Genomic DNA, 57,671 nt, shown 5'->3' on the forward strand with positions numbered 1-57,671 from the left:
GGCCAGGCCTCAGCATTTTATTATGGTGATCCCCTGGGCGAAATGCGCCTGGTAAGCAGAGTTTTTGAAATGTAAGGCCTTTGAATAAGACAAAAGGCTGCCTCATCGCTAACTTTGCAACAGTGCCCGCTCAGATCGACACCACGACTGCGTCCGGTCGCATGGTGTTCGGAATCTTCGCCACCTTGGCCGAGTTCGAGCGGGATCTGATCCGAGAGCGCACCATGGCGGGTCTCGCCTCCGCGAGAGCGCGCGGTCGCAAGGGCGGACGAAAATTCGCGCTCACCAAAGCTCAGGTGCGTCTCGCGCAAGCCGCCATGGCCCAGCGCGATACTTCAGTTTCCGATCTCTGCAAGGAACTCGGCATCGAGCGCGTCACTCTCTACCGATATGTCGGTCCCAAAGGCGAGCTCAGAGACCATGGAAAGCATGTTCTCGGACTTACGTAGCAACTCGTTTCTTTTCGCAGGTTGAGCCACCTCCGCGCTTCATCAGAAAACTGAAGGAACCTCCATTGAATCGAACTAATATTTTTTTTGGTGAATCGCATTCTGACTGGTTGCCTGTCAGAGGCGGAGAATCTGGTGATTTTGTTTTTCGACGTGGTGACGGGCATGCCTTCGCGAAAATCGCACCTGCTTCCCGCCGCGGTGAGCTCGCTGGAGAGCGTGACCGCCTCATTTGGCTCAAAGGTCGAGGTGTGGCTTGCCCCGAGGTGATCAACTGGCAGGAGGAACAGGAGGGTGCATGCTTGGTGATAACGGCAATTCCGGGAGTACCGGCGGCTGATCTGTCTGGAGCGGATTTGCTCAAAGCGTGGCCGTCAATGGGGCAGCAACTTGGCGCTGTTCACAGCCTATCGGTTGATCAATGTCCGTTTGAGCGCAGGCTGTCGCGAATGTTCGGACGCGCCGTTGATGTGGTGTCCCGCAATGCCGTCAATCCCGACTTCTTACCGGACGAGGACAAGAGTACGCCGCAGCTCGATCTTTTGGCTCGTGTCGAACGAGAGCTACCGGTGCGGCTCGACCAAGAGCGCACCGATATGGTTGTTTGCCATGGTGATCCCTGCATGCCGAACTTCATGGTGGACCCTAAAACTCTTCAATGCACGGGTCTGATCGACCTTGGGCGGCTCGGAACAGCAGATCGCTATGCCGATTTGGCACTCATGATTGCTAACGCCGAAGAGAACTGGGCAGCGCCAGATGAAGCAGAGCGCGCCTTCGCTGTCCTATTCAATGTATTGGGGATCGAAGCCCCCGACCGCGAACGCCTTGCCTTCTATCTGCGATTGGACCCTCTGACTTGGGGTTGATGTTCATGCCGCCTGTTTTTCCTGCTCATTGGCACGTTTCGCAACCTGTTCTCATTGCGGACACCTTTTCCAGCCTCGTTTGGAAAGTTTCATTGCCAGACGGGACTCCTGCAATCGTCAAGGGATTGAAACCTATAGAAGACATTGCTGATGAACTGCGCGGGGCCGACTATCTGGTATGGCGCAATGGGAGGGGAGCAGTCCGGTTGCTCGGTCGTGAGAACAATCTGATGTTGCTCGAATATGCCGGGGAGCGAATGCTCTCTCACATCGTTGCCGAGCACGGCGACTACCAGGCGACCGAAATTGCAGCGGAACTAATGGCGAAGCTGTATGCCGCATCTGAGGAACCCCTGCCTTCTGCCCTTCTCCCGATCCGGGATCGCTTTGCAGCTTTGTTTCAGCGGGCGCGCGATGATCAAAACGCAGGTTGTCAAACTGACTACGTCCACGCGGCGATTATAGCCGATCAAATGATGAGCAATGCCTCGGAACTGCGTGGGCTACATGGCGATCTGCATCATGAAAACATCATGTTCTCCAGTCGCGGCTGGCTGGTGATAGATCCCGTCGGTCTGGTCGGTGAAGTGGGCTTTGGCGCCGCCAATATGTTCTACGATCCGGCTGACAGAGACGACCTTTGTCTCGATCCTAGACGCATTGCACAGATGGCGGACGCATTCTCTCGTGCGCTGGACGTCGATCCGCGTCGCCTGCTCGACCAGGCGTACGCTTATGGGTGCCTTTCCGCAGCTTGGAACGCGGATGGAGAAGAGGAGCAACGCGATCTAGCTATCGCGGCCGCGATCAAGCAGGTGCGACAGACGTCATACTAGATATCAAGCGACTTCTCCTATCCCCTGGGAACACATCAATCTTACCGGAGAATATCGTTGGCCAAAGCCTTAGCGTAGGATTTCGCCCTCTCCCGCAAACGACCCCATCTTTGCGGCGATCGTGGCCGGATAGCCGTCTTCGACAATCAGCCGAGCTAACCGGAGACGGGCACGAGGAGTGAGAAGAGCGTTCGGATGGGTCATCAATTGGCCTCCGCCGCGGTCTTCGTAAGCGCGCGTCTGGTGAGAAGCATGATGACGAGAGCGATCGCTGTCAGCACCGAAGCGACCCAAACCGGCGCGAGCAGCCCCAGCCCGGTCGCGAGCCCGAGCGCACCAAGCACGGGCCCCGCTGCAGCTCCGATATTCAATGCTGCGGTTGCGTACGAACCGCCCATCGTTGGCGCACCCGATGCTGCATACAGCACACGCGTGATCAGAGTACTGCCGACGCCGAACGACAGGAATCCCTGAACGAGGACGAGGACGATAAGCGCAACGGGATGAGATGCGACCACTGCCAACACGATCCAGCCTGTCAGCAATAGCGGTCCGCCGACTGCGAGCACGAGGCCAGGTCGTTGATCTGATAGTCGTCCTGCGATCGTGACGCCAAGGAACGATCCGATGCCGAACATCACCAGCGCGACGGACACCCACGCTTCGGCCAAGCCCGCGGTCTCGGTCACGATGGGTGCCAGGAAGGTGAATGCCGCAAAGGTCCCTCCGTTGATCAGCGCTCCGAGTGCCATGGCCAGGATGAGCCGCGGCGTCGCCAACTGGCTGAGCTCGACACGGAGCCTTGGTGAGGTCGCGCTAGTCTCGCTCCGACCAACATTGTTCGTGACGCCACGAATGACTCCAACGGCCGCGGGAATACAGAGGATGGCGATCGCCCAGAACGTCGTTCGCCAGCCCAGCGCTGTGCCGAGCAGTGCCCCGGCGGGGACGCCCACGACGGTTGCGATCGTCGTGCCGGAGAGCAGGATCGACAGTGCACGCCCCTTCTGGTTCGCTGGCACGAGGGTAGTGGCCGTGCTCAGTGCTACGGCGAGGAATCCTGCGTTTGCGAGAGCGCTGAGCACCCGGGTGATGAGCAGGAGAGAGAACACTGGTGTCATCGCTCCGATGACGTGGCTTCCCGCGAACACGAGAAGGCAAACGATCAATGTGAGCCGCGGTGGCCAACGGCGAGCGAATGCCGCCATCACTGGCGCGCCGACGACCGTACCGACTGCGAATGCGGAGGTCAGCAGGCCCGCAGTGCCGACCGAGACGTCAAGTTCGGTCGCGATCGCGGGGAGCAATCCCGCGAGCATGAATTCTGAAGTGCCCATGACGAAGACCGCCAGGGCAAGCATGTAAAGGGCAAAAGGCATCGAGTACTCCGAGGTGTGAGATCAAGAAATGGTTCTTCTTGTCACCACGGCCAGCGCCCCGGGTACGCCAGACATACGCCCACACAGATCGTGGGCGTCGTAACTAGTGGTTCAAGGGGCTGGCGGTGTGACCGACAACCCCTGACCTGTCTGATTCGGGACTCGACATGCCCCAAACTCTAACATGCCTTGGTGCTGTTGCAAAGTTGGGGCAGTAGGAAGACCGGCGTGGAATAATCAGGTCCATGGGCATCTTCTCCGGTCGGCAGTTCCCTCGTGAAATCATCCTGTGGGCGGTGCGGTGGTACTGCCGCTACGGCGTGAGCTATCGCGACCTCGAAGAGATGATGACCGAGCGGGGAGTGCCGGTCGATCACACCACGATCTACCGCTGGGTCCAGAAATATGCTCCTGAGCTGGATAAGAAGACCCGGTGGTATCGGCAAGTTCCTGACTGGCAGGCCAGGTCCTGGCGGGTGGATGAGACCTATATCCGGGTCGGGGGAAAGTGGTGCTACCTCTATCGGGCAATCACCGCAGGTGGCCAGACCCTGGACTTCTACCTCTCACCAAAACGCAACGTCGCGGCAGCGAAGCGTTTCCTGGCGAAGACGCTGCGGTCGAATAAATCGGCAGGCTATCCGCGGGTGATCAGCACCGACAAGGCCCCCTCACTCGCCAGGGCAATCTCTGAGCTGAAGGCGGAAGGCGTCTGTCCATCGACGGTCGAGCATCGTCGGGTGAAATACCTCAACAACGTCATTGAAGGCGATCATGGCCGGTTAAAGCGGATCCTGGGGCCGAAAGGAGCATTCAAAAACCAAACGTCTGCCTACCGGACGTTGAAAGGGATGGAAGCGATGCACTCATTGCGGAAGGGGCAGGGCACGATGTTTGCCTATGGTCACCCGAATCCGGATGCAGTGATTGTTAGCCGGGTATTCGAGACGGCCTGACAACACAGGCACATAGCGTTGATCACACAATAAAAACGGAGCTTTCTTGGCTCCCGCCCCAAGTTGCAACAGCACCGCTTCGTTAACGCGCTCGGTCACACCCTCTAGCGAATAGCTGCGGCCTAATTTCGAGCCGGCCTTAGCTGCTTTACGCTTTCGGGTACGCCCGGCCTTCGTGGTGTTCGTAAAATAGGCCTCCTCTCCGTCGTCATCGACCAGGGCCACGGTTAACGACTCGCCCTCGGTCTTTGAGTTAGGCTGCCCTTTCAGGGACAGGTTGTAGTCGCCAGCAACCTCTAGCGCCTTGACCAGCGGGTCCTCAGCATCGGCTACTCGTTCATCAGCACACAGCGCGTCTATGCGCTTGCGAGCGAAATCAGCCCAGGTGATTGCTGTTAATTCATCCACGCCCAGGCCCGTCGAGTCGGTGGACTGGCCCTCTTTGCGTGCCCTGCGCTCGGCAGGAAGTAGCGATATTTCCGGCTTTATCGGCTTGCTTCCATTGCCTCCCTGCCGGCCTCCCGGCTTGCCCAGGACACGCATCCCCAACTCGCGCATCAACTCATCGTTGACGTTGCGCAACTTAAACCAGTTACGCATGTCCCTCGGCGCAGCCTTCTTTGTCTGCGGGTCGTGATTGGCAAAGACGATGTGGTTGTGGACGCAGCCGCTTTTACTGTCGGTGTGCGTGGCAACGGTAAACGGAACTCCCGTGCCTTTAGTCAGCCGCATCGCCAGCTCTGAACCGGCTGCATTAGCCCGAGCTACATCAGCCGGGTCATCCTTATCCAGCTCGTCTTTCGCCCACGACTGGATATAAATAATTGCTTGGTCAGTGCGCTGAGCCGGAGCATAACGCTCCATCTCGTCCACACTGGCCTCCATGAAGTCCACTCCAGACCAGCGGCCAGATGTCGCCGACGGCGAGAACGATTCAGCATTAGGTTGAACCGTGCATAAAGCATCAGCTCGCACCCGACCCTTGCGGGCATTGTCTGCCGTTCCGTAGACGGCATACACCGTCGCCGCGCGGAGGTTCTGACTGTAGCTAATCTTGATTGTGGACAAAGTCTTTCACCTCCTGGCGGAGAGAATCGACTTTATCAGCGATGCCTTCTACCAACTCGGACACCGATTCAGTCCCGTCGATATTGGCGCGCCGAGCCAGCTGGTTCAGATTGATGCCAATCCGACGCAGCTGCTCGTTCATCTCGTCCCACCGGCGCAGCGTCTCCGGGGCCAAACGCTTCTGCGTTAGCACGCTCTCCTCCTCTGCGAGGACATAGAGAGCTTCCCGGAACACGACTGCTTTTTGCACACCTGCGAACCGTGCGACCTCCTCGACAAATTTGTCCAAATCCTTGTCGAGGCGCACGGTTGTCCGCGAATATGTCGAGAACTTGTCTCGCATATCCACCTCCTACATTCCATACTTACTGTGGCAGGGTGGCCCCGACTGCTGACGCAGCCAGGGCCACAGTCTGTTAGTGAGGGTCACGCTTCTCCGGTGTCGGCCCCCTGAATCTGCTGCGCATCTTCAGGCGTACTCGCCACCGTCAAAGACGGCCCTCCCTAACAGGCGGCCAGCAAGCCACTCGGGCACCTCCGGTGCCTCGTGGCGCTGGCGAGGGAGATTCTCTCCCTCGACCCTCTGGCCCTACGCTCACTGACCGTAGTAGTCAGTTTGCTCCGGGCCTGCGGGGGATTCCTCCAGCTCTGGGGAGCCTTCGGAATCTGCCTCAGAGGCTTCGTCAGCCTCTTCGTATTCCCCGCCGTGGGAGTCCTCAGAACCCTCCGACTCCTCCGACTCTGTAGAGTCATCGGAGCCTTCATCGGCTTCTTCGTCCTCCGACTCCTCCGGCTCGGTAGAGCCTTCGGAATCGACTTCGGAGCCTTTATCAGCTCCTTCGTCCTCCCCGCGATGAGCGCCCTCGTCCTCCTCGGACGCTTCGCGGGAGGGGGCCACCTGTGCGCCGCATTCCACGAGCAGTTCCCAGACAGAACGGTCGAGAAATGCGGCCCATTTGCTCGACGGTTCATAAACGCAGGCGGCGAGAACTTTGCCTAACCTACGCTCAATTTCCTCGAACTCCGCAGCCAATTCGGCTTCCTCTCGCTTCTGCTTCTCCAGGCGAGCTTCAAACTTTTTTATCGCAGAAGCGGTCTGAGACTTCGTAATCATAGTTCTGGTTCCCATCCTTTATCTGTGTCGTTTTCTTCTGGTTCATTCTGGAAAAGAGGGGCAAATCGCGGGTCTTTAACCGTGACGTTACGGGGCTTGCGCTCGGGCTGGCCCGGGGGATTGCCGTTGGGCTTGCCCTGCATTTTCCTGTCGCGTTCGTCAAGCTCTCGTGACAGCTGGTCTATTTCGGCATCGACCTTTTTCCTCTCCTCCCTAAGCTGCTCCAGGGACACGCCCTCTGCGGGAGCGTGTTGGGCAAGATCCTCGAGAATCTCCTGGACGCGATTAGAACGACGAATGATGTCGGCGCAGTCTAGGCCGACTAAACCTGCGATAAGACCTTTTGCAGATTCCTCGGCTTCGTAGCGTTCCTTCGACCCGCCGCGAGGTGTCCGGGGTGGCTGCGGTGATTGTGGCTCCATGGCCAACTCCTTTCTTTAGGTTGCGGTATTTCGGTGCCATCGGGCACTTGGGTTAAGCGCCCGATGGTTCAAGGCTTCCCCGGGGTACTGTGTTTCCTGCGTTGTTAACGTCTCTGTGACGATAAAAGTGCCTAGGGGAGGGCTGCGAGAGAGCTGCATGCAAACCGCCTACTTACACTCAGACCAGTTGTCGCCAGGGCCAGCTGAATCCGAGAGCACAGGGACAGAGACCCCACCAGAGGAAGGCAGCTCGACAGCCTTAAAGGCGGCTACCACACACTCCTTAATCCCCTCAGCACGCTCGCGTGGCACCGAGAGAATAATCTCGTCATGGACGAAAATGCGTACCATCTCCAGGACTTCCCTCGGGAGATTGAGAACGCCCTCCAGGAATACGTCTCGGGCCGTGCCTTGACCGTATGCAGCCGGTGCTTGGGTATAAGCCCTATCTCGTGCGACAGCTACACGGCGACCGAAGCCGGTGGAAACCCAGCCACGAGTCTCGGCGCTTTTACGCAGAGACTCTTTGAAGGACTCCAGCTCCGGGAACTCACGATGCAGGCGATCAAGCTGAGACCGAGCCTCAACAACAGAGATGCCAGCATGGTCGGCAAACGACTTTGGCCCCATGCCGTAGTTTGCCGCATGGCCGAGAGCTTTAGCCTCAGACCTGCGGGACTTATCGCCAAATACACGGACAGCCATCTCTGTATGTGCGTCACGACCAAGCGCGAATAGCTCTGAGTAGCGCTCGTCACCGCTGCCAGCAGCCATGCACCTAGCATCAATCTGGCTCAAATCCACGCTGATAAGAACCTCGTCAGCACTATCCGAGAGGATCATCTCGCGTTGACGGATAAGCCTTTTATCACGAGAACCGAAAACCGTCATACCTGGATCTTTGGTGCTCAAGCGTCCAGTGTTCTGACTGGACTTAATAGACGGGTACACACGGTCACCGTGCAGATACTTTTTAATCGTCGCAGCAGGCGTCGAGGCTTGCAGCAGTGTTTGCATCCTGGTCGCCAGCTCGACTACCTCGGGGGTGCCTGCATGTTGCTTAGCAAGCTCCTGCATCGCCTTACCGCTAATCGAGATTCCACCTTTCTTTGTACGCGGCACTTCGGCACCGAATCGGCCAAAGTAGTCTGCAATAGCCTGCTTGCCATCTACCGAAGCCCATGGCGACGTACCTTCGTCGGGCATACCGACAGTGTCTACTAGCCACTGTCGGATATTGCTTTTCGTCTGTTCTTCCTCCGCGAAAAAAGCCTCGACCTTACCGGTGTCTACACGGATACCTTTCGCTTCCACGACGGATAGAGCGTACGTCTTTTCGTGCTCACGCTGGAGATATTCCTCGCCCACTGCGTCGATGGTCTCAGGCAGAAGCTTGCTGTATACGGCAGTGTTCGCCCGCACGTCCTGGAGCGCGTACTTGACATAGTCAGGGTGATCGGTGGGTATCTTGTCGAAGCCACCAAACTGCTCCGCCTGCGCGTCAAGTACTGTTTTCCCATCTTTGAGCAACTTTCCACCAACGCTGTAACGCGACGCGACAGCATTGAGGTCGTACTTTAAGTTCTTAGCACCACCTGCAGCCAGCCGCGCCATGACGAGAGTGTCATGCACACGGTTAGACTTCACCAGAGCCTCAACATCGAGACCATAAAGACGCTGTAGCGCAGCCAGGTCGTATTGGACGATGTTGTGGCCTACGACCACGCCTGCACGCTCGATTAGAGGTAGCAGCTCACCTGCAATATCGGTTGTAGCTACAGGTTCTGCACCATTGATGGAGTAAGTAGCCAGCCGGACAAAGCCAGGGTCATCCGTCACGTGCAGGTCATCGGCACTGCCGGTCTCCAAGTCGAATACCAGCGTGTCAACACTATCTGTATCCGAAGGCTCAGGTGTTGCAGGCGTAGAAGGCTCTGGCGGCACACTGTTATCGGGACCAGCACCAGGGCCGGGGCCACCACCCCAGTCATCCTCGCACACCACATGAAAAAGCTTCGTGTGGTGCTTTACACCAGCGCTTTCAAGACAGTATCCACCAATCCACGCGCCTTGCAGACGGGAGTAGACACGCCCGAGGCGGCGTGCTGAGACCTCGTCCAAAGAAACCAGACCCTCAGGCAGAGGGACATAGTCGCGGGAGTCAGCGATCTTGCATTCTGCGTCGAAGGCGCGAAAATCGTCGCCCTCCATTGCTTCATAGAGCCACGCTAGGTGCTCAGCGTTTTCCTGCTCAGAAGCGTTATACCGTGCTCGGATCTCCTCCAAGTCTGTCGTGAGATCGGCATACCCGACGTGCTCCAAGGTGCCACCGACCACGTGATACCAGCCCTCGAAAGAGCCGAACGGGCCGGCCACATTAGGCGATGGCCTGCCAGCCACAGCCCATGCACGGATTAGTGTCAGTGCCGCTGCCAGCAGTTCACGCCGGTGAGCACGCACATATCGGCGCAGGTGAGGATGCCGGAAACCGCTGCGAGATTCAGGCCTGGAGCACTTCGGGTCGAGAAGAATAGGAACGACACGGCGGGCCAGGTCGCCGTCAACAGCGATATTATTTCCGGCTGCGTACACGCACAGGTTGTTTTGTACCGAAATCATGCGCGACTCACCAAGGATGCGGTCGGTATAAGACTCGGCTGTCAGCAGGGCAGATAGAGCTTTACTATCCACACCGACGCTACATTCGTCGAGGAAAAGTGTTGCAGCACCAGCAAAAAGCTTCGACGCAATTACCTTCCGCATCTCTGTCTCAGTACCAGGCAAGTCCTGCACCGCAGCAGTCTCGCCTGTTGCGATCAGATGGAAAACATCTGTGAGCAGACCTTTTCCAGAGGATCGGCGCACGGCAGAAATCACGTGCATGGGTGCTGTAGTAAGCATCGGGCGCGCCAAGGGAGTTAGCAGAGCACCGAGAGCACGGGTGCGATCAGCAGGAGTTACCCACGGAAAATCGTAGAGAACATCCTCAAGCAGCACCTTTGCATTCTCCACGTCCTGATCACTTGGTTTATCTGGCACAGAGATACCGGTAAGGGAATCGTCGAGGTCTACATAGACACCCGTGCCCTTGTGGTAACCCGAGCGCGTGATAATTTCGCCAGTCTCTGTAACCAGCGGCGACCGCGTCACGCTGTGCAGCGGCGGCAGACTATCGGTATAGAAAGGAGTGAAAATCACGTCGATATCTTTGTCCATCGGTGCCACGACAGTGGTGGAATCGTCAGTTTCACGCACCAAATCGAAAGCAGCAGCAGCCAGACGCCGCCCCGTTGCACGGTCTACCGGCACCAGGACAGCCTGGCCATCACGCCGAGAAATCATTACAGGACGAGAATCCTGGCGAAACAGTGTCACACCTGCATGTTTACTCTCAATTGCCTCCCAAGCTCGATCCCATAGCGTTTCAGGCGGCAAGTCGGTATGAAGCTTCGGACGCGAGTCGTTGCGAGTCTCGTCAGTGTTGCTGCGCTGCTTCTTGCTAGCACGCTTCGGCATCTTGCTGGCAGGCTTAGCCTGCGCCTGGCGAATCCACAGCTCAAGCATCTCCGAGCGCTCGCCATCGTCCACAGTGGCAAGGACATCATCTAACCCTTGCGACCCGTGGCCTGGCATACGCACGAAACGGACAGGGGATGCACCCCACGCCTTACAGTGTTCACCAAGGCCTTGCGCACCGTCGTAGACAGCACGGTTAGAGCCAGCATCAGCATCAGGGATGATGTAGACAGACTGCCCTTTAAGACGGGCAAAAGCAGGGTTAGGCCCGTCCTCGCCACCCATCCATGTCTGAATACCAGGGATGCAGTACACAGCAGTCGTGTCATCAGTCCAGGTCATCGCAGCAAGAGCCTGCTTCGTACCCTCGACCACCAGCACGCGACGTGTGGCACTCGTAATCGGTCGCCGCTCGATAAACGACGGCGAGATATTCGACCCTTCTTTCTTCGGGCAGATGTATTTACGGGGTCGCCCCTCCTCGTCCACCAAAGAACCAGGTTGTGGCTTTACTTGCCACGTCACACCGCGCCCGGCCTCAACCATTGGATAGACCAAAGCCGGAAGGGTGTCGTTTCTATCTGCAATCCAGCGCAACGGCTCAGGCAGCTCGTCACGGGTGGAGGCAGTATAGACACCAGTTGCAGCGATTGTTTCATCGCTAATAGCAGAGGCATGAAGCTCAGCTAGATGGTCTGAATTAAGGTCAATGTCTGGACTTATGACAGTCGAGGCAGTAGAATCAGAGTTGTTCAGATTATGAGAGGCGCTCTCCGGGGCGCTTTTCTTATGTGTCACGCCGCTGCACCCCCAGACAGAACAGTTGTAAGGCGGCAACGTTGCTCCTCACTTAAAGCAGGCGCAACAGCTACAATGGCATCGACGAAATCCTCGACAGTCGCCGGGCGGTGACATGCCGCTAAGTAAGCATCGAGATCGGCGCGGCTTACTCGGTACGTGCCGCCGATAAGATGTGCTCCCAGCTCGCCACGCTTAATCCTGTCGCGCAGAACGTCAGCGCTGCCGAGACCCATGTCGGTGAGGTCAGCGAGGGTATAAAACGAAAGACGGGGGTTGACCGCAGGAGCGGTAACAGAGGAAGACAAAGCGTACTCCAGACAGCATTAATCGCTATCCGGAGAGGGGTGCGTTCCCGGCTTATATCTGGGCGGTCTGAGAGCACCGTGCGCAGCTTCGCTTTACGGGAGCGCTAACTCCCTACCCAACCTCTGTCCCCAGCCTGGCTTGCCGTTCCAGGACTTACGCGGATGTATCTTTTATCGTCGGAGAAACGGCATGCTCGTGCCGTCGGGGCTACCCATTTTAAGCATTGTTCTCGGGGTTATCCCTGCCGACTCCCTCGCATAACGGAAAATCGACACTGATGACAAGTATAGGGAGCAACCCGCCAGCCGTCAAGAAAAAAGAGCACTTTTTCGGCACAGGTCGCCGCCGTTAGGTACGGGACATGTAGGGGTTGGCGCGGCCTAGGTACCGTCCGAGATTGCTCCGGTGCTATCAGTCTTACTGCGTGCTTTTTGGTGGGGGTTATGGGGCTTATGGGGCTTGGATTTCGGCCCTCTATGCAAAACATGAAAAAATGGAAGCTTAGGTACACAAAACCTTTTAAATTTTCCTATTTTCTAGCGCAGGGTTAAAAGTAGGCCCCCTAACCCCCACCTGCTGCTGTACCGTGCTGCTGTGCTGCCGTGCTGCTGTGTATGGAAATGCTATATAGTACCCACAACCCACATTCATTTAAGAGCGAATTGTTACGAACCTTGGTGCTTTCGCTTGTGGCGTCGCATTCACCTGAACAGCTCAACGTCGTTCTCGTTGATTTCAAAGGTGGCGCAACGTTCATCGGTATGGAACGGTTGCCCCATGTTGCAGCTGTGATCACGAACTTGGACGACGAATCCGCGCTTGTTGATCGTATGGAGGATGCCCTCCAGGGGGAGCTGACCCGGCGTCAAGAATTCCTTCGCGCGCACGGGGTGTCGTCCTCGGTGGAATACGCCGATATGCGGCGTCAATGTGCTGGTCGCGGAACTGCCGATGATAGTGATTATCCGCCTCTTCCGGCACTCGTCATCATTATCGATGAGTTTTCGGAATTATTGAGTGCGCATCCTGGTTTCATCGACACTTTTGTGGCGATTGGACGATTGGGACGCTCTCTGGGGGTCCACCTTCTTTTAGCGACGCAGCGCCTGGAAGAAGGACGATTGCGGGGTCTCGATGCCCATCTGAGTTACCGCATCGGGCTTCGCACATTTTCTGCAGGGGAGTCGAGGATTGTTCTTGGCGTCAACGACGCCCACACTCTTCCCAAGGAACCCGGTTATGGCCTCGCTCGAGTGGGTGGGGATTCCATCACCGCATTTCGTGCCACCTATGTCTCCCGACGCTGGAATGGTTCCGTTGCATCGGAAGCTGCTGGTTCCTCCGCCAGGTTGGCAGCGTCGCCACAACCATCAACTATTCTGCGCATTGCCATTGACCGTTTGAGCATCGACGGACCCTGCGCATCGGAGGTGGCGCGCTTTGTACCTGCCCGAACGATATGGCTGCCGCCCTTACCTGACGTCTTAACCATGTCCGAATTGAATACTCGGACTCGTCGTCTCACACGCGACCACACCTGTTCCAACGAAGGTCTTCAGATAACGATCGGTCTGATCGACGCACCACGTACTCAACGTCAGATCCCATGGACTATTGACCTGCGGGGATCAGCCGGACATATCGGCATTATTGGTGGCCCGCAGTCAGGAACAACAACCGCGGCACGAAGTGTGGTCACGACGTTGGCGTTATCCCGTACCAGTGACCAGGCACAGTTTTATGTACTGGACATGGGTGGATCCGGTCTAAGAACTCTGGAACGATTGCCACACACGGTCGCCGTGGTTCACCGTCATGAACATGACCGCATCCTTCGGCTGGTCAATGAAGTCGCTGTGTTAGCCGAGGACCGTCGGGAGGAATGGATCCGGCAGGGGTGGGTCAGCGTCGATGCTGCCCGCGACCACGGGCTTAGCGACATTTTCGTGGTTATCGACGGATGGCACGTCATAACGACAGATTTCCCCGACGTGGCCGATGCTCTCGGGATCCTCATTGCAGACGGCCTCTCGGTAGGAATTCATGTCATTATTACGGCCAATAGATGGTCCGCACTGCGGCCCCAGATCCGTGACTTACTCGGAACGAAAATTGAATTATCGCTGGGGGACCCCCTGGAGTCGCTGATTGATAGGAAACTGTCTGAACGGATACCCAGCCGCCCAGGTCGAGCAATCGCGAAATGGAAGGGGACCAGCCTTCATGCCTTGGTCGTTCACTCAACGAACCAAGACATTGCCGAGGTGACGCGCATAGCAGCGCAACGAGGAGATACTCGTGTTCCCGCGCTACGGGTTCTTCCCGACGTCCTCACACGTGAGGAACTCGATCCCCTTCTTCCTCCAGCGATCGCGATGGGCCGCGAGAGCGTGCGTCTATCAACGTGGTTATGGTCGACGGTGGCAAACCCAGCGATGCTCATCGTCGGAAAAGGGGAGAGCGGCCGAACAACGACGCTTCGCTCACTTATTCACGGAATAACAAGTGCGTATAAACCCAAGGATTTCGGGAAGAAACCTGTGGCGGATCAGGGTGCAAAAGCCGATGATTCCGCAGCTGATGCGACGAGCACGGATGATGTGCCAACCGCCGCCATCGTCGTCATCGATCCGCGCCGAACGCTGCTGGCGGAAGTTCCAAGCGATTATGACGCCGGATACGCCTCGACACCCTCCGCCGCAGACACTTTGATTGCTCAGTTGACCACCACCATGAACATGCGCTTACCTGGTGATTCGATCACACCGCAGGAACTGAAGGACAGATCGTGGTGGTCCGGGCCCGAGATTTTTCTTCTTATCGACGATTACGACCTTCTCACGATTTCGCCGTCCGTCATGAGCGGGTTTGTCAGTGTGCTTCCACATGCTCGTGACATCGGGGTGCATATTGTTGTGGCGCGACGGGCATCAGGAATGATGCGCGCAGCTCACGATCCTCTGCTCGCAGGAATGCGTGCCATCAACGGGGTAGTCGCGCTGCTGTCCGCGGATAAAGACGATGGCCCATTATTCGGGGTGCCATTGCGGCCAGCTCTTCCAGGCCGCGCGCACATCGTTGTCAACGGGACGACCAGCGAAATTCATTTCGCACGTGCGCAGCTTTCACCCGAGGACAGTGCCGAGGACGAAGACAAGAAATGTAGTCCTGCCGGCTCTGATGCGGATGACACAAACGTGGCTGTTACGGATGACGCCGATGCAGCCGAAACCACCGCGGCCGACAGTAATAACACCGAACAGAAATAGCACCGAACAATTTAACGGGGTTGGGACACAAGGGGAACTACGTGACTGTGAGTACGACGACAAGGAACTACGCGTCACCAAGCTTTACGCCGACGATGCTTCCAGATAATCATCAGGCTCGTATAGAGAGACACAACGAGTCCAGCCGGGGCCAGAGCGTCCCGGACGTTGTCTCCATCGGGCGTAACAGCCGAACCGAACAACGTATTGTTTTGTGTCCGTCATGGTGGGGGCTACTTCGTCGGAAGCGGTGGGCTGATAACTACCTCGACGATGATGCACAGCGGTATCGGCACCCGGATACTGATCCTTCCTTCGCACGCTCGGCGTTAACAGAGAACGCTCCAACCATTCTCCCGATGTCCGACGCGCTCTGTAGCATTGAGCCTGCTCTTCGGCCTATTTCGTTCGTCCTCCACATCGCAGGGCAATACGCGGGTCTGACAGCGCTGACTCTTCCTGCCGACGAAGCAATGACAGATCTTGTCCCCATCGGCGACGGAAAGTCCTTTATGGACCCCTTGATCGCCGTCGTGAGTGCAGAAATTGAATCTGCCGTGGAGACCGGCCGAGTCCCGAGTTCCCGCGAACGAGACCTGATCGGACCCGAGGGCGTCGAAGTCCTTGTCGTTGCTACAGACAAGGCTGCAAATAAGCCTGGTCGGGGTGCCGAACTTGTTGAATATGCCCTGGAGAAGCTGAACGAGGCGTCCATTCCGGCGATGCGAGTCGGCATCGAAGAGATAGAGATTTCAGCGCGTATGGCCGGAGTTCTCTCGCGCGATTCACAGCACGATGTTCGCCCTATGAGCACTGAGGTGCACCGCGCCGGGAACGAAACGCACCGGGGTGGGGATGACACCGCGTTGCCTCGGGGAGGGCGAACCCAAAATAATCCACACAACAGGGTGCCAACGGACAAGGATGGTTCACCAAACCCCACGAAACGAAAGACAACCGACCTTCGTCCGCCGCGCCGGGATTATCGCCGGGGAGGGTTTTTACTCCGCCACCGCAATGCGCTCGCTGTCACCATGTGCACCCTTGTCCTCATCGGGACAGCCCTCGCCGTCACGTTGCGCAGCGGCGGAAATCATGAGCAAACGAATCAAGCAGAAGCCAACTCTCAACACATTGATGGCGATGAACAGGCAGAGGGGAATGAAGCAACCGGGGGACAAACAGCACTATCCGCCACGCCAGCAAGTAGTGACCACCATGATCAGCCTGGAGGAATCGTCGATAACGGAATTGTGCGGGCAGCCTTGACCTCTGGATGGATACGGTCTCACTCGTCGACGCCAGAGCGTCTTATTTTGGAAGACCCTGCGGATGGAGACATACGGATTCTGGTCTCAGGGCATCCCGTCCAACCCGACGTGACCGACGCACACCTCCGTGAACACGTGGAATCAATGGTCCAAACCCGCACTGAGTTTTCCAACTACGCGCCCGAATCCGCGTGGCGGCAAGGTGCCGTGAGCTACGAAGAACGCCCAGAAGGTGGATCGGTGGTTCAGTGGACGACATTTTTGCAAGAAGGAAAACAAGTCAGCGTCGGATGCCAATGGAAAGGGGAGCTCACCGCGAAACGCACAGCGGCATGCTCGACCGCCGCGCGCAGTGCAGAAGTCATGCCCTCTTGATGCGGAAATCCATGCCAGTAGGCGTATTTTTCCAGCATATGGAGTCAAGACAGTTAATCGTGGGTGCGAAAAGGCACCCGCCAGAAAGATATTAAATAAGTGGGAACCGATCGACGACTGATGAGTCTGTACTCATACACCGCCACAACACCACGGAAAACCTCGGGATTGTAACGAGGCCGTGGGGGCGGGATTCGATATCAACACATTTCACTAAGACGGGGGAACCAATGAGCGGGCTTTTTGCTACCGAACACGAACTGATGACCACGACGGCTGGGAAAGTGGATGCCGTCAATGACCAAGTCCAAGCAGAACTTCAACGGCTACAAGGCACTGTCGACGGCGTCGCGGGAGCATGGAAAGGAAACGCCAGCGTCGCCTTCGGCGAACTCATGGCTCAATGGAACGACGCCGCGCTCCGTCTCCGTGAAGCGCTGAGCTCCATATCGGACAACATTCGCGCGAACGCCTCGGCATTTGCCACCACCGAAGAGCAGAACGCCGCATCATTCACCCAGCTAGGCGGCTTGTCACTATAAACCTTCGGGCCATCACTCTGACCAATCACGAAAGACATAAGGAAGAGAACAGCACTATGAGCACCGATATGATCCACTACAGCTTCGGCGACATCGCAGCAGCCAGCGGAGACATCACCCAAACATCTGTACGTATCAACGGCTTACTCGATGAGCTCAAAAGCCAACTAGCTCCCATGGTCAGCACCTGGACCGGTGAATCTGCCTCCGCATATCAGTCAGCCCAGCAACAATGGGACACCGCTGCAGCCGACCTCAACCAAGTCCTCGCCACCATCGCAAGGGCGGTGGCAGGCAGCAATGATTCCATGAGCGATATCAACCGCTCGGCTGCAGCATCCTGGAGTTAGCGTAAAACCGTTAGCCTAAATCTCAAGGACACACAGGTGGGTTGACGAGGGCAGGGTGGAAGCCGACAATGGAGAAATTCACCAATTCATGCAGTGATTATTCATCCGCACAGTTGAACTGCACGAAAACGGTACATAAAATTCAAGGAATGAATTTTCTGCGTTCAGTGCGGTCCAGCTTCCCGCGCACAGCGACCCACCGTCGGTCAACGGCACCGGGACAATCAGCCGCGGGCACTCAACTGCCCTACACACTGGCCCGCACTGTCGCCACACTGGGAACGTGTGCAACCCTCGTCGGCGTCAGTGTTGCCGGATGTACCTACAACTCCGAAGGAGCAGGAACATCCGACGACCCGACCGAAACGATCTCAGTTCCTAAGGACGACGCCATCGCCAACTCCGTGCCCGCAGCACTGAAGCAAAAGGGTACTTTCACCGTGGGAACGTCGGCGGACTTCGCCCCACTCGAATTCATCGGAAACGATGGGAAAACCATCGAAGGCGCCGAAATCGACATGGCCAAAGCCGTCGGAGACCTCTTCGGGCTCACCACGCAATTCACCAACGCAAGCTTCGACAGCCTCGTGGCATCCGTCGGCACCAAATACGACGCGGGATTCTCATCGTTCGATGTGAAACCCGAACGCCTCGAGCACACCAACATGGTCACCCTGTACACATCCGGGACGAAGTACTCCGTCCTCAAAGACAACCCTCGGGACATCGACCCCAGCGACATTTGTGGTGACTCCGTCGCCGTCCTCACCGGGTCCGTCTATGAAGAAATGGCCAACGACAAGAACGACCAGTGCAAGCACAACGGCAAAAAGGGAGTAACGATCCAGTCGTACAAAAACTCCGCAGATGTTGCCACCGCCGTCGCCGGAGGGAAAGCTGACCTCTGGTTCTCCGACTCGCCCGTCGTCGATTATGCAGAGAAGCAATCCAAAGGGCGCGTCCAGCCGATCGGGAAGGTCGTCGACTCCACTCCTAAAGCCGCCATCGTCGCCAAGAATGACACCCAACTTGCCGACGCCATCCATGCCGCCATCCAAAAGCTCATCGACGACGGGACGATGAAGAAAATCCTGGCCAAATGGGGAACCGAAGATTCCTTCATTTCCGAATCTCAACTCAACCCCAAGCCAGATGATGACGCATAAACCCCAGCGCGATAGTCACCACGCCAGCCAGCGCACGACTACGAGCCGCTACGCCAGCCACCGCGCCACCATAGCTGCAGTACTGGTGTTTGCTGTCGTGGGAGTGCTATCCGGCTGCACATATAAATCCGAAGAAAGCCCAACCGGAAATAACGCAATAGCGTCCACAATCGATGCCCTCAGCACCAACGATGACATCGCAAAGACAGTGCCAGAGGCGGTCAAGTCCCGCGGAACGCTCATCGTCGGGACCTCGGCCGACTACGCGCCCGCCGAATTCGTCGGCTCCGATGGCAAAACCCTCGAAGGATTCGAAATAGACCTCACGCGGGCACTCGCGCGCGTGATGGGTCTCCAAGCAGACATTCGCAACTCAACATTCGACAGCATCATTCCGTCCGTCGGCACGAAATTCGATGCCGGAATCTCCGCATTCACCATCAATAAAGAGCGAATGAAACAAGTCAACATGGTCAGCTTGTATGACTCCGGGCGAGCATTCGGCGTTGCCAAAGGAAACCCCAAAAACGTAGACCCGGAGCACCTATGCGGGCACTCCGTAGCTGTGCAAACAGGGTCCTTGCACGAAGAAGTCGTCACCGAAGAAGCGTCCCACTGCGGAAGCGGCGAAAAGCTGACCATCCAAAGCTACAAAAACCAAACAGACGCGTCCACGGCAGTCGTAGGAAGAAAAGCCGACGTCATGGTGGCAGACTCGCCGATAGTCTCCTACGCCGTCAACCAATCCCAAGGGCGCCTCGACACCGTCGGCACCATTGTGAACCGGGCACCGAAGGCAGCGATTGTTGCGCAAAACAATCGACCCCTGGCAGAAGCCATTCGAGCCGCCACACAAGAGCTCATTGATAATGGCACCATGAAAACGATCATGGACGCGTGGGCCAACAAAGGATCCGACATCCCCGAAGCCCAAATAAACCCGCCCGTGTCCTCCTGACACTTCTGACGACAGACCGACCGACCCAGAGGAGCCCATTGCTACCGCTCAACCGCGAATTCTCCCACGTCGCCCGCTCCATGACCCGAGACCTCCTGGGATACATCAGCCACGACGACTTCATCAGCTTCGCCGGCGGAGCCCCGGACCCCACACTCCTGGACACATCGGGCATTTCGGAATGCGTCCGGACAGTGCTAGACGACAGCGGGCCCGACGTCTTCCAATACTCTGTCACAGAAGGCGAACCCGAACTCCGGCAAGCAATGGCGCGGGAAATGCAACGTCGGCACCTGCCCGCCCGCGCGGACAACATCCTCATCGCCACCGGCAGCCAAGAAATACTGTTTTTACTCGCCCGAGTCATCATCAACCCAGGGGACACCGTCCTGGTTGAAGCGCCCACCTATCCTGCGGCGATTCAAGCATTCACTATGGCCGGAGCGCGTGTCGTCCCCGTACCCTGCGACGATAACGGCATCATCCCCTCCGAACTCGAGCGTGCGCTACGGGAATACGACCCCGTCATCACCTACCTCATCCCGGTCTTCCAAAATCCCACCGGCCGCTCAATGAGTGAGCGCCGGAAAGAAGAAGCGCGGCGTGTTCTCGCAGGTCACCGCAGTTTATTGGTCGAAGACGACGCGTATTCTCCCTTAGCCTTCGACGGGCATGCGTGCGAACCGCTCTGTCACACCTACGAGTCCGAATCCGGCGCGGTCTACTTGGCCAGCTTGTCGAAATTCCTCTCGCCAGCGTTCCGCATCGGAGCCGCCTTGATACCAGATTGGCTACTCCAACCAATGGTGGTTGCCAAACAAGTTTCGACGCTGCACGGGTCCGTGATTGACCAGCGCGCTGCCGCACTGTGGCTCGACAGAGTAGAACCGGATGGCGTCTCCTCCCGTGACCGCGCCCTGAAAACGATGCGGGCAACCTACCAAGCCCGATGTAATGCCCTGCGCACACAATTACTCGACATTGTTCCTGACGGAACGCACATCACCGACCCCGATGGCGGCATGTTTGTGTGGATAGATTTCCCGGAGGAATTACGGCCACAGGTGAATACGTTGTCACTCATCGATGACGCAATAGAACGCGAGATCGCATTCGTCCCGGGCACGGAATTCTTCCCACACGACTCTCAACCGACTTCCGTCTACCGGAACGTCGAAAGAAAAGACAGCACGACGATCGACGCGGACACGAAGCTGGAAGGCCAGCTCTCCATACGGTTTTCCTTCGCGGGAAATAGCATTCCGCTGATGAAGACGGGGATGGAGCGGTTCGCCACAGTTCTGCAGAGCGCTCTGCGTTAGGGAAGAGAAAGGGGAGAGCGGACACCGCGCGAAGGGAGAGCGGACTCCTCACATAACGAGCATCGGCCAACCCACATAACGCCCGGCCACGGATAACGCCCGCTCACTTGAACTGCTCACACCTATTCCGGTACTCTCAACTATCTGTGTGTCGAGTTGTCGATGCAGCGTTGATTCAGTGATAGGAACTACGAGTTCCGCGCCTTTGATGCTGATACAACACCACATTGGCAATGTGACACGAGCCGCGGGTCTCCACCGGCCGCCGCGGCAGCAGACTGACGGTAGTTAGCCTGTTCAATTTTGTGGCTGGCAGTTCCAGACAGACTTTCAAGGAGTCATGTTGTCTACTTTCCACCCGAAGAGCGGTGACATTACCCGTAAGTGGTACGTCATCGACGCCGCCGACGTGGTGCTCGGCCGCCTCGCCGTTGAGGCTGCTGACCTGCTGCGCGGCAAGCGTAAGCCGATTTTTGCACCCAATGTTGACTGTGGTGACCACGTCATCATTATCAACGCCGACAAGGTTCGCGTTTCCGCAAACAAGCGCGAGCGTGAGTTCCGTTACCGTCACTCCGGATACCCGGGTGGTCTGACCACCATGACCCTGGGTCGTTCGCTCGAGGTGCACCCGGAACGCGTCATCGAAGAAGCTATCGCCGGTATGATGCCGCACAACAAGCTTTCCCGCGCATCTATCAAGAAGCTTCACGTGTACGCAGGTAGCGAGCACCGTCACGCTGCCCAGAAGCCCGAGAACTACGAGATCAAGCAGGTGGCACAGTAGTGAGCGAGAACACCGAAAACCAGATTCAGGACGAGGCTAACGAGGCCGACTTCATCGCCGCTCAGGCAGCGAGCGAAGAGTTCGTTTCCACCATCGGCGATTCCGTCGCCACTGAGGTCGAAGAAGAAGCTGTTGCTGAACCCGAGCAGCGTGACTTCCCGATCCAGACCGTGGGTCGTCGTAAGCGCGCCGTTGTTCGCGTCGTGATGACCGCTGGCTCCGGCGAGTTCACCTGTAACGGCCGCGCCCTGGAAGATTACTTCCCGAACAAGCTGCACCAGCAGCTCATCAAGGCTCCTCTCACCCTCATTGAGCGTGAGGGCCAGTTCGACATCAAGGCGAACCTCAAGGGCGGTGGCCCCTCAGGTCAGGCCGGCGCTTTCCGCCTGGCGATCGCCCGTGCGCTGAACGCCTACAACCCGGCTGACCGCAGCGCCCTCAAGAAGGCCGGATTCCTCACCCGCGATGCTCGCGAGGTTGAGCGCAAGAAGGCTGGTCTGCACAAAGCTCGTCGCGCCCCGCAGTACTCGAAGCGTTAAATATCGCTTTTACCCGGTTTGTTCCGGGCTGCGTTGTACGCGCAAACCCCTTGTCCTGCCACACAATTCGGCAGAGCAAGGGGTTTTCCTATATCTATATCGACGACGACGTATGAACCCAACGGTGTATGCGCCTAACGGAGTGAATAGGCCGCTTGGCTTCTAGGGAACAGCGCCGGCGACAGTGTGAAGCCAGCGCCTTCACACCGCTTAGTCGCCGCTACCGACCGTGCACTGGCTGGCGGGCTTCTTCCCCTTCGGGAACGCCTGTGTCAGCGCGTCGGCAAAACGTCGACCCTTTTCCTTGGCGCCCACAGTATTCGGATGGATCCCGTCGTCAATGAACCAGTCATCTTGAACCTCACCGGCCCAATCGTAAAGACGCAGGTTGGGGTACTCCCTGCACATCTTCCGCAGCGCCTCGTCGTAATGCTGCATACCCGAGTTAGCGTAGGCGGACTGGGCAGCATTCACGGTCTTCACCGTCGGCCACAGCACGTGCTTCTCGTCCTTGACAATATCCATAATCGTGCGGATACGGTCCTCTGCCGACGTCTGATTGCCGGCGGTGACATTAGCGGCGTCGTTCGTTCCAATTGCCATCACCCAGCACGCGTCTTTGTAGTGGTGGCTCTCCATGTTGGTGACGACCTCCGTGGCGTTGGGATCATCTTTGTACCGCTCAATAACGGCCCGCGCGCCCTTGATGTCCAGGTATACGTCCTTCGCGCCCACGCGCTTGTATTGCGCGCCCACACGGTCCGCCGGATCCGGCAGGTAGTCGGGCGAATTAAGCGCAATAGACGTGGAATCGCCAATATGGATCACCGTTGAGCAGTCAATTCCGGCGGTCCCATTTCGCCCTTGAGCAGTGTCTTTACCGTTTTTATCGCTGGCCGACGCTGCGTCGGGGTTGTCGGCACCATTCCCCTGCTCGTTACCGTTAGCTCCACCGACTTTGACCGCCCCATCGGTTCCGCTGCCGCCGATCGCGGCCATCGGATCGTTGGACGACGAGCCATTCGACCCGTCGGCAAGAGCTTTAGGCAACCCTGCGGCGAGAATCGCGAGAAGGATGACAGAGGCAACCCCGGTGAGGACCGGCGGCGTCCCCCGTCGGCGAGAGACTGCTGGGCTCGCTGCGGTTGCGGAGGCGTTTTCCGACGCGTGGCCTGACCACCACTTACGGGCCAGCGCAACAACTCCATGCCGGCGGATCGGATCCTCGATCAAGGTCCAGGACAGAGCAGCCAGAATGACAGATATCGCGGACAGCACAGGACCAGCAATAATCAAGTGATTCTCGACGAACCCATCGGGCGCGAACGCAATAACAGGCATGTGCCAGAGGTAAATGCCGTAGGAGCGTTCGCCCAACCAGCGCAGAGGCGGAAGACCAACGATGCGGGTCATCCACGAGTGCTCGTCGGCAAGGGGCAGCAGAGCCGCAGCGGTGGCCAGGGCGAGAACGGCGAATCCTCCCTGGTAGAGCCACATGGCGTTATCGTCGGTACGAACCATCATGAAAATAACGACGGCCAAACCAGCCAGCCCGACGAGGTCAAGAAGATGGCGGGCGACAGCGTTGGCACGCCAGGACCGTGAAGCTTGTGCGCCACTGTCGGATCCCGAAGCATTGGAGGCGGCGACGCCGGGCTTCCACACGAAAGCCAGAGACGCACCGATGAGCAGCCCTAATGCGCGAGTATCCGTTCCTTCGTAAACGCGAGTGTGATCGACGCCGGGCTCAACCAGGTATGCCATCCACGCGCCCGATATGGCAGCCAAAACCAAGCACGTGACCGCGGCGAAACCGTGCGAATGCTTACGACGCTGCCACAGGAAAGTAATTGCGGTGAACACAAAAGGCCACACAAGATAGAACTGCTCTTCCACCGCCAGCGACCACATGTGGCTAAGCGGTTGAGGCCCACCAAACATGTCGAAGTACGAATCACCTGCGACGATTTCGTACCAGTTGTTGTAATAGAACAGCGCAGAGAGAGCTTCCCAACCACGCTTCGCTAAATTCCCGTGGTCGAGGAACGCGGTGAGCATCATCACCGTAATCAATACGGTAATAACCGCTGGTAACAGCCGGCGGAAGCGTCGAAGCCAAAATTGGCCAAACTTGATACGACCATCACGGTCCCATTGCCTGACCAGGATCGACGTGATCAAATACCCCGACAGGGTGAAAAAGACGCCGACACCGAGTAGCCCTCCGTCGGAATAAGGAACCGACAGGTGGTAGAGCAGAACAGCGATGACAGCGATGGCGCGGAGGCCGTCTAATCCAGGGAGATAGGTGGATTTTCCTACGGGGCGTGGCATACAACTTCCCGGTACGTCGATAAGTGAACAACAGGAGCAAGGCGGATCCGCAACAGTACAGCGGCGCCGATGACATAGCGTATATCGTGGTGCGCGATAACGGGGAACTAGCTACATATCTAGTCACGGATATCGGGTCACCGGCTACATATTGGTAGTGGATCGACATCAAATCGAAATGGGTGGGCGGCATATCGCCCACCAACAGGCCACTTATCCACAGTTTGCGGACGCACACGCAGTTATCCCCAGGCTGTTTCTGCACAGTGCGGTGTTATGGGACCTGTCCTATTAGACTGTTGGCTCAGTTATAAAGCATCCCGGGCGTAAGCGCTCCGACTCGGGCTGCCGGATTGCGGTAGCTAGGCTGGTTAAGCGCACACATCGAAACGCCAATGCTGGACAGTGGGAAAGGGTAGACCAGATGGGACGACGTTACTTCGGCACTGATGGTGTTCGTGGTCTTGCAAATAAGACGTTAACTGCGCCGTTAGCAATGAAGTTGGGGTCCGCTGCGGCAAAGGTGCTGACCGCCAACCGGAAGGGTGGCCGTCGGCCTGTCGCTGTTGTGGGGCGTGACCCGCGTGTGTCGGGGGAGATGTTGTCTGCCGCGTTGTCGGCGGGGATGGCAAGCCAGGGTGTCGACGTCCTCCGCGTGGGCGTCATTCCGACCCCCGCTGTGGCATTCCTGACCGACGATTATGGCGCTGACATGGGCGTTGTTATTTCCGCAAGCCACAACCCCATGCCGGATAACGGGATCAAGTTCTTCGCGGCTGGTGGCCTCAAACTTGACGACGCGGTCGAGGCGGAGATCGAAGCCACCATGTTGGAGTTGTCCGAGACTGGCCCGACGGGTGCGGGAATTGGTCGTATTGTCGAGGAATCCCCCGACGCCTTGGAGCGCTATTTGTTCCATCTCGCCGGGGCTGTGCCGACGCCCTTGGATGGCATTCGGGTTGTGGTGGATTGCGCGAATGGTGCTGCGTCGACGGCTGCGCCCATGGCGTATCAGGCCGCCGGCGCCGATGTCGTCCCGATTTTTAACAAACCCAACGCGTTCAACATCAATGAAAATTGCGGATCGACGCATATCGATGTTCTGCAACGCGCTGTGCTGGAACATCACGCTGACCTGGGGCTCGCGCACGACGGCGATGCAGACCGCTGCTTGGCCGTTGATTCCGAGGGCAATGTTGTCGACGGTGACCAGATCATGGCGATCCTCGCGATCGCGATGAAAGAGGGCGGCGAGTTGAAGAAGTCGACCCTCGTCGCAACGGTGATGTCGAACCTTGGCCTCAAGCTTGCGATGAAAGAGCAGGGTATTGAGGTCCGAACGACGAAGGTCGGCGACCGCTATGTGCTCGCGGACCTGAATGCTGGTGATTACAGCCTGGGTGGTGAGCAGTCTGGGCACATCGTCATTCCCGAGCATGGGACGACGGGCGACGGCACGCTTACTGGTCTAAGCGTGATGGCCCGGATGGCTCAAACGGGAAAGACCTTGTCCGAGTTGGCGTCGGTGATGAGGGTTCTCCCGCAGACGTTGATCAACGTGCCGGTCACCGACAAAGCGGCCATTACCAATGACGAGGCTGTTCGGAAGGCGATCACTGAGGCCGAAGAGGAGCTGGGCGAATCGGGTCGCGTGCTCTTGCGTCCGTCCGGCACGGAGGAGCTCTTCCGTGTGATGGTGGAAGCCGGCGACGGTGCCACGGCGCGGAAAATCGCTGGTCGGTTGGCTGCCGTCGTCGCAAGTGTGTAACTAGTGGACACGCTGCGAACGTGTGATCTATAGCACTATGTGCGGATGATGTGAGGGGTGGGCGATGTCGCAGCAGTCTGGCATAATTTTGCGGTGGGGATCATGGCATCAGCCATGAAATAATCGCTACGAATTTCAGGGGGGATGTAATGGGGGAGCTTGTTGTCTCTGCACCAGAGGCGTCCGCGCGTTCGTCGTTGTATGCGAGCGCGGGGCAGGATGTCGAATCAGTGATCGTTGGCTCGCCAGTGCCATTTATGCCCGTGCATACCGGTTTTTCGTGGGTGCAGGAGGGGCTGGCCATCGCGGGTGAGCTGGACCAACTCCGGGAGTTGTCCCGTCGCGCGTGTGAGGTTGCCGCTGCCCAGGGGCTATCGGCGGACAGTGTTTTGTCCCAGATTGTCGGGGCCGATGATGCCAATACTGCTGCGTTTGCGAACCTGGAGCCCTCGGTGGAAGCGGTGGTGGTGCGATGAGCACCCTATCCCAGCAAATCGATTGTGCGGCAGAGTATTCGGCAGCAAGCCATGCTCTCATGTTGGGAGCCGCTTTTTCCGGAGTGTTGTATCACCCGGTGGTGTCTGGGAACCAATTAAAGATTGATGTCATGCGCGCGTCGGGCGTGGAGTGGGATCCCTTGCGGGAAAGTGCCGACACTTTACGGCGCATGATCCCGTATTTCATGGCGGTGCGCAGCAGTGGTGGACGGGCATCTGATTCTCTTGTCGACGTCGCCGAAGGATTGACTAGCGAGGCGATGGACAAGGTTGGTGAGTGGCTCATTTCTCTTGCCGACGGCCACTCGGCCACAGCCGAATCCAGTGACGCCTGTGCGGACGCGCTGCAATCCGTGATGGAAGATACCGATTCGGCAATGGAGGACGTTGTTGATTTATTTACGACGGTGGTGGAGACGGGATTGCCCTTGATCTTGCCTTTGCCTCCGCCGGCGAAAAAGATCGCTATGCATGCGCTGACGCAGGTGGGGAACGCAGCGGGATTGCTCCTTTTGAACCAGGTGAAGGCCCGTGATCGTGCGATCGGTGAAGCGTTGGGGACACTATCGACACATTGCTCGGAACAGGTCAGCGTGTGTGGTGCATGCCCGGTTGAGCTGCCAAAACCTCTGCAACACTGTGATGCCGTGACATCACGGGGTGGGGATGGTGTGCTGAGTGTTGTGCCGAGGAACGAATCGTCACCGATAGTGAGTGTTTGTCCTTCACCGAGGACGCCGGTCTCGCCAGGGACATCGATGCCTATGTCCTCGTGTGAGCTGTCCACCGGGCAGGGGGAGTCCGCGAACCGGTTGCAGCCCGCAAACGAGGAACAGTCTACGGACCAGCGGGATTCCTCGGTTCCGACGCGGCAGCCGGCTTCGAACCCGTCCGCATCGTCGTGCCAGTCGCCGTCCTCGTCTCAGTGTTCGCCCTCGGCCCAGTCGGAGGCTGAGTCTGTGCAAAAAGTGACGCCGCAGCCGTTGGACGCTTCGTCGTCGGGACGAACATGTACGCAGATGGCCAGTGGTCTCACCATTGAAAGCACTCAAGGGGCGCCTGACTGGAATCAAAAAACACCAGAGAGTTCTGCCCTTTCGGGTGGGGAGTCTGGCTCAGCGGAAGGAACGAGAGGTCCTTCCTCTATCCGACTGGACGTCTCGGTGCAGCAGCCACTGGAGGCTGTCGCGGAGGAAGAAACGCACGTAGGACGGCCAGTGGAACCGGCACCGGGCGCTACAGCAGACGACACAACATCACACTTAGGCATCACTGTAGAGAAAGCAGGGGCATGGTGAGTAATACCGAGAATTACCGTGCGGCGTATCAGGCCATCGTGGACGCTCATCGGGCAGAAATGGATAAAAACCTCGCGGAGTTTCACCGTCAATACGGTGAACGGGTGAAGAAACTCGAGGAAATAATTCAGCAGGCCCAGAAGGCGGAAGGGGCCAGAGCAGCACCATCAGCAAAGAAACCACGTTTGCGACCACGCGCAAAGGCCGGCATCAGGCTCCTGACGGCCACTCGACGTTCGCATTCGGGCATACCACGACCAACGGGGATAGTGCTGACAACTCCCGTGGCTCGCAGGCAACCAATTCTCGCAGCTCTCATACGCCACGAACACAAGGCACTTCTCGCGGTGGGGGCATTCGGGCAATACGTAGCTGACATCACCCGTAGCCGATATTGCCCGTGGCTGGCACAGCGCGTGGCCGCCCCGGCTACCATCGCCCGCCCCCGCGCGCCTCAGTTACAGCGCGTCGCGGAGCCGCTCCATCACATCGGCGTTCTCGGGGAGCTCGTTCGCAATGTCATCGCGATCCCAGAACTCAGTGCCCTTGAGGTCCTCATCAGACAAAACGCCGCTGTACTTCTTGTCGCCTTCCGCCGTCGCGCGGACAAAAGCGACGAGCAGTCCGCGGAGTGCGGCACGCTGCGAAAAACCGGGCGAACCCAACCCCAGCACCATATTCTTCACGACCTTTTCCGACATCACCGACTGCGACGCCTTATTCACGCGTCGGTAATAGGAATCGCCCTTCCACTTCGCAGCAATGCGGAGGGACTCGTCGCCAATAAGAACAGAATCCTGACCAGGGTCCAAAACGAGGCCGGGAACCTCAATATTGGAAGCAGCGTCCGACGCCCGCGGAGACGTGCTGCGCGGGAAAACTGCAGCTACACCGGTCAAACCCTTCGGGCCCGGGGTAGCGGACGCGGTCACCGATCCGGACCCCACCGAGACCGAACGTGCGGACACCTCGGAATCCGACGACGTCGAGGAACCCCACTCACCGGCAGCGGCAAGAACAGCCGCACTCGCGCCGAAACCATGCCCGGCCAGCACAAGTTTCTCCGGGTGAACGGTGATAGAACCCTGACCCATCTGGACGCCCGAGATCACAGACATGCAGGTCATCAGGTCATTAGCGAAGGCGCCGGGGTTCGGCTTGAAACCAGTTTCGGAATCCGGCGCAGCGACGGCAATACCCCAGCTCGCCAAATGACGAAGAGTGCCGTGATAGGCGGAAATATCGGTCATCCAGTCATGACCGAAGACGACACCGGGGACGTTATTCCCGTCGGCGGGGAGATAAACCTTGCCGGGAATCCCGACATAATCGAGGTCTCCCACTAAAACCCGGTGTGGGCCACGTTTATCAAGATGAGCTACGAGCGATGAAAGTTTGTCAGCCACAAGAAAACAGTAACCGACGGGCGGGGTAAACGTCGAGATGACACCACATATCGACCGGAATGGGGTGGATGAAGCAGCCCATATCGACAAAAATTAGTATCATCGTGCCCATGTGTGGAATTGTCGGTTACGTTGGCCGTAAACAGGCCCTCAACATCGCCCTCGCGGCTCTTGAGCGGATGGAATACCGGGGGTATGACTCCGCAGGGATCGCCGTCCTCGACGGCCAGGGAGCCATCAACATAGAGAAAAAAGCAGGAAAACTGGATAACCTGCGCAACGCTATCGACCACATCGGTACGGATCACCTCACCGGCACCACAGGAATTGGGCACACCCGCTGGGCAACGCACGGCCGGCCCAACGACGTTAATGCTCACCCGCACCTGTCTTACGACGGCAAAGTCGCCATCGTCCACAACGGCATCATCGAAAACTTCGCCGCCCTTAGGGAAGAAGTTGAAAACACGGGCATTGAGCTTAAGTCCGAAACCGACTCGGAAGTCGCAGCCCACCTGGTTGCTTTGGAATACAACCAAGGCCAGAACAAGGGGGATTTCGACGCCTCTGTCCTGGCAGTATTGCGTCGGCTAGAAGGAGCTTTCAGCCTATTATTCACACACGCTGACTACCCGGATCGCATTATTGCTGCCCGACGGTCTTCGCCGTTGATTATTGGCATCGGCGAGGACGAAATGTTCTTGGGTTCCGACGTCGCCGCGTTCATTGAGTACACGAACAAGGCGGTGGAGATCGGGCAGGACACTGCGGTGACCATCACGAAAGATGGCTACACCCTCACGGACTTCTACGGTAACCAGCAAGAAGGCAAGCCCTTCACCATCGACTGGGATCTGGCGGCCGCGGAAAAGGGCGGCTATGACTCCTTCATGGAGAAGGAGATCAATGAGCAGCCGTCCGCTATTCGCGACACTCTCGCGGGACACTTGCAAGATGGGCGGATTGTCCTTGACGAGCAGCGGTTATCCGAGGATGAGCTCCGTGAAGTGCAGAAAGTGTTCGTTGTTGCTTGTGGGTCTGCGTACCATTCCGGGTTGCTGGCGAAATATGCCATTGAGCACTGGGTTCGTATCCCCGTTGAGATCGAGGTAGCTAGCGAGTTCCGTTATCGCGACCCCGTGCTTGATTCCCGGACACTGGTGGTTGCGGTATCCCAGTCTGGTGAAACCGCGGACACCTTAGAGGCCGTCCGCCACGCGAAGATGCAGAATGCGCGGGTGCTGGCCGTGTGCAACACGAACGGCGCGCAAATCCCGCGCGAAGCCGACGCTGTGCTGTACACCCACGCCGGCCCCGAGATCGGTGTGGCGTCGACAAAGGCCTTCTTGGCGCAAATCGCGGCGAACTACATTGTGGGCTTGGCCCTGGCACAGGCGCGCGGTACGAAATACCCCGACGAGGTCACCGCCATCTACCAGGAACTCGAACAGATTCCGGAGAAAATCCAGCAGGTCCTGGACCAGGAGGAACACATCACGAACATTGCCCGAGAGATGGGCGCGATTCGGACGATGCTGTTCCTTGGCCGGCACGTGGGCTTCCCAGTGTCCCTGGAGGGGGCCTTGAAGCTCAAGGAGCTGGCATATATTCATGCTGAAGGGTTCCCGGCTGGTGAGCTGAAACACGGGCCGATCGCCTTGATTGAAGACGATCTTCCGGTGACGGTGGTGGTCCCGAGCCCGCGTGGCCGGGCAGTGCTGCACTCCAAGATTGTGTCGAACATTCAGGAAATCCGCGCGCGCGGTGCAAAAACCATCGTTATTGCGGAGGAAGGCGATGACGCCGTCAAACCTTTCGCGAATTACCTGATCGAGATTCCGCAGACATCAACACTCCTGCAGCCCCTATTGTCGACGGTTCCTCTGCAGTTCCTCGCAGCCCAGATCGCCCGCGAGTGCGGAAATGAGGACATCGACAAGCCGCGCAACTTGGCTAAGTCGGTGACTGTCGAATAGGCACGTGAGCACGGTATTCGGAGTACGGTGGACGACGTTGACGATTGATTGATTCGCCGTTGGTCCACCGGCTGTGTAAGCCGTATAAGGAGTGCATCGTGTTCCACCCCCTTCTCCCCGTCGAAGCAATTCGAGCTGCGGAGGAGGGGGTGATTGCGTCCGATTCGTTCCCCGACGAAACGATGCAGAAAGCGGCCACGGCAGTCGCAGATACCGTGCAGTGGCTCTCGACCGTGCCGGGAGTGCCCGGTAATGATCGGGCAGCGAGCGCGGGTGACAATGGCGTGCATGGACTCCCCGGTCTGCCCCAGGAGAAACCTTCTTCCCCAGTTGTGATCATTGTCGCTGGTAGCGGCGGTAATGGGGGTGACGCACTTTACGCCGGAGCCGTGCTCGTCCAGCGCGGGTGGCACGCGGTGGCCGTGTGCGTGGGGTCCTCCGTTCATGAGCGGGCGCGCCGGGCGTTTGAGAAGTCGGGCGGGATCGTCGTCGGAAAGGACGGGGAGACCGAGGAGGCTGACCTGAGTCCTGACGACTTGGCGCAGTACCGTGCCCGTTTTTCGTCGTGTTTTCTTATCGACGGGGTGACCGGAATTGGTGGCCATGGGCCTCTTCGCGACGAGCCGGCGACCTGGATCGCTGCGGTCGCGGACGCGGGGATTCCGGTGGTAGCAGTGGATATTCCGTCTGGGATTGATGCGGATACCGGGATTGCCCACACCCCGCATGTGGTGGCTGCAGCGACCGTGACCTTTGGTGCTTTTCGACGTGCCCATGCCATGAATTCCGATTGCGGTGTTGTTCTTCAGGCGGATTGTGGATTGCGCGATGCCTGCCGCAGCGAGTGTGAGAAGCGCGAGGCGGATGGTGAGACGATTGCCTCTGGTGTGAGGGCGGTGACGCCGCCGGATATTCGGCAGATCGCTTTGCCCGATGGGATAGTGACGCTGGCGCCTGATAAGTCTAAGGTTCGCGGGATGTCGTCGGCGGCGTGGCCGGCGATGGCGTTGGAACCCGGCGCGCATGATGACAAGTACACCGGCGGGGTAGTGGGTGTTCGGGCCGGATCCCCCGAGTACCCGGGCGCTGCTGTGTTGTGCACGACGGCTGCGGTTCGCGCAACGAGCGCGATGGTTCGGTTTGCTGGCAAGAGTAGTGATGCGGTCGTCGCTGCCCATCCCGAGATCGTTGCCGCTGACGATATCGCCTCGTCAGGGCGGGTTCAGGCGTGGGTCGTTGGCCCCGGCGGTGGCGTCGAGAGAAATTATGATGACCTCCACGACCTTCTGTGTGGCTCAGAGGGCTCAGCGGCTTCAAAGAAGTGCCCCATTCTTATCGACGCCGACGGGTTGACGGCTCTGTGCCAATGGGACGGAAACGACTCGGGGTCCGAAGCGTTTCCGCTGATTCGCGCGGTAAAAAACTACGATGGTGCCGTTATTTTGACTCCGCACCAGGGTGAATTCCGACGTGTCGTCAAGGCTGTCCTGGCGGAGCCGTCGGTGGAGCTTTCGTCTGAGGAACGCGAGGCCTTGACGGACGTTCCTAACCCAGATAGCGACTATCCGCGTATACCCGCGGTATCGGCGGTCGCTAGAGCATTGCATTGCGTGGTGTTGCTTAAAGGGCGATCCACGGTGGTTGCGGCTCCGTCGGACTCATCGTCTGACACACCGGCGGATGCGTCGTCGCAGGTAAAAGTGTGTGTTGTTGATGCCGGATGTTCGTGGGCGGCTACCCCGGGATCTGGTGATGTGTTGTCGGGCCTAGCTGGGGCTTTGGTTGCAGAGAGCGTCGGCCACGCCGGTCTCGATGCCGAGTTACCTTTGTCCGCCCTCATGGAGACCGTCGTCCGAGCTGCGGTCATTCATGCGTCGGCGGCTAATATCGCAGCAGAGACTGAAGATGGATATGCGCCGACGTCGGCGTCGGTCATTGCGGAGGCCATTCCCCGGGCACGCGCCCGCCTTCAGATGTAGGCTGCTCAAACCCCGTTTCCGCTGGTTATAGGCTGCTTCGAGAATCTCCGTCGGTTGTGTCCTAGGCGGGTGGCACAATGATGTCTATGCCCATCCAGTCTTCATCCCACGCTGCATCTGGTGACCATCTCTCCGCGGACAGTAGCGACGTGGCCCTGCCCGGTCTTTTGACCATGACTATCGACCGCGACGCCTTGGCGCACAATGCGCAGGTCGTGGCACGAAACGCGCAATTGGCGAACCCGGATCACCCAGCGGAGTTGATGGCTGTGGTGAAAGCGAATGGGTACAACCACGGGGCTGTGGAAGCCGCGAGGGTATTCTTGGCCAATGGTGCCACTCAGCTGGGTGTCGCGACGATTACCGAGGCGGTGGAGCTTCGTCGGGCCGGGATTTCAGCACCCATTCTGGCCTGGATCTGGAACGCCGACGACCACGTCTCTGTCAAAGCAGCCCTGGATTACGGGATCGACCTGGGCGTTCCGACGCTGGCGCACATCAGGGCCATTGTCGACGAAGCGACTAAGCGCAAGCGCTTCCAAGAGGACTGGGAGTTTGTCCCTCCTCGTGTGACGGTGATGGTGGATTCGGGCCTGAGCCGTTCGGGGATCTCTCCCGATCAATGGGATGACGCGCTGAAGGAACTGAGCGCAGCAAGTAGTGATTCCATCATCGACGTCACCGGCGCATTTACCCACCTGGCCAGTGCGGATGCCGCGGATAACCCGTCGAATAATCGGCAAAAGGCTCAGTTCGACGCCGCGATTGAAGAGCTGCAGGCGGCCGGAATTCCCGTTCGCATTAACCACATGTGTAATTCACCAGCCTCGGTGACCAGGCCGGACATGTTTTACCAGATGGTGCGCCCGGGTGTTGCGTTGTACGGAATGGATCCGTTGGAGGAGCCGGCGGATCGTACGTCGTCCACCGGTTTTTCGCTTACCTCGCAGCTCAAGCCGGCGATGACGTTATCTGCGCCGATCGTCGCCAAGCGGTTGGTCAAGGCTGGGGAATCGGTGAGTTATGGCGGGACGTGGACAGCGGATGTCGACACAGTGACTGGCGTTGTTCCCGCTGGTTATGCGGACGGAATTCCACGGGCGCTGTCCGGCCGTATGGAGGTCGCGATCAACGGCCGTCGATATCCGCAAATCGGACGCGTCTGCATGGATCAGATTGTTGTGGCCTTGGGCCCGGCGGGCTCAGAGCAGGCCAGCGCAGTTCACCAGGGCGATGAGGCAATTATTTTTGGTCCACCCGGCGAGTGCATCGGCTCGAATGGCAAGCCTGCCTCATTGCCGACGGCCACGGAATTGGCCGAAACCCTCGGCACCATTCATTACGAGATCCTGACCAGTCCGCATACGCGCGTCCATCGACGGTATGTTGGCCGCGGTCTTGTCGACGGTCGTGTTCGCGTCCGTAATGCGGAGGCGACGCAAACTCTGGCCGAATCGATTGCTCACGCTTTGCGGCCGGGCGACGTCGTCGTGTTGGACGGGCCACTGGGTGCGGGGAAAACCACGTTTACGCAGGGGCTAGCCAGAGGTTTGCATGTGTCGGGTCGGGTAACGTCGCCGACGTTTACCATCGCCCGCGAACATCCCGGCCCGGTGCCGCTCATCCACGTTGATGCGTATCGCTTGCTGGGTGATACCACGACGGATCCGATCGGTGCCCTCGATTCGCTGGATTTGGATACGCGCATTCCGGACAGCATCGTCGTGGCGGAATGGGCGGCCGATATGGCCGATGCACTGGAGCAGGATTATCTGTTGATCCGCCTTGAGCGCGCGACGGGTGGCAGCGAGAAGTCCGATGGCAACGACGCCTCTGCTGGGGGCGACCCGTCCACGTCAGCAGATCCCGTCGATTTCGATGAGGACGAACCACGAGTCATTTCGTGGACGTGGGTCCGGCGGTAATCTATCCATCATGCTCGTGCTGGTTATTGATACTGCGACACCCTATGTCACCGCTGGGCTTGTCGACGTCACCTCGCGGGACGTGATCCGCGCGCGGTCTTACAGGAGCGTTCGGGATTCCCGCGCGCACAATGAAGTGTTGACGCCCTTCATTATGGAGTGCTGCGACGAAGTTGGGGTCATTCCGAGCGACCTCGACGCCGTTGTTGTGGGTGTGGGGCCCGGGCCGTTCACGGGTTTGCGAGTCGGTATGGCGACTGCTGCGGCGTTTGGGGACGCGTTGGACATTCCCGTCATCGGTGTGTGCTCGCTCGATGGGCTGGCATGGAATGCCGTTGCGGACGCCACGCAGCATGAGGGTGAGACGATTATCGTTGCGACGGATGCTCGCCGTCGAGAGGTGTATTGGGCTACGTACCGCATATCCGACGGGCACCCCGTGCGCGTCACGGAACCTGAGGTCACGCGCCCAACGGATGTCGATGTGTCCGAAGCTGCGGACGTTCCTGCACCGCAGCCGAGGCTCGCGGTGGTGTCTGATTCCGTGGCCGACGCTCTCCTGTCCAGCGTGACCAGCGTTAACCAGTCGGTGGACGCGCAACCGGACATCGTGAACTTCGTTCGCGCAGCCCTTGACCACCCCATGAATCTCGACCGCGCGAATCTCGACCGCGCGAAGAACGTCGACGATTCTGCCGACTCCGAATCCGGCAGCGACCACAACGTGCTCTTCCCGCAACAGCCAGATCTCCAACCCCTCCGCCCTCTTTACTTACGACGGCCCGACGCCGTGCCACCGAAAGCAAAGCCGGTGAGTCCCGCTATCAGCGAGGAAGCGATTACTCGCGCGCGTCAACTTCGCGAACAGATGACGGCGGACCGCGATGAGTGACGGCCAGCACGCTAGTGCTCCGCTCGATAATCTCCCCGACGGAATGATGCTCGTCCAACTGGACGCCACCGCCGCCGCTGCCTGTGCGGAATTGGAAGCAGAAATTTTTCCGGACGACTCGCCATGGCCTTACGAAGGGTTCCTCGCGGAACTTCGCGACCCGAGATCGGTGTACGTCGGCCTCGTCACGTCAGCAGCTTCCCGCGCCGGGCACAGCGATGGGAAAGGGGAAAACCCGCGTCGGAATATGCAGGGATCGCGTGACGCGATGGCCCTCGTCGGCTATGCCGGCCTAGGAGTCCTAGGCCCCGACGATGACCCAGAGTTCGAAGTCCGAACCATCGGACTAGACCCCGCATGGCGTGGCCACGGCCTAGGGCGAGTGCTGTTAGAGACAATCCTCTATGTGGCAGATAACGCGCCCGGCCCGGTGTTCCTCGAAGTGCGGACCGACAATAAGCCAGCCATCGGTTTGTACGAGTCAGAAGGCTTCACAGTGTTAGGTACTCGAAAGAACTACTACCAGCCGTCGGGCGCAGACGCATTCACCATGAAAAGGGACCCAAGGCCGAACTAGAACCATACAAGCCCGCCCACCACGTGTTTTCAGTCATCCCGCCCAGGTGTCTACTCTTGTCACCATGCGCGCAATCGTGATGGGTGTGGAGAGTTCATGTGACGAAACCGCCGTGGGGATTGTCGAAGTCACCACGCACAACGACGCCGACCCCACCGTGACCGTCTTGGCCAACCGCGTCGCCAGTTCGATGGAACAGCACGCCCGCTTCGGTGGCGTCGTCCCGGAGGTCGCCTCCCGCGCCCACCTGGAGGCCATGGGCCCGGTCATGCGGGCAGCCCTCGCCGACCTGAAAACCGCGCGCCCCGACGTCGATAAGCCAGATTATGTGGCCGCAACGGTTGGCCCAGGTTTGGCCGGTGCGCTCCTCGTCGGTTCATCGGCGGCGAAGGCGTACGCCGCTGCCTGGGGAGTTCCGTTCTATGGGATGAACCACCTGGCCGGGCACATCGCGGTGGGGGCGCTGGCCGACGCGGACCTGGACCTCGACCACGCCATCGCGCTCCTCGTATCCGGCGGCCACACCCAGATTCTGAAAGTCAACGGTCTGGGCAAACCCATGCAGGAGCTGGGATCAACTCTGGACGACGCTGCCGGCGAGGCCTATGACAAGGTGTCGCGTCTCCTGGGTTTGGGGTACCCGGGTGGCCCGATAATCGACAAGCTGGCCGCCGAGGGGAACCCGAAGGCCATTCGTTTCCCGCGTGGGGTGATGCGCCCGCAGGATCTCCGCGGCCCGCACCGGTACGATTTTTCGTTCTCTGGCCTAAAGACCTCCGTCGCTCGTTATATTGAGGCCGCCGAGCGGAACCACCAGACGGTCTCGTTGCCCGATGTGTGTGCCTCGTTCCAAGCAGCAGTGGCGGACGTGCTGACCAAGAAGGCGTTATTGGCTTGTACCGATACAGAAGCGACGAAGCTCCTGCTCGGCGGTGGGGTCGCGGCGAACTCTGGTTTGCGTCGCCTTGCCACCGCGCGGTGCCAGAGCGCGGGTATCAACCTATGCGTCCCAGAGATGAAGTTGTGCACGGATAACGGTCTCATGATTGCGGCGGCGGCGGCTTATTCGATAGCACGTGGTGTGGGCCCATCGGGGCTCGGTGCTGCCACAAATCCAGGACTTGACGTCGCTATTCCCGTTGTCTGAACACCTGTGTGAGCGTGCATTAATGCTCGTCTGAGCGCTCCCAAAAGTCCTCGCCTAAGCGCACATACATAGGCCTCCACGAGCACGTTTGGATATTTAGCACTCCCGGTGGTTGAGAGCTGGCACTCACACGGGTAGAGTGCCAATCAGGTTGTGAATCACAGTTGTTCACCCGCGACGACGGCTGTGGAAAAACCTGTCAAGAGCACAATTTTCCATTCACTTTCCATTCACTGGAGGAAGTAATCGTGGCTAAGGTCAACATCAAGCCTCTTGAGGATAAGCTCCTCGTTCAGATCGTCGAAGCTGAGACCACCACCGCATCCGGACTGGTTATCCCGGATACCGCTAAAGAAAAGCCGCAGGAAGCTACCGTCGTCGCTGTTGGGCCCGGCCGTACAGATGAAAACGGCAAGCGCGTGCCCATGGACGTTGCCGAGGGTGATGTCGTCATCTTCTCCAAGTACGGCGGAACTGAGATTAAGTACGCTGGCGAGGAATACTTGATTCTCTCGCAGCGCGATGTGCTCGCTGTCGTCGAAAAGTAATCGTTCAGGAGAGGTAGAGGCACAGTATGTCGAAGCTTATTGCATTCGACGAGGAAGCCCGCCGTGGCCTGCAATCTGGCGTTGACACTCTTGCCGACGCCGTCAAAGTCACCCTTGGCCCCCGTGGTCGCAATGTGGTGCTTGACAAGGCTTTTGGTAGCCCCCTCGTCACGAACGACGGTGTGACGATCGCCCGCGATATCGACGTTGAGGATCCTTTCGAGAACCTCGGCGCCCAGCTGGTGAAGTCTGTCGCCGTCAAAACCAACGATATCGCCGGTGACGGCACCACGACAGCGACGTTGCTGGCTCAGGCACTTGTCGACGCCGGCCTGCGCAACGTCGCCGCTGGTGCCAACCCGCTCGCGCTTAACGTTGGTATCAAGGCCGCCGCGGAGAAGGCCGTTGAGCTGCTCCGTGCCCGCGCCACTGAGGTATCCAGCACCGATGAGATCGCCAACGTCGGTACGGTGTCTTCTCGCGACGCTGAAATCGGCGCGATGGTTGCGTCGGCTATGGAAAAAGTTGGCAAAGACGGCGTTGTGTCGGTTGAGGAATCACAATCGCTCAACGATGAGTTGGCTGTCACCGAAGGCGTGTCCTTCGATAAGGGCTACTTGTCGCCGTACTTCGTCACGGACACGGAGACCGGGGAAGCGGTTCTGAACGACGCCCTGGTTCTGTTGGTTCGCGAGAAGATCTCGTCACTGCCGGATTTCCTTCCGGTGTTGGAGAAAATCGCTAAGTCCGGCAAGCAGGTCCTGATCGTTGCCGAAGATGTTGAGGGCGAACCGCTCTCGATGCTGGTTGTGAACTCGATCCGCAAGAGCCTGAACGTGTGCGCCGTGAAGTCGCCATACTTCGGCGACCGCCGAAAGGCTTTCATGGATGACCTTGCTGTGGTGACGGGTGCAACTGTCATCGATAAGGAAGTTGGACTTAGCCTGAGTGAGGCTGACGAGTCCTACTTCGGTTCGGCACGTCGCATCACTGTGACGAAGGATGAGACCATCATCGTCGACGGTGGCGGCACCAAGGAAGATCTTCAGTCTCGACGTGACCTGCTTCGTCGTCAGATTGATGAGACGGATTCGACGTGGGATCGTGAGAAGCTGGAAGAGCGTCTGGCTAAGCTCTCCGGCGGTGTGGCCGTGGTGAAAGCCGGCGGCGCCACCGAAACCGAGGTCTCGGAGCGCAAGCTTCGCATCGAGGATGCCATCAACTCCGCCCGTGCTGCCGCGCAAGAAGGCGTTGTTGCAGGTGGCGGCTCCGTGTTGGTTCAGATTTCTCGGGAGCTCGAGGAATTTGCCGACCAATTCGAGGGTGACGAAAAAGTCGGTGTGAAGGCCATGTCTGACGCATTGACCAAGCCCGCCTTCTGGATTGCTCACAACGCTGGTCTTGATGGCGCTGTTGTGGTTAACCGGATCAAGGATCTGCCGAATGGCGAAGGCCTTAACGCTGACACCTTGGAGTACGGCAACCTGATTGAGCAGGGGATTATTGATCCTGTGAAGGTCACCCACTCCGCTGTGGATAATGCGACATCGGTGGCGCGGATGGTTCTGACCACCGAGACCGCTGTGGTGGACAAGCCAGAGGAAGAAAAGCCTGAGGCGGAAGGCCATCATCACCACCACTAAAAGTGGCGACATGTATGCGCAAGGTACGCGCACCAGGCGTGTGTGCGGAAACGCGACCGCGTAACGCACCACCCCGATAAGCTAAGGAAAGCTGAGAAAATGGGGCCCATTCCTGATGGAGCGGGCCCCGTTTTTTCATTCGTGATTAAGGACGAACCACCTGCATATCGCGCAGATGCCGGTAGAACGTCACACGAGTCAGCGCTCGTGGGTGAGGAACACCATCGCGATACACCATAAATGGCTCCCCACCAGCTTGAACGGCACGCCCGGTGAGCACTGTGCTATCAACAGCACCGGCTTCAGGGCCACGGTGGAAGAACCGCCCCAAAAACCCGCGTCGTTCATGGGGCGAGCTGGATCGTGTGGATTTCGTTCGGTCACTGCTGTAGGCCGACGGCCCAGTCATGGCAACGGCAGCAATTCCCGGCGCGTCCAGCGTGGATACCAACCGAGTCCCATAAAAATCGCTTCCATCAGAAGCTCCGACGGTGGTGTCGTCGATAATGATTTCGCCGACAAACGGCGAGCCATCCGCCGAGCAGATTTCGGCGACGCCCAGGGTCACCCTGCCAGAATCGTCGCGGATAAGGGGTACCGGGCGGACCGATCCCGACAAAGCGATTGACCAGGGCTTATCGGCCACACCCCAGCTTGTTGCGATTACCGACTGCGCTTCGACGCTCGATTCGCCGGATGAAACACGGGCGTCCGATGAAGCACCGCCCCCGGCAGCAGCGGGGACGTATGCGAGCTCGATCCACGTAGCGTCGATACGCATTAATCGCGTGGCCACAGCATCAAGGTCGGCATCAGTACCGACGACGACCAGTCGAACGGTGTCGATGGGTGTGCGCGGATCCGGCCCGGGTACCCCAAGATGGTCAACGTCGGGCTGAGCAGCGATTTCATCGAGGCTCGGCGTCGGATCGTGCGGAAGATAACGTGCCACCAGCTCATCGATAAAGTGCAGGTCCTTACGTCCCGGGCAGGTGGGAACGGTGTGTACAGGCAGGGGGAGGTCCTGGGGAAGCGGTGCGTCACCGCAACGGACGATGTGAATGGGCATGGGGGTACGGTGATCCTTCGACAATGAACGCTGCAAAAACCGTTGGTGGCGGCACGTCGTCGAACCCACAATGCAAAGGGGTCTGCAAAACCATGCCACCAACCAGCGGTGTACGGTGCTTTCCCATCGTAGCTGCGCACGTCTTCACCGTCGGTGCGCGGGGTTTCGCATATTTATTTAGCTGTTTGGCCCTTCTGCACGCGTATGCACTCTCACCCGTTACACTTGACGTGGTTTGTGCCCCGATTGGCACTCCGACGTTAGGCTTGTGGTCCCGGCTCGTCGGCAATCCATGGGACCGTGGGAGTTTTCGTGACTGCTGCTGCGATCGTTGTCGTGGGTGCTCAGTGGGGCGATGAAGGCAAAGGTAAAGCTACCGACATTTTGGGTGGCAAAGTTGATTACGTCGTCAAGCCCAATGGCGGTAACAACGCTGGTCACACGGTGGTTGTGGGCGGCGAGAAGTACGAACTCAAGCTGCTCCCTGCGGGAGTGTTGTCCCCTAACGCCACTCCGGTGCTGGGTAATGGCGTGGTGATCAATCTGGAGGCACTGTTCTCTGAGATTGATGGCCTGGAGGCTCGCGGTGCAGACGCGTCGCGGCTGCGTATTTCGGCAAACGCGCACCTCGTTGCCCCCTATCACCAGACCCTTGACCGCGTCGGCGAGCGGTTCTTGGGCAAGCGAGCCATCGGCACAACGGGCCGTGGTATCGGGCCCACCTACTCCGACAAGGTCGCCCGCGTGGGGATTCGTGCTCAGGATGTTCTTGATCCGTCGATTCTCCGTCAAAAGATCGAGTCTGCTTTGGACTTTAAGAACCAGGTGCTGGTCAAGATCTACAACCGGAAAGCGATTGATCCGGATGAGGTCTTTGATTACTTCATGTCGTACGCGGATCGGCTGAAGCCGATGCTGATCGACACAGCAACTGTGCTGAATAAGGGGCTTGACGAGGGTAAATCGGTCCTCATGGAAGGCGGCCAGGCCACGATGCTTGACGTTGACCACGGCACCTATCCGTTCGTGACCAGCTCGAATCCGACGGCCGGTGGTGCATCGGTGGGGTCTGGCATCGGCCCTGCACGGATCACTTCGGTTCTGGGAATTTCGAAGGCCTACACGACGCGCGTCGGTGCGGGCCCGTTCCCCACGGAGCTTTTTGATAAATGGGGCGACTACCTGCGCGATACGGGCCACGAATTCGGCGTGAACACCGGCCGGCCGCGTCGGTGCGGGTGGTATGACTCGGTCGTCGCCCGGTACGCAGCCCGCGTCAATGGTTTCACCGATCTGTTCATCACCAAATTGGATGTCCTCGGCGGTATTGGCGAGATCCCGATTTGCGTCGGGTACGACGTCGATGGCGTGCGCCACGATGAGATGCCCCTGACGCAATCGGACTTCCACCATGCCGTCCCGATCTACGAGACCATGCCCGCGTGGGAAGAGGACATCAGCGGTGCGCGGTCAGTGTCCGATTTGCCGCAGAAGGCCCAGGATTACTTGGAGCGGTTGGAAGAATTGTCTGGTTGCCGTATTTCTTACATCGGTGTTGGCCCCGGCCGCGACGAAACCATCGTTATTAACGACGTTCTGAAGCCCGAGAATTAAAGTGGGAACGCTCTGCGCTGTGGCCCGGTGACGTGCTGCGCGGAGTGGTAGGCGCTCGTGGAACATGATGTTCTGCGGGCGCTTTTCGTATGTGTGCCGTGTGTTTGCCGTATGTGCGGGGGTATTGACGTACGTGAACCGACTCATAATTATGAGACAGCGCACAAAACACACCCTTTAGGGGTGGAAAATTGCTCAAAACGAGCCTCTATCAGAAGTGAAGCAAATATTTTTTCTGCGCATGTGGTTGGAATCGCACTAGTCTCGCACGTAGAGATAGATCATATTGACACTATGAATGTGATCTAAAGCATAGAGGAAGTTTGTCGCGTGGAACGACGGAAGCTGCCTGCTTCACGACGTCATCACGTGGTGATCGACGCGGCAGTGGCTAGTGCTACGACGCGGTGTCCTAACCCGTCCAGACAGGACATCACTGAGCAGCATCGACACGCAGGACTCGTCGACACGCAGGACTCGCCGGCACGAAAGACCGCCGGCAAGCACGAAAGTCGACGCACACGAACGTCGTAACAAGTCAATACCGAGCAATACGTGGTGTGACGTGAGAAGTCATGTCAGCCGGCCTAGAGGAGGGCGTTATGAAAAGATCGACTGCAGAGTGGATCTATAACAAGATGAACGACATCCGCAACTTTGAGGATCGCGTTCACGGACTTTTCGCAAAAGGGGAAATCCCTGGCTTCGTTCACCTTTATGCAGGTGAGGAGGCTATTGCGGTGGGTGTGTGCGCACACCTGACGGAAGAGGATTCCATCACTTCGACGCACCGTGGACACGGACATTGCGTCGCAAAGGGGTGTGACCTTAACCGCATGATGGCCGAGATCTTCGGCCGCAAAGATGGCCTGTGCGGCGGCAAGGGCGGATCGATGCACATCGCCGACATCGATACCGGCATGCTTGGCGCGAACGGCATGGTCGGCGGCGGGTTCGCGCTCGCCACCGGAGCGGCTTTACGGAACCAATATTTGGGTACCGACGCGGTTGCCGTGTGCTTCTTCGGCGACGGGGCATCGAACGAAGGAGTGTTCCACGAGGCCTTGAATATGGCCGGAATTTGGAAGCTCCCGGTTGTCTTCGTCTGTGAAAACAACATGTTCGGCGAGGCCACACCGCAGAATTACGCCTGCGCCAGCGAAACGATCGCGCAGCGGGCGGCGGCCTACGACATGCCCGGCAAAGTCATCGACGGTAAGAACGTCATCGAGGTCTACGACGAGGTCGGAGACGCTATCAAGCGTGCCCGCAAGGGAGAAGGCCCCAGCCTCATCGAATGTCGCACCTACCGCAAGTACGGCCACTTCGAAGGCGATGAGCAAGCGTATAAAGCCACGGAAGGCGCTGAAAAAGAGTTCGCCGATCTTGACCCGATCCCGCGCTTCCGTGAGGACGCGATTGAGAAGGGATGGCTCAGCAAGAAAAAGGCTGACGATATTGAAAAGGCCAGCGAGGGGCGTATCGACGATGCGATCGAATTCGCAGAGAAGAGCCCAATTCCTGACCCTGAAGACCTGTTAAGCAACGTCTTCGCCTAACTCACTAGAGCCGATTAACTAAGAGAGGAGTACATAGTCATGGCACGTGAAATTAGCTTCATGAAGGCCATTAATGAAGCGCTCGCTCAGGCAATGCGCGCAGACGATCGTGTGATGCTGTTAGGCGAAGACCTTGCAGGTGGTCACGGTGTAGAACATTTGAACGGTGATGGTGCGTGGGGTGGCGTGATGGGCGTCACCAAAGGACTCATCGAGGAGTTCGGCGAAAAGCGCGTCAAGGACACGCCTATTTCAGAGATGGGATATATGGGCATCGCTGTCGGTGCGGCGGCCACAGGCCTCCGCCCCGTCCCCGAGCTCATGTTCAATGACTTCCTAGGATTCTGCTTCGACACGCTGCTGGGGCAGGCGTCGAAAATGCGGTACATGTTCGGCGGTAAAGCGAAGTTGCCGCTGACGGTCCGCACGATGCATGGTGCAGGCGCCTCCGCCGCAGCCCAGCACTCGGGTTCGTACTACGGCCTGTTGGGCGCTATCCCCGGTATCAAGGTCGTTGTTCCGTCGACGCCGTACAACGCCAAAGGGCTGCTGCTGTCGAGTATCGAGGAAGACAACGTTGTGGTGTTTTCCGAGGACAAGACGCTGTATGCGCAGAAAGGCGAGGTTCCGGAGGACTACTACACGATCCCGCTGGGCAAGGCCGACGTTGTTCGCGAAGGTGAGGACCTTACCATCGTCACCATCGGGAAGATGTTGTACCAGGGCATCGAGGTTGCCGACCAGCTGGCGTCGTCGGGAATAAGTGTTGATCTTATCGACCTGCTGACGGTGGCGCCGTGGGACCAGGAAACTGTGCTGGAATCCGTCCGGAAGACGGGGCGCTTGATCGTCGTCGATGAGGCGAACCCGCATAACAACACGGCAACTGACATCGCCGCGGTCGTGTCCGACGAGGCCTACGACTATTTGGACGGCCCTGTCAAACGAGTGACCGCGCCCAATACTCCGGTGCCGTTTGCCTCCAATTTGGAACAGCTCTACATCCCCGATGCTGCGCGCATCATGGAGGAAGCCGACGAGCTGATCTTCGACCTCAAGAAGTAAGGAAACGATCATGGCAACAGAAGTATTGATGCCTAAGCTCGGCCTTACCATGACGGAAGGCCTAGTTGACGAGTGGTATAAAAACGAAGGTGACGCCGTCAAGAAGGGCGAAGCTCTGTGCTCGATTAGCTCGGAGAAGCTGTCCGGAGATGTTGAAGCCGACGACGACGGTACGCTGCTGAAAATTGTCGTGGCTGCAGGGGATTCGACGGCGGTGAAAACGCCTATTGCCTATGTGGGTGCCGCTGATGAAACCGTCTCTGCAGCAGCGACGGGACCTGCCGGTGCGGATGATGCCTCCGGTGCCGGTGCCGGTGCCGGGGCTGGTGCTAGTGCCGGGGCTGCTGCTAGTGCCGGGGCTGCTGGCGCTGAAGCCGCCGATGAGGATGACCTCGAGGCTGGCGCCCGGCGCGCGAACCGCGACACGAGTGGCGATGGCAAGCGCATCTTTATCTCTAAAGTCGCAGAGAAGATGGCCAAGAAGCATGGCATCGACTACTCGAAAGTCAAGGGCACGGGTGGCCACGGGCGGATCACGAAGCGTGACATGAAGGCCTATATTGAGTCCCACCCGTCGGGCGATGCGGATTCGCAGGAGGCGTCGTCTGAAGGGGCGGCGTCGGCGGGCGCGCCGGGAGCTGCGTCGGCAAGTGGGACAGTGACCCAGCCAGTGACGGCGGGCGAAGGCCTGACCGGTATGCGCAAGATCATTGCGCAGAACATGATGCATAGTTTGCATTCCACTGCACAGTTGACATTGCACCGGAAGGTCAATGTGACGGACCTACTGTCCACCGTGTCTGAGATCAAGGGCAACCTCGGCCCCGGCGATGAGGCCAAGGCGCTCAGCATGAACGTGCTGCTGATTAAGGCGGTGGCTATCGCGTTGCAGGAGCATCCTTCGCTGAATGCTCACTACGACGGCCACGAGTACGAGCAGTGCGACGACGTCAACATCGGTGTCGCCGTGGCCCTGGACGATGGTTTGGCCGTTCCGACGGTTCCGAACGTCGTTGGCCAGTCGTTATCGCAGTTGAAGACGGTGTTCCACGATCGTGTTGATCGCGCGCGGAACGGCGATATCGACACCCTCGCCCCCGGAACGTTCACCATTACGAACCTCGGGACCGACGGGATCGAGTATTTCACCCCGGTGCTCAACGTCCCGGAGGTTGCGATCCTGGGGGTCGGCGCGCAGAGCACGCGGCTGACCTTAAACGGTGAGGGCGAGATTGAGGAAGTAGTCGAGCTGCCGTTGAGCTTGACTATTGACCATCAAACTGTCGACGGTCGTACGGGTGCGGAATTCCTCAGCACTTTGGCCGACGTGTTGGCCGAGCCGTATCGGGTTCTGCTGTAAACGTCGGGTTAAACGTCGCGTTATGGCTGGCCCTTTATCGGCGGGGGTCGGCCATGAGGCGTGGAGTGTAACGTTTGCCGACGATGCTGGCGACGCTGCTGTCCGTGATTATTCCGTGGCGAACATCGGCGCTGAAGGTGTCATCGCGGTATCTGAAATGCGGTGTTCGCCCGTAATTCCATTCCCAGCTGCGTTGGGTGTGAAGGTGGGGGCGTAGTTGATCCGCGTAATCGTCGGCATGGGCGGTTCGGTACATGACAACGCCCTCGCGCTTCATGTGTGCTGCAAAGTGCTTGTGAACCGTTGCCTGCACAGCGTCGATAGCCACATTGGGCAAGTTGGTGACGAATGAGGGGACCGACGGTATTCCGTTGACGTGCACATGCGGATCATGGGCTCGGAGGGTTTCGTGAAGCATGGCGAGGTCAGCGTCGACAAGGATTGTTCCGTGGAGCAGACCGTGGGCGAGAGTTTCACGGATAGCGGAGCCTGTGATCTTGAAGGCGCTGTCGCCTTGTTGGAGGAAAAGTGATCGACGGGGGTCGGCATACACGTCGCAGCCGAGTGATTGTAGGGCGTCGCGCACGATCGTGATGGGGAGGTCCCGCGAGAAGTACGGTTTGGATGCCATGAACGTGAAGTTCAGGTTTCCTAGGTCGTGGTAGACGGTTCCGCCGCCACTGATCCGACGGAATAGCGGGATGTGGTGGCTGCGGAGAAACTCGGTATTTGCTTCGTACCAGGGATTTTGTGCTCGTCCGATCATGACGGCGGGGCTATTGCGCCACATGAGGACGGCCGCTTCTTTCTGCCCCAGCGAGTCGAACAGATAGCGTTCGAAGGCCAGGTTATGGAGCGGGTCGTGGCTGGTGAGGCGCCATAGCGTCGTCGTGAACATGATGGTGCGATCACATCGGCGGGATTGGGGTTATCGCTGGACTTGGAGCTGGTGCTTCGAGCTTAGTAAAGCTCGTCTCCGCTCTTGTGTCCGAGGCCGGGGTGGTGGTCGAATCGCACAACCCCGACGGCTACCGTGTCGGGAACGGCTTGCTTGACACGTGCGACGCCTTCGATGCCGAACCCGCCGCATAATTCGATAGCGACGTATCCTTCGTCGGCGAGTTTCGATGCCACGTCTTCAGCTTGGGCGTAGTTGTTGACCGCCACCGTGAGGAGTTCGACGCCTGGAGTTGTGACGGTCGAGCGGTTGGTGGCGGGGTCGGCGCCGGTGTCGACGAACATGAATGCAGCTTTGAGAGCCATGGTGGTACTCCGTAGGTGTAGAGGCTGGGCTGATATACAGGCTGGGATTTCTCGAACCTGGCCACATTCTATCGCTCTATGGCGTGCGTATTCTCTCTATAAAGTGTGTTGAGTGTTAAACGACTAAAGGGGTTGTTATGCGCAGACTTGTAGCGGATGTTGATACGGGTATTGACGATATGCTCGCACTGATTTATCTCGCAGCACGGCACCGCGGCGGGGAAATCGAGTTAGCCGGAGTGAGCACCGTCGCGGGTAACACGACCGTCGATAACGTCGCCGTGAACACGCGTTGGGTGCTTGACCTGTACGGATGCCCCGACATTCCCGTTGGGGTGGGGCCCGCTGCGCCGGTTTCGATCCCGTTGACCACCACTCCCGAAACTCACGGTGATTACGGCCTCGGATACGCTCATCCGCCGCGTGAGGTTGGTGATCGTTTGTCGGTGGATGATGGTGAATCCACCGACCATAGGTCGACCACTTCCCGTACGTTGACGACGACTGACGCGTGGGAAGCTGCTCTTCAGCACGGTCCGGCCGATCTCGTCGCGACGGGCCCGCTGACGTCGGTAGCGATGAATCCTGAGCTGGTGTCGCGGTTCGATTCGCTGACGATCATGGGCGGTGCCGTCGATTATCGAGGAAATACGACGCCCACAGCGGAGTGGAATTTTTGGGTCGACCCCGACGCGGTGGCGATGGCGCTGGACGAAACTCGGCAGCGTGGTTGGGATGTCACCCTGTGTCACCTGGGTGTGACGGAAACGATCATGGTCACGCCGGATGACATCGCGCGGTGGGATTTGCCGGGCGAGGTGGGCACGCTTGTGAAGGATGCGCTGCGTTTTTACTTCGAGTTCCACGACAAGGAGGGGATTGGTTATTGCGCCCAGGTCCATGACCTGCTTGCCGTCATGGTGGCCCTCGACGCGGTCAGTTACGGGACAGCTGACAAAGCGCTAGCCGCCGTGCCCGATGACCGGGGTGCGATAACGACGGTGGCGCCGGCTGATGGGGAGCGGGGTGAGTCCGCCATGATCCACGTTCTCGATTCCGTGGACCCCGACGAAGTGGGGGCCGAAACACAGCGCGTGTTCGCCACTCTCACTCCATCGCGATAGCGGGTCCCGACAGCAGATCCCGATAACCGGCCCGCCGGGCTATCCCCTCACAGCGCCTCCACAGCGCACCCGTCGCTACATAATGGCAGCTCAGCCGCCCAACTCCGCCCGAACGCGTCGGGTGGCCTCAACCATGTTGCGCAGTGATGCGGTCGTCTCGGGCCACGCCCGCGTCTTCAGGCCACAGTCGGGATTAACCCATAGAGGCTCGACACCGACGGCATCGATAGCGTCGCGAATAAGTGTCGTGTTTTCGTCGACCGACGGCACGCGGGGTGAGTGAATATCCCACACACCAGGGCCAATGCCGAGGGAGAACCCGGCGTCGCGGAGAGCTTTGAGTACCTTCATGCCGTTGCGGGCCGATTCGATGGTGGTGACGTCGGCATCCAAGTCGATAATCGTATCGATGAGCTCATTGAACTGTGAGTAACACATATGAGTATGGATGTGGATATCCGGGCCAGCACTCGACGTTGCCAATCGGAAGGCCTGCGTCGCCCACGTCGTATAGGCATCGTGGTCAGCTTTGCGTAGGGGGAGGAGTTCACGAATGGCAGGTTCGTCGACCTGAATAATGCGCGCGCCGGCCTGAATAAGATCATCTATCTCATCGCGCAGCGCGAGCGCCACCTGGTCGGCAGTGACGGACATGGGTTGATCTTCACGAACGAATGACCACGCAAGCATCGTGACCGGCCCCGTGAGCATCCCCTTCACCGGTTTGTCGGTAGCGTCCTGGGCAACGCGGAACCAGTGCGTCGTCAATGGTGACGGCCGGGACACGTCGCCGGTCACAATGGGTGGGCGCACGCACCGCGACCCGTAGGACTGAACCCAGCCATTCGTGGTGGAGCAGTACCCGTCCAGTTGTTCAGAGAAGTACTGCACCATGTCATTCCGCTCAGGCTCGCCGTGAACGAGGACATCGAGGCCGAGATCTTCCTGGGCCTTGATGGTGGACCGCACTTCGTCTTCCATCCGCGCCGTGTATTCGTCCTGCGTGATGGTGCCGTCGCGTTTGTCTTTCCGCGCGCGACGGATCGCCGACGTTTGGGGGAAGGATCCGATCGTCGTGGTGGGAAGGATGGGTAGCGACGGGCCTGTTCTGTCGCTGAACGGAACGCGGTGTCGGTCGTCGTCGGTGATCGAGCTCAGCCGCCGTTGGACATCGTCATTAGTGGGCAGACCCTCGGATAACGCTTGGCTCGATGCGGCAATGTAGTGCTCGTCGTCCGGGGTGCTTGCCGACGCTAGGGCGCGGTGGAGTACGGCAAGTTCTTGTATTTTCTCCTCGCCGAAAGCTAACCGATTGCGGACATCGACGGGCAGTCCAGGTTCGGAGCTGCTTTCTTGCGCGTCGGTGCCGTCGGCGTTGCGCCCGAGGCGATACGGGACATGGAGGAGGGAGCACGACGTCGAGGCCACCACCGGCCCGCGCTCGGCTAGTTCTTTGAGCGTGCGCAACGCTTGTTCGATATCGGTGCGCCAGACGTTGCGGCCATTGATAATTCCCGCGACGAGTGTTTCTTCGCCTGTCCATGCATCGAGCCAGGACGGGACGGCGTCGTCTTGTGCCGCATCCCCGCGGGCGTCGCTACTGCTGGCGGCGCTCCGCGTGGGGGTTTGTTGGCTCGGTATGAGGTCGACGGCGATGCCGTTGACGCCAGTGCCGTTCAGCGCAGCGAGGGCATGATCGCCGGGGCCGAAGTAGGTGGCGGCGAGCAGTTTGACGTCGGCTTTTCCGGCTGCCTCGGCGAGCTTCGTGTAGGCGGACCGGACGCGATCGACATCGGCGTCGGTGACGTCGCACGTCAATTGCGGCTCGTCCAGCTGCACCCATTCCACCCCGGTGGCACCCAAGCGCGTGATGAATTCCACATAGGCATCGATCAGCGGTTGCCACAGGCCGTCGAGGTCATCGTCGGCTGCGTGGTCAGCCAAGGTCAGATAGGTGAACGGGCCGACTAACACGGGCCGCACGTTGGCGGTCTTCAGCAGCTCGGCGACGTCGGCAAGAAAATCGTCGATAGTCAGATCAAACTTCGTGTCGACGCTGAGCTCAGGAACGATGTAGTGGTAGTTGGTGTCGTACCACTTGGTCATTGCCGACGGGGGAAGATCCGACGTCCCGCGGGCGGTGGCGAAGCGACGATCAATATCGCGCGGTAGTCGATCGGGTATCGACATCGTTGGCTCGCGGTCGGGGATTGTGTGGTCGGGGATTGTGTTGAATCGTGCGGGGAGGACGCCGAGGTAGGCGCTCATGTCGAGCACGGCGTCGTAGTAGCTGCGTCCCAAGGTGGGAACGGATGCCATGCCGGCTGACGCGAGGTTCTGTGCGTATTTTGTGGTGAGTTCCCAGGCAGTGCGGGCCAGGTGGGAAGCATGTTCTTGGGCTGACCGCTCGTGGGCTGCATCCTCTCCAGCCGCTGATCCCGATTTCCAGTATTTTTCGCAAGCGCGTTTGAGTTCGCGGCGTGGACCGATGCGTGGCACGCCAAGTGTTGTGAATGTCATTCCTGATCCTCGTCAGTGGTGGACACACGGGCCCGGCGGGCTCCGCGACGATAAGCAGGTATTCGGACTCGTGAGCACTCCGCTGGCGCCTGATTGGGTGCGCTGTTCCTGATGGCCGTGAGGGTGTGGTCATCCGGGGCGGAACCTGATTGACACTGCTTCCCAGTTCTCTCCGGGGTGGGGAGGTCACCAGTGCATCATCGTGTCGTTTGGTTTTCTCACATACCGCTGCGGGACAGTTCCGGATTCTCACCGGATTCCCTGAGTTTTCTGCTCCACGAGAGGGCCAATGCCATTCGCGGGGCAGAAGAACTTATCGCGTTATCTATCGTAAACGGTGGGATGACGTGGCGTACGCAGTGGCGCGGATCACTCGCGACATTAGGAAACCTTTTTAGATCTATGGCTGCAACTACAGTGGAGAGGGTGGCTACTCAGAACACGTCGACACGAACTGCAGCCCCTTCAGCCGGCGCTAATTCAAACAGTGCTCAGCAATTGCACGATGTCATTCGCGTCGTCGGGGCGTCGGAAAACAATTTGCGCCATGTCACCGTCGATATCCCGAAACGGAAGCTCACCGTTTTTACCGGTGTGTCGGGGTCGGGCAAGAGTTCGCTGGTGTTCGGCACGATCGCCGCGGAGGCGCAGCGCAGCATTAACGAGACGTATAACGCGTTTGTGCAGGGGTTTATGCAAGCTCCCAGCAGGCCCGACGTTGATCGTATTGAGGGGATCACGGCGGCCATCAGTGTGGATCAGTCGTCGTTGGGTGGTGGTCCGCGGTCCACCGTCGGCACTGTTACCGATGCTTTGGCTTATTTACGGTTGTTATTTAGCCGTGTTGCCGAACCTCATATTGGTGGACCTAAGGCATATTCATTTAATCAGCCGACGGTGACGGGCGGCGGCGCAATCAAGAAAGCGGGGCAGAAAAAAGGTAAGGCCAAACGGTTCACCGTGATCGGCGGGCAATGCGTGACCTGCGAAGGCATGGGAACTGTCACTGATTTAAAGTTGACCGAGCTTTTCGACGACGCGCTTTCCCTTAATGATGGCGCTTTAACCATTCCTGGTTACAAAGCTGGGGGATGGTCAGTTCGGCAAATTGTGGAATCAGGGTTCGTCAATGGGGACAAACCCATCAAGGATTTCACGGATAAAGAGATGCACGATTTTCTTTATCGTGAGCCGGAACGCATCAAAATCAATAACGTCAACAGAACATACGAAGGCCTAGTTCCACACCTTAAGAATTCGATGCTGTCGAAAGATCGCGAATCTATGCAGCCGCATATTCGCGAGTTTGTCGACCGCGCGGTGACATACAAGCCATGCCCCGATTGCCACGGCACCCGGCTCAATGAGGGGGCTCGAACGTCGACAATCGATGGAGTCTCTATTGCCGACGCCGCAGGAATGCAGATCAACGAGCTAGCCGAGTGGGTGGCGTCGCTCGACAAGCCCCAGGTGAAGCCGGTTATTGAGAACCTGCTGGCGATGCTGGACACATTCGTCGATAGTGGTTTGGGGTATTTGTCGCTCGACCGCCCCGCGGGGACGCTATCCGGTGGTGAAGCGCAACGGACCAAGATGGTGCGGCACGTGAATTCGGCGCTCACGGATGTTACCTATATTTTCGACGAGCCCACCACCGGCCTGCACCCGCACGATATCGAGCGCATGAATGCCCTGCTCCTGCGCCTGCGGGACAAGGGAAACACGGTGCTTGTCGTGGAGCATAAGCCGGAAACCATTGCGATCGCGGATCATGTGATTGATATGGGGCCGGGCGCGGGCAAGGACGGTGGGATGGTGTGCTTCGAGGGCACTGTGGAGCAGCTGCGTGAGAGCTCGACCGCGACGGGCATCCACCTGCACGATTCCATTCGTGTGAAGGATACTGTCCGGGAGCGGACCGGCGAGATCACCATCGACCATGCTTCGTTGAATAATCTCGACGACGTTACGGTGTCGATTCCGCTGGGGGAGCTTGTGGCTGTGACTGGCGTGGCCGGCTCCGGGAAGAGTTCACTGATGAGCGAGCTGCGGCGTCGAAGCGCTGAGGACGGTGGTTCCCCTGAGGAGGCTTCCCGTGCGGATGCATCCGGCAACGCACCCACCTCCGACCAGCGTCTCATCTACGTCGATCAGTCCCCGATCAAGGGCGGCCGTCGCTCCAACCCCGCCACGTACACCGGAATGCTGGACCCCATCCGCAAATCATTCGCAAAGGCAAACAACGTCACCCCGTCGCTGTTTAGCGCCAACTCTGAAGGCGCGTGCCCGTCGTGCCACGGTTTGGGCACCATCGACATCGACCTCGGCATGATGGGCCGCACCAGCTCTACCTGCGAAGACTGCGCCGGCCGGGGCTTCTCGGCGGAGGTCCTGGACTACACATTGGGCGGCTCCACAATCGCTGATGTCATGGCAATGACCGTCGACCAGGCCCTCCCGTTCTGTCGAGAAGCGAAGGTTCGCCGCGCGGTCGCGATCCTTCGTCGGCTATCCGACGTCGGCTTGGGGTATCTGACTATTGGGCAACCATTGTCGACGCTATCCGGTGGCGAACTTCAGCGCCTCAAATTAGCAGTACACATGGCCGACGACGGCGGAGTCTACGTTCTGGACGAGCCGACGAACGGTCTGCATATGCAGGACGTCGACAAGTTGTTAACTCTGCTGGATAAGTTGGTGGATTCGGGTAAGAGCGTTGCGGTGGTCGAGCATCACCAGGCGGTGATGGCGCATGCGGATTGGCTCATTGACCTGGGGCCGGGCGCGGGTGACGAGGGTGGCCAGGTCGTGTTTGAGGGCACGCCGCGGGAATTGGTCGAGCGCCAGGAGCCCGGATTGACGGGGCAGTATTTGAGGGAGGCTGTGTGGGCCTGACGTGGGAGCGTTCGTGGTGTGCTCCGCCGCATACTCCTTGCGCGCGCCCCGAATTCCTACTGCACACCCGTCGGCAATAAATAAGGTCCGAGGTCAACATGGGTTTCCGGGGCTGGTGTTCCCATGGGCTAAAGTATTGACAGCTCGAGGTGACATAGAGCGTTGTACCGGCAGCCGCGCGGAAACGCGTGGAACGCTGCCGAAAACGTGCTTGGCAAAGCGAAGCGCGCTAACTGCATAGTTGCGCCGCGTTTGACGTGCCGCACGTGCATAATCAGTCCGAGAATGTGCCGGATACGGAGAACCTATGAGCACCAACGGCCCCGTCGAGCCCACGACATCACCTGGCCATACTGACCACGCTGGCCGCAAAGACCACAAAGACCACACAGCGTCGAACACACCCAAGCGGCGCGTCTTCAACACCGCGAATGTGTGCACCGCCGTCGCGATTCTCATTATGGCGGCCACCTGGTTGACGCTGGTCCTGATGCAGCCGGATGACCCCTGGGAGTCGCTTGCTGATGGTAAGGGGTCGATCATCGCGCTGGCCGGCTTCGGTGTGAGTGCTCTGATCGCGTTGATCGGGATTGTGCCCAAGCTGCCCCCGCGGTCGCTGGCCCTACTACCTGCGGCGTTGGTCATTAACATCGTGGTCGGGCAGGTGATTGGTACGATGCCGCTGCCGGTTCCTCTCTATCTTGATTCCATCGGGACGGTTCTGATCGCGGCCCTTGCCGGTCCGCAGGCCGGTATGGCGACGGGTGTGCTGTCGGCTCTGATCTGGGGAACCTTCAACCCGACCGTCGTCCCCTTCGCGGCGGATTACGCCATGATTGGCCTGCTCGCGGGCCTGGTGCCGTGGACGAAGCGCTGGGTTCCCCCGATTGCCGGCGTGTTCGTTGGTTTGCTGTCCGCGTTGATGGCAGCGCCGGTGGCGTCGTTCATTTTCGGCGGGACGGCTGGTACGGGCACGGGTCTCTTGGTGACGGCGTATCGCGGGCTCGGATTCAGCCCCATGACGGCCGTTTATTTGCAGTCGCTGACCTCGGATCCGATCGATAAGGTGATCGTGTTTACGCTGGTAGCGGCGATTATTGCGGCCCTTCCACTCCGAACCATCCGTTCATTTTCGGCAAAGAAATCGTAGCGGTTATGTGGCGTTTCGGTATTTTCGGCATTTTCCGGGGCTTCGGCGTTGTCCGCTGACGAGCCCTCGCCTCGTAGCCCTGTAGTTCGCCGAAAACCCCTGGTTACGGCCGTGTGGGGCGGTGAACCAGAATGACGACGGCGCGCCCCCGTATACCGTTGCCATCTAGCCGCGTGTTCCTCGTCATTGCCTCCGCCCCGGGGCCCACACACCACCAACCTTCAGCAATTCCAGTACGACACCGTAAGGAGAACGACATCCACCCGTACACACCGCTCGTGACCGCCGCGTGCCTGATGGTGAGCGTCACGGTGCTCAACGCGCCGTGGGCGTCGGCTATCGGCGTAGCTGTTGCTGTGGTGGCGGCGATTGTTATTCGAAATAAGGCGGCGACCTTGACTGCCGTCACCATCATCATCCCAGCGTGTGTGTCGTTTTCATTGATGTACGGTCTTTTTGGTTCATGGTCGACGGCTGCCGCGCTGAGCCTGCGTTTCGCCGCAGTGGCGGGCTGCGGCGTGATGTTCGGTTCGCTAGTCAACCCGGATGCGCTTATGCGCGCGCTGCAAACGTGGTTGCCTGCGCCGATCGTGTATGTGGTGGGTTCGGTCGTCCGGTTGATCCCGCTGGCGACGTCGCGAATGAGAACCATCCAGCAGATTCAGCGATCGAGGGGCGTGAAGCCGCAAAGGAGGAAGCTGGTCATCCCGCTAGTCGTGGGCCTGGTGACGGATGCCGCACAGCGGTCCCGGCCGTTATCGCGAACGGGGATTGCCCAGCCGGGTCGGCGGACAGTGCTGTACCCCGTCCGGGATCGCGCGTGGGAGCGTGTCGTCCGTTACGGGATGGTCGCGGTGATGTGCGCGGTCTGTGTGTGGGGGATCGCAGGGTAGAGCGGGTTAGAGCAGGGCAGAGATGAAGAAGTTTGTGTGCGCCCCGAGCGGTTCGGGGATGAGCGAAGAGGCGTGGGCCCTTGCGGAAGAGACGGGTGCTGCGTGGGTGGGCAACGATGCGGCGGCCCACATCACTTTGCTGCGGAGCACGGTGGAGCAGGAGCTTGCGTTCGGCATGGAGCAGATGGGCGTTCCCGTGCCGGACATGCGCGCGCGGATCCAGGATGTTGCCGGTCAATGGGGTTTGACAACACTCCTCCAGCGCGATCCATCGAAGTTGTCGACGGGGCAGACGCGCCGGGTGGCCATCGCGTCCTCCCTTCTACGTAATCCTGACAATCTGGTGTTGGACTGCCCGCTCGACGGGTGCGACATGGATGCGACGCGCGCATTGGTGCAGGTCGTGGATAGTTTTCCGGGCGACGTCACCATTTTTGACCGCACATGGAATCACTTAGCTGATCTGTGCGACGTTGAGTCGCGTTATCCCGAGGACATCGGGCTGAATCCCGTTGAGGGGACAAAATATGATTCCCCAGTTGAGTTGAGCAAGACTCCCGACGACGACTCTCTCCCTGCTCCTTCGCCCGTTCTGATGATCAACGACCTCGTGGTCGAGCGCCACGCTTTTACGCTGGGACCCTTGTCGGCGGGAATTCCGCGGGGGATTACTCACATCGCGGGGCCGAACGGTACGGGGAAGACCACGCTTCTCCTCGCCCTGGCGGATTTGATTGACCACAGCGGCGCCGCCCAACCCCACCCTCTCCACTACGGCTGGGCCCCCACATCAATGGACACATCGTTCTCGGCGAAGACAGTCAGGGACGAGATCGCGATCGGCTCCACTCTCCGCAACGCGGACGCGCTGATT

At 58.8% G+C, this 57,671-nt stretch carries 46 protein-coding genes, 5 pseudogenes and 1 riboswitch (1 of these 52 running past the window's edge); of the genes and pseudogenes, 36 read left to right on the forward strand and 15 right to left on the reverse strand.

All coding sequences use genetic code 11. The annotated features are described in order from the left end of the window. The 4 genes and pseudogenes from JMN36_RS08910 to JMN36_RS08925 form a co-directional block, all read left to right on the forward strand. Nucleotides 1–75, forward strand: a pseudogene (locus tag JMN36_RS08910) (IS6 family transposase); the annotation flags it as partial. Nucleotides 76–128: 53 nt separating this feature from the next. Further along, nucleotides 129–449 (forward strand): annotated as a pseudogene (locus JMN36_RS08915) (recombinase family protein); the annotation flags it as partial. Between the two features lie 65 nt (nucleotides 450–514). Beyond that, complete coding sequence (gene aph(3'')-Ib, locus JMN36_RS08920; protein WP_001082319.1) at nucleotides 515–1,318, forward strand: aminoglycoside O-phosphotransferase APH(3'')-Ib; 804 nt, start codon at nucleotides 515–517, stop codon at nucleotides 1,316–1,318. After that, entirely contained in the window at nucleotides 1,318–2,154 is an 837-nt protein-coding gene (locus tag JMN36_RS08925) for an aminoglycoside O-phosphotransferase APH(6)-Id (RefSeq protein WP_000480968.1), read from the forward strand. Before aph(3'')-Ib ends, JMN36_RS08925 begins: the two co-directional genes overlap by 1 nt. Nucleotides 2,155–2,259: 105 nt before the next feature. On the opposite strand, the pseudogene JMN36_RS08930 reads toward JMN36_RS08925, so the two are convergent. From JMN36_RS08930 to JMN36_RS11110, 3 genes and pseudogenes are all read right to left on the reverse strand, one after another. Continuing rightward, a pseudogene (locus JMN36_RS08930) lies at nucleotides 2,260–2,358 on the reverse strand (IS481 family transposase); the annotation flags it as partial. After that, on the reverse strand, nucleotides 2,358–3,533 hold the full coding sequence (cmx, locus tag JMN36_RS08935; protein ID WP_042529219.1) for a chloramphenicol efflux MFS transporter Cmx: 1,176 nt from the start codon (nucleotides 3,531–3,533) through the stop codon (nucleotides 2,358–2,360). The gene cmx and the pseudogene JMN36_RS08930, both read right to left, overlap by 1 nt. A gap of 21 nt (nucleotides 3,534–3,554) precedes the next feature. Then, a complete protein-coding gene (locus JMN36_RS11110; RefSeq protein ID WP_011113070.1) occupies nucleotides 3,555–3,608 on the reverse strand; it encodes a chloramphenicol resistance leader peptide in 54 nt (17 codons plus the stop codon). A gap of 170 nt (nucleotides 3,609–3,778) precedes the next feature. On the opposite strand from JMN36_RS11110, the gene JMN36_RS08945 reads away from it, so the two are divergent. Then, the gene (locus JMN36_RS08945; RefSeq protein WP_011069225.1) at nucleotides 3,779–4,489 is read left to right on the forward strand and encodes an IS6-like element IS1628 family transposase; all 711 of its coding nucleotides are present in this window, start codon (nucleotides 3,779–3,781) and stop codon (nucleotides 4,487–4,489) included. Here the strand turns inward: JMN36_RS08945 and JMN36_RS08950 are convergent. From JMN36_RS08950 to JMN36_RS08975, 6 genes are all read right to left on the reverse strand, one after another. After that, nucleotides 4,400–5,557, reverse strand: a complete 1,158-nt coding sequence (locus JMN36_RS08950; RefSeq protein ID WP_241865292.1) for a relaxase/mobilization nuclease domain-containing protein — start codon at nucleotides 5,555–5,557, stop codon at nucleotides 4,400–4,402. The genes JMN36_RS08945 and JMN36_RS08950 overlap by 90 nt on opposite strands. After that, on the reverse strand, nucleotides 5,538–5,900 hold the full coding sequence (gene mobC / locus JMN36_RS08955) for a plasmid mobilization relaxosome protein MobC (protein WP_046203530.1): 363 nt from the start codon (nucleotides 5,898–5,900) through the stop codon (nucleotides 5,538–5,540). Before mobC ends, JMN36_RS08950 begins: the two co-directional genes overlap by 20 nt. Nucleotides 5,901–6,152: 252 nt before the next feature. Beyond that, nucleotides 6,153–6,671 carry a hypothetical protein gene (locus JMN36_RS08960; protein ID WP_052723096.1) on the reverse strand — a complete coding sequence of 173 codons (519 nt, stop codon included), beginning with the start codon at nucleotides 6,669–6,671 and terminating at the stop codon, nucleotides 6,153–6,155. After that, entirely contained in the window at nucleotides 6,668–7,093 is a 426-nt protein-coding gene (locus JMN36_RS08965; protein ID WP_046203532.1) for a hypothetical protein, read from the reverse strand. The genes JMN36_RS08960 and JMN36_RS08965 overlap by 4 nt, the downstream gene beginning before the upstream one ends. Before the next feature lie 168 nt (nucleotides 7,094–7,261). Beyond that, entirely contained in the window at nucleotides 7,262–11,407 is a 4,146-nt protein-coding gene (locus JMN36_RS08970; protein WP_046203533.1) for a DNA polymerase, read from the reverse strand. Beyond that, the gene (locus JMN36_RS08975) at nucleotides 11,404–11,715 is read right to left on the reverse strand and encodes a helix-turn-helix domain-containing protein (protein WP_046203534.1); all 312 of its coding nucleotides are present in this window, start codon (nucleotides 11,713–11,715) and stop codon (nucleotides 11,404–11,406) included. The genes JMN36_RS08970 and JMN36_RS08975 overlap by 4 nt, the downstream gene beginning before the upstream one ends. 648 nt (nucleotides 11,716–12,363) lie before the next feature. Here JMN36_RS08975 and JMN36_RS11115 point away from each other — a divergent pair. From JMN36_RS11115 to rpsI, 10 genes and pseudogenes are all read left to right on the forward strand, one after another. Continuing rightward, nucleotides 12,364–13,014 (forward strand): annotated as a pseudogene (locus JMN36_RS11115) (FtsK/SpoIIIE domain-containing protein); the annotation flags it as partial. A gap of 288 nt (nucleotides 13,015–13,302) precedes the next feature. Next, nucleotides 13,303–14,985 (forward strand): annotated as a pseudogene (locus JMN36_RS11120) (FtsK/SpoIIIE domain-containing protein); the annotation flags it as partial. A gap of 47 nt (nucleotides 14,986–15,032) precedes the next feature. Beyond that, nucleotides 15,033–16,631 carry a type VII secretion-associated protein gene (locus JMN36_RS11025; RefSeq protein WP_221924276.1) on the forward strand — a complete coding sequence of 533 codons (1,599 nt, stop codon included), beginning with the start codon at nucleotides 15,033–15,035 and terminating at the stop codon, nucleotides 16,629–16,631. A 230-nt stretch (nucleotides 16,632–16,861) separates the two neighbouring features. Further along, entirely contained in the window at nucleotides 16,862–17,173 is a 312-nt protein-coding gene (locus tag JMN36_RS08990; protein WP_012732365.1) for a WXG100 family type VII secretion target, read from the forward strand. 56 nt (nucleotides 17,174–17,229) lie between these two features. Next, the gene (locus JMN36_RS08995) at nucleotides 17,230–17,523 is read left to right on the forward strand and encodes a WXG100 family type VII secretion target (RefSeq protein WP_204087517.1); all 294 of its coding nucleotides are present in this window, start codon (nucleotides 17,230–17,232) and stop codon (nucleotides 17,521–17,523) included. 149 nt (nucleotides 17,524–17,672) lie between these two features. Next, nucleotides 17,673–18,689, forward strand: coding sequence for an ABC transporter substrate-binding protein (locus JMN36_RS09000; RefSeq protein WP_204087516.1), 1,017 nt, complete (start codon nucleotides 17,673–17,675; stop codon nucleotides 18,687–18,689). Beyond that, the gene (locus JMN36_RS09005; protein ID WP_204087515.1) at nucleotides 18,676–19,647 is read left to right on the forward strand and encodes an ABC transporter substrate-binding protein; all 972 of its coding nucleotides are present in this window, start codon (nucleotides 18,676–18,678) and stop codon (nucleotides 19,645–19,647) included. Before JMN36_RS09000 ends, JMN36_RS09005 begins: the two co-directional genes overlap by 14 nt. A gap of 38 nt (nucleotides 19,648–19,685) precedes the next feature. After that, nucleotides 19,686–20,969, forward strand: a complete 1,284-nt coding sequence (locus JMN36_RS09010; protein ID WP_204087514.1) for an aminotransferase-like domain-containing protein — start codon at nucleotides 19,686–19,688, stop codon at nucleotides 20,967–20,969. Between the two features lie 343 nt (nucleotides 20,970–21,312). After that, on the forward strand, nucleotides 21,313–21,756 hold the full coding sequence (gene rplM / locus JMN36_RS09015; protein ID WP_041629580.1) for a 50S ribosomal protein L13: 444 nt from the start codon (nucleotides 21,313–21,315) through the stop codon (nucleotides 21,754–21,756). Beyond that, nucleotides 21,756–22,295: a 30S ribosomal protein S9 gene (gene rpsI, locus JMN36_RS09020; protein ID WP_012732358.1), complete on the forward strand. Its 540-nt coding sequence runs from the start codon at nucleotides 21,756–21,758 to the stop codon at nucleotides 22,293–22,295. The genes rplM and rpsI overlap by 1 nt, the downstream gene beginning before the upstream one ends. A 210-nt stretch (nucleotides 22,296–22,505) precedes the next feature. Here the strand turns inward: rpsI and JMN36_RS09025 are convergent, their stop codons facing one another. Next, on the reverse strand, nucleotides 22,506–24,629 hold the full coding sequence (locus JMN36_RS09025; protein WP_204087513.1) for an acyltransferase family protein: 2,124 nt from the start codon (nucleotides 24,627–24,629) through the stop codon (nucleotides 22,506–22,508). 424 nt (nucleotides 24,630–25,053) lie between these two features. On the opposite strand from JMN36_RS09025, the gene glmM reads away from it, so the two are divergent. The 3 genes from glmM to JMN36_RS09040 all read left to right on the forward strand — a co-directional run bounded on the left by glmM (nucleotide 25,054) and on the right by JMN36_RS09040 (nucleotide 28,192). Next, on the forward strand, nucleotides 25,054–26,397 hold the full coding sequence (gene glmM / locus JMN36_RS09030; RefSeq protein WP_204087512.1) for a phosphoglucosamine mutase: 1,344 nt from the start codon (nucleotides 25,054–25,056) through the stop codon (nucleotides 26,395–26,397). Between the two features lie 149 nt (nucleotides 26,398–26,546). Then, on the forward strand, nucleotides 26,547–26,873 hold the full coding sequence (locus tag JMN36_RS09035; protein WP_204087511.1) for a hypothetical protein: 327 nt from the start codon (nucleotides 26,547–26,549) through the stop codon (nucleotides 26,871–26,873). Further along, nucleotides 26,870–28,192, forward strand: coding sequence for a hypothetical protein (locus tag JMN36_RS09040; RefSeq protein WP_221924277.1), 1,323 nt, complete (start codon nucleotides 26,870–26,872; stop codon nucleotides 28,190–28,192). Before JMN36_RS09035 ends, JMN36_RS09040 begins: the two co-directional genes overlap by 4 nt. 458 nt (nucleotides 28,193–28,650) lie before the next feature. Here the strand turns inward: JMN36_RS09040 and JMN36_RS09045 are convergent, their stop codons facing one another. Further along, nucleotides 28,651–29,598, reverse strand: a complete 948-nt coding sequence (locus JMN36_RS09045; RefSeq protein WP_204087508.1) for a dienelactone hydrolase family protein — start codon at nucleotides 29,596–29,598, stop codon at nucleotides 28,651–28,653. Between the two features lie 110 nt (nucleotides 29,599–29,708). On the opposite strand from JMN36_RS09045, the gene glmS reads away from it, so the two are divergent. From glmS to groL, 8 genes are all read left to right on the forward strand, one after another. Continuing rightward, entirely contained in the window at nucleotides 29,709–31,574 is a 1,866-nt protein-coding gene (glmS, locus tag JMN36_RS09050) for a glutamine--fructose-6-phosphate transaminase (isomerizing) (protein ID WP_204087507.1), read from the forward strand. Between the two features lie 98 nt (nucleotides 31,575–31,672). Then, a complete protein-coding gene (locus JMN36_RS09055; RefSeq protein ID WP_236883094.1) occupies nucleotides 31,673–33,553 on the forward strand; it encodes a bifunctional ADP-dependent NAD(P)H-hydrate dehydratase/NAD(P)H-hydrate epimerase in 1,881 nt (626 codons plus the stop codon). 86 nt (nucleotides 33,554–33,639) lie between these two features. Then, the gene (gene alr, locus JMN36_RS09060; RefSeq protein ID WP_221924278.1) at nucleotides 33,640–35,478 is read left to right on the forward strand and encodes an alanine racemase; all 1,839 of its coding nucleotides are present in this window, start codon (nucleotides 33,640–33,642) and stop codon (nucleotides 35,476–35,478) included. A 10-nt stretch (nucleotides 35,479–35,488) separates the two neighbouring features. Next, complete coding sequence (gene tsaB, locus JMN36_RS09065) at nucleotides 35,489–36,370, forward strand: tRNA (adenosine(37)-N6)-threonylcarbamoyltransferase complex dimerization subunit type 1 TsaB (protein WP_221924279.1); 882 nt, start codon at nucleotides 35,489–35,491, stop codon at nucleotides 36,368–36,370. Nucleotides 36,371–36,413: 43 nt separating this feature from the next. Further along, the gene (locus tag JMN36_RS09070; RefSeq protein ID WP_204088788.1) at nucleotides 36,414–36,947 is read left to right on the forward strand and encodes a GNAT family N-acetyltransferase; all 534 of its coding nucleotides are present in this window, start codon (nucleotides 36,414–36,416) and stop codon (nucleotides 36,945–36,947) included. 64 nt (nucleotides 36,948–37,011) lie between these two features. Further along, nucleotides 37,012–38,094, forward strand: a complete 1,083-nt coding sequence (gene tsaD, locus JMN36_RS09075; RefSeq protein WP_204087504.1) for a tRNA (adenosine(37)-N6)-threonylcarbamoyltransferase complex transferase subunit TsaD — start codon at nucleotides 37,012–37,014, stop codon at nucleotides 38,092–38,094. A 248-nt stretch (nucleotides 38,095–38,342) separates the two neighbouring features. Beyond that, the gene (gene groES / locus JMN36_RS09080) at nucleotides 38,343–38,642 is read left to right on the forward strand and encodes a co-chaperone GroES (RefSeq protein WP_012732345.1); all 300 of its coding nucleotides are present in this window, start codon (nucleotides 38,343–38,345) and stop codon (nucleotides 38,640–38,642) included. Between the two features lie 26 nt (nucleotides 38,643–38,668). After that, complete coding sequence (gene groL, locus JMN36_RS09085; RefSeq protein WP_221924280.1) at nucleotides 38,669–40,285, forward strand: chaperonin GroEL; 1,617 nt, start codon at nucleotides 38,669–38,671, stop codon at nucleotides 40,283–40,285. A 145-nt stretch (nucleotides 40,286–40,430) separates the two neighbouring features. On the opposite strand, the gene JMN36_RS09090 is transcribed toward groL, so the two are convergent. Next, a complete protein-coding gene (locus JMN36_RS09090) occupies nucleotides 40,431–41,354 on the reverse strand; it encodes a hypothetical protein (RefSeq protein ID WP_204087502.1) in 924 nt (307 codons plus the stop codon). Nucleotides 41,355–41,666: 312 nt separating this feature from the next. Here JMN36_RS09090 and JMN36_RS09095 point away from each other — a divergent pair, with 312 nt between their 5' ends. From JMN36_RS09095 to JMN36_RS09115, 5 genes are all read left to right on the forward strand, one after another. After that, the gene (locus tag JMN36_RS09095) at nucleotides 41,667–42,968 is read left to right on the forward strand and encodes an adenylosuccinate synthase (RefSeq protein WP_012732342.1); all 1,302 of its coding nucleotides are present in this window, start codon (nucleotides 41,667–41,669) and stop codon (nucleotides 42,966–42,968) included. 330 nt (nucleotides 42,969–43,298) lie between these two features. Then, the gene (locus tag JMN36_RS09100) at nucleotides 43,299–43,502 is read left to right on the forward strand and encodes a hypothetical protein (RefSeq protein WP_204087501.1); all 204 of its coding nucleotides are present in this window, start codon (nucleotides 43,299–43,301) and stop codon (nucleotides 43,500–43,502) included. Nucleotides 43,503–43,570: 68 nt separating this feature from the next. Beyond that, nucleotides 43,571–44,527 carry a thiamine pyrophosphate-dependent dehydrogenase E1 component subunit alpha gene (locus JMN36_RS09105; protein ID WP_236881890.1) on the forward strand — a complete coding sequence of 319 codons (957 nt, stop codon included), beginning with the start codon at nucleotides 43,571–43,573 and terminating at the stop codon, nucleotides 44,525–44,527. 39 nt (nucleotides 44,528–44,566) lie between these two features. Then, on the forward strand, nucleotides 44,567–45,592 hold the full coding sequence (locus tag JMN36_RS09110) for an alpha-ketoacid dehydrogenase subunit beta (RefSeq protein WP_221924282.1): 1,026 nt from the start codon (nucleotides 44,567–44,569) through the stop codon (nucleotides 45,590–45,592). A 10-nt stretch (nucleotides 45,593–45,602) separates the two neighbouring features. Further along, the gene (locus JMN36_RS09115; RefSeq protein WP_221924283.1) at nucleotides 45,603–46,952 is read left to right on the forward strand and encodes a dihydrolipoamide acetyltransferase family protein; all 1,350 of its coding nucleotides are present in this window, start codon (nucleotides 45,603–45,605) and stop codon (nucleotides 46,950–46,952) included. Between the two features lie 34 nt (nucleotides 46,953–46,986). Here the strand turns inward: JMN36_RS09115 and JMN36_RS09120 are convergent, their stop codons facing one another. Both JMN36_RS09120 and JMN36_RS09125 read right to left on the reverse strand, forming a co-directional pair. Further along, entirely contained in the window at nucleotides 46,987–47,850 is an 864-nt protein-coding gene (locus JMN36_RS09120; RefSeq protein WP_221924284.1) for a lipoyl protein ligase domain-containing protein, read from the reverse strand. A 62-nt stretch (nucleotides 47,851–47,912) separates the two neighbouring features. Continuing rightward, nucleotides 47,913–48,215, reverse strand: a complete 303-nt coding sequence (locus tag JMN36_RS09125; RefSeq protein WP_221924285.1) for a DUF6506 family protein — start codon at nucleotides 48,213–48,215, stop codon at nucleotides 47,913–47,915. A 137-nt stretch (nucleotides 48,216–48,352) separates the two neighbouring features. On the opposite strand from JMN36_RS09125, the gene JMN36_RS09130 reads away from it, so the two are divergent. Then, the gene (locus tag JMN36_RS09130) at nucleotides 48,353–49,339 is read left to right on the forward strand and encodes a nucleoside hydrolase (protein WP_221924286.1); all 987 of its coding nucleotides are present in this window, start codon (nucleotides 48,353–48,355) and stop codon (nucleotides 49,337–49,339) included. Between the two features lie 90 nt (nucleotides 49,340–49,429). On the opposite strand, the gene metE is transcribed toward JMN36_RS09130, so the two are convergent. Further along, a complete protein-coding gene (gene metE / locus JMN36_RS09135; protein WP_221924287.1) occupies nucleotides 49,430–51,859 on the reverse strand; it encodes a 5-methyltetrahydropteroyltriglutamate--homocysteine S-methyltransferase in 2,430 nt (809 codons plus the stop codon). 36 nt (nucleotides 51,860–51,895) lie between these two features. Beyond that, a riboswitch (cobalamin riboswitch) is annotated at nucleotides 51,896–52,171 on the reverse strand. Nucleotides 52,172–52,285: 114 nt separating this feature from the next. On the opposite strand from metE, the gene JMN36_RS09140 reads away from it, so the two are divergent. The 4 genes from JMN36_RS09140 to JMN36_RS09155 form a co-directional block, all read left to right on the forward strand. Further along, nucleotides 52,286–54,754 carry an ATP-binding cassette domain-containing protein gene (locus JMN36_RS09140; RefSeq protein ID WP_438503812.1) on the forward strand — a complete coding sequence of 823 codons (2,469 nt, stop codon included), beginning with the start codon at nucleotides 52,286–52,288 and terminating at the stop codon, nucleotides 54,752–54,754. Between the two features lie 460 nt (nucleotides 54,755–55,214). Continuing rightward, nucleotides 55,215–55,904 (forward strand): ECF transporter S component, encoded by a 690-nt coding sequence (locus JMN36_RS09145; protein ID WP_221924371.1) that lies wholly within the window; start codon nucleotides 55,215–55,217, stop codon nucleotides 55,902–55,904. A gap of 278 nt (nucleotides 55,905–56,182) precedes the next feature. Beyond that, nucleotides 56,183–56,797: an energy-coupling factor transporter transmembrane component T family protein gene (locus JMN36_RS09150; protein WP_236881887.1), complete on the forward strand. Its 615-nt coding sequence runs from the start codon at nucleotides 56,183–56,185 to the stop codon at nucleotides 56,795–56,797. Between the two features lie 22 nt (nucleotides 56,798–56,819). Further along, nucleotides 56,820–57,671 carry the 5' portion of an ATP-binding cassette domain-containing protein gene (locus JMN36_RS09155; RefSeq protein WP_221924288.1) on the forward strand. 312 nt of this gene lie beyond the right edge of the window, so only the first 852 of its 1,164 coding nucleotides appear in the window; its start codon is at nucleotides 56,820–56,822; the stop codon falls past the right edge of the window.

This window comes from Corynebacterium pseudokroppenstedtii, from assembly GCF_019754945.1.
Classification (GTDB): domain Bacteria; phylum Actinomycetota; class Actinomycetes; order Mycobacteriales; family Mycobacteriaceae; genus Corynebacterium; species Corynebacterium pseudokroppenstedtii.

What these genes read in the sequence shown, in the direction of transcription:
- JMN36_RS08925 (WP_000480968.1), top strand. Translation starts at nt 1,318, where the DNA reads ATGTTCATGCCGCCTGTTTTTCCTGCTCATTGGCACGTTTCGCAACCT.
- cmx (WP_042529219.1), bottom strand. Translation starts at nt 3,533, where the DNA reads ATGCCTTTTGCCCTTTACATGCTTGCCCTGGCGGTCTTCGTCATGGGC.
- JMN36_RS08945 (WP_011069225.1), top strand. Translation starts at nt 3,779, where the DNA reads ATGGGCATCTTCTCCGGTCGGCAGTTCCCTCGTGAAATCATCCTGTGG.
- mobC (WP_046203530.1), bottom strand. Translation starts at nt 5,900, where the DNA reads ATGCGAGACAAGTTCTCGACATATTCGCGGACAACCGTGCGCCTCGAC.
- JMN36_RS08960 (WP_052723096.1), bottom strand. Translation starts at nt 6,671, where the DNA reads ATGATTACGAAGTCTCAGACCGCTTCTGCGATAAAAAAGTTTGAAGCT.
- JMN36_RS08965 (WP_046203532.1), bottom strand. Translation starts at nt 7,093, where the DNA reads ATGGAGCCACAATCACCGCAGCCACCCCGGACACCTCGCGGCGGGTCG.
- JMN36_RS08990 (WP_012732365.1), top strand. Translation starts at nt 16,862, where the DNA reads ATGAGCGGGCTTTTTGCTACCGAACACGAACTGATGACCACGACGGCT.
- JMN36_RS08995 (WP_204087517.1), top strand. Translation starts at nt 17,230, where the DNA reads ATGAGCACCGATATGATCCACTACAGCTTCGGCGACATCGCAGCAGCC.
- JMN36_RS09000 (WP_204087516.1), top strand. Translation starts at nt 17,673, where the DNA reads ATGAATTTTCTGCGTTCAGTGCGGTCCAGCTTCCCGCGCACAGCGACC.
- JMN36_RS09005 (WP_204087515.1), top strand. Translation starts at nt 18,676, where the DNA reads ATGATGACGCATAAACCCCAGCGCGATAGTCACCACGCCAGCCAGCGC.
- JMN36_RS09025 (WP_204087513.1), bottom strand. Translation starts at nt 24,629, where the DNA reads ATGCCACGCCCCGTAGGAAAATCCACCTATCTCCCTGGATTAGACGGC.
- glmM (WP_204087512.1), top strand. Translation starts at nt 25,054, where the DNA reads ATGGGACGACGTTACTTCGGCACTGATGGTGTTCGTGGTCTTGCAAAT.
- JMN36_RS09035 (WP_204087511.1), top strand. Translation starts at nt 26,547, where the DNA reads ATGGGGGAGCTTGTTGTCTCTGCACCAGAGGCGTCCGCGCGTTCGTCG.
- JMN36_RS09040 (WP_221924277.1), top strand. Translation starts at nt 26,870, where the DNA reads ATGAGCACCCTATCCCAGCAAATCGATTGTGCGGCAGAGTATTCGGCA.
- glmS (WP_204087507.1), top strand. Translation starts at nt 29,709, where the DNA reads ATGTGTGGAATTGTCGGTTACGTTGGCCGTAAACAGGCCCTCAACATC.
- alr (WP_221924278.1), top strand. Translation starts at nt 33,640, where the DNA reads ATGCCCATCCAGTCTTCATCCCACGCTGCATCTGGTGACCATCTCTCC.
- tsaB (WP_221924279.1), top strand. Translation starts at nt 35,489, where the DNA reads ATGCTCGTGCTGGTTATTGATACTGCGACACCCTATGTCACCGCTGGG.
- JMN36_RS09070 (WP_204088788.1), top strand. Translation starts at nt 36,414, where the DNA reads ATGATGCTCGTCCAACTGGACGCCACCGCCGCCGCTGCCTGTGCGGAA.
- tsaD (WP_204087504.1), top strand. Translation starts at nt 37,012, where the DNA reads ATGCGCGCAATCGTGATGGGTGTGGAGAGTTCATGTGACGAAACCGCC.
- groL (WP_221924280.1), top strand. Translation starts at nt 38,669, where the DNA reads ATGTCGAAGCTTATTGCATTCGACGAGGAAGCCCGCCGTGGCCTGCAA.
- JMN36_RS09090 (WP_204087502.1), bottom strand. Translation starts at nt 41,354, where the DNA reads ATGCCCATTCACATCGTCCGTTGCGGTGACGCACCGCTTCCCCAGGAC.
- JMN36_RS09105 (WP_236881890.1), top strand. Translation starts at nt 43,571, where the DNA reads ATGAAAAGATCGACTGCAGAGTGGATCTATAACAAGATGAACGACATC.
- JMN36_RS09110 (WP_221924282.1), top strand. Translation starts at nt 44,567, where the DNA reads ATGGCACGTGAAATTAGCTTCATGAAGGCCATTAATGAAGCGCTCGCT.
- JMN36_RS09115 (WP_221924283.1), top strand. Translation starts at nt 45,603, where the DNA reads ATGGCAACAGAAGTATTGATGCCTAAGCTCGGCCTTACCATGACGGAA.
- JMN36_RS09120 (WP_221924284.1), bottom strand. Translation starts at nt 47,850, where the DNA reads ATGTTCACGACGACGCTATGGCGCCTCACCAGCCACGACCCGCTCCAT.
- JMN36_RS09125 (WP_221924285.1), bottom strand. Translation starts at nt 48,215, where the DNA reads ATGGCTCTCAAAGCTGCATTCATGTTCGTCGACACCGGCGCCGACCCC.
- JMN36_RS09130 (WP_221924286.1), top strand. Translation starts at nt 48,353, where the DNA reads ATGCGCAGACTTGTAGCGGATGTTGATACGGGTATTGACGATATGCTC.
- metE (WP_221924287.1), bottom strand. Translation starts at nt 51,859, where the DNA reads ATGACATTCACAACACTTGGCGTGCCACGCATCGGTCCACGCCGCGAA.
- JMN36_RS09145 (WP_221924371.1), top strand. Translation starts at nt 55,215, where the DNA reads ATGGCGGCCACCTGGTTGACGCTGGTCCTGATGCAGCCGGATGACCCC.